Annotated in this window: 56 protein-coding genes (2 of these 56 running past the window's edge); 32 read left to right on the top strand and 24 right to left on the bottom strand. The window is 66.7% G+C overall.

Features of this window, described 5'->3' with window-relative positions; all coding sequences use genetic code 11:
• A protein-coding gene (locus tag H9654_RS01705; protein WP_191768511.1) for a YqaA family protein crosses the window boundary here: on the bottom strand, positions 1-273 show its 5' portion. The gene continues 153 nt to the left of window position 1, outside the view; 273 of the gene's 426 nt are visible here — the first part of the coding sequence; the start codon lies at positions 271-273; its stop codon lies beyond the left edge, outside the window.
• 90 nt (positions 274-363) lie between these two features.
• On the opposite strand from H9654_RS01705, the gene xth reads away from it, so the two are divergent.
• Entirely contained in the window at positions 364-1,176 is an 813-nt protein-coding gene (xth, locus tag H9654_RS01710) for an exodeoxyribonuclease III (protein ID WP_191768513.1), read from the top strand.
• On the opposite strand, the gene H9654_RS01715 is transcribed toward xth, so the two are convergent.
• Both H9654_RS01715 and H9654_RS01720 read right to left on the bottom strand, forming a co-directional pair.
• On the bottom strand, positions 1,145-2,599 hold the full coding sequence (locus H9654_RS01715; RefSeq protein ID WP_191768886.1) for a UdgX family uracil-DNA binding protein: 1,455 nt from the start codon (positions 2,597-2,599) through the stop codon (positions 1,145-1,147). The two genes, xth and H9654_RS01715, sit on opposite strands and share 32 nt — an antisense overlap.
• A 1-nt stretch (position 2,600) precedes the next feature.
• A complete protein-coding gene (locus H9654_RS01720) occupies positions 2,601-3,881 on the bottom strand; it encodes a putative DNA modification/repair radical SAM protein (protein WP_101100993.1) in 1,281 nt (426 codons plus the stop codon).
• A 187-nt stretch (positions 3,882-4,068) separates the two neighbouring features.
• Between H9654_RS01720 and H9654_RS01725 the strand changes: the two genes are divergently transcribed.
• Complete coding sequence (locus H9654_RS01725) at positions 4,069-5,145, top strand: Ca2+-dependent phosphoinositide-specific phospholipase C (RefSeq protein ID WP_318241104.1); 1,077 nt, start codon at positions 4,069-4,071, stop codon at positions 5,143-5,145.
• A gap of 12 nt (positions 5,146-5,157) precedes the next feature.
• Here the strand turns inward: H9654_RS01725 and H9654_RS01730 are convergent, their stop codons facing one another.
• On the bottom strand, positions 5,158-5,568 hold the full coding sequence (locus H9654_RS01730) for a DUF350 domain-containing protein (RefSeq protein ID WP_042612938.1): 411 nt from the start codon (positions 5,566-5,568) through the stop codon (positions 5,158-5,160).
• A 200-nt stretch (positions 5,569-5,768) separates the two neighbouring features.
• Here H9654_RS01730 and glgX point away from each other — a divergent pair, with 200 nt between their 5' ends.
• Positions 5,769-7,898, top strand: coding sequence for a glycogen debranching protein GlgX (glgX, locus tag H9654_RS01735; RefSeq protein ID WP_191768515.1), 2,130 nt, complete (start codon positions 5,769-5,771; stop codon positions 7,896-7,898).
• A 49-nt stretch (positions 7,899-7,947) separates the two neighbouring features.
• Here glgX and H9654_RS01740 read toward each other — a convergent pair whose 3' ends face one another.
• Positions 7,948-8,235, bottom strand: a complete 288-nt coding sequence (locus tag H9654_RS01740) for a DUF378 domain-containing protein (protein ID WP_318241105.1) — start codon at positions 8,233-8,235, stop codon at positions 7,948-7,950.
• Between the two features lie 84 nt (positions 8,236-8,319).
• Here H9654_RS01740 and H9654_RS01745 point away from each other — a divergent pair, with 84 nt between their 5' ends.
• The 4 genes from H9654_RS01745 to H9654_RS01760 all read left to right on the top strand — a co-directional run bounded on the left by H9654_RS01745 (position 8,320) and on the right by H9654_RS01760 (position 11,010).
• Positions 8,320-8,652, top strand: a complete 333-nt coding sequence (locus H9654_RS01745; RefSeq protein WP_191768517.1) for a hypothetical protein — start codon at positions 8,320-8,322, stop codon at positions 8,650-8,652.
• Between the two features lie 56 nt (positions 8,653-8,708).
• Complete coding sequence (locus tag H9654_RS01750) at positions 8,709-9,137, top strand: response regulator (RefSeq protein ID WP_223181677.1); 429 nt, start codon at positions 8,709-8,711, stop codon at positions 9,135-9,137.
• 110 nt (positions 9,138-9,247) lie between these two features.
• The gene (locus tag H9654_RS01755; protein WP_191768519.1) at positions 9,248-9,664 is read left to right on the top strand and encodes a DUF2231 domain-containing protein; all 417 of its coding nucleotides are present in this window, start codon (positions 9,248-9,250) and stop codon (positions 9,662-9,664) included.
• Complete coding sequence (locus H9654_RS01760) at positions 9,661-11,010, top strand: PQQ-dependent sugar dehydrogenase (protein WP_191768521.1); 1,350 nt, start codon at positions 9,661-9,663, stop codon at positions 11,008-11,010. The genes H9654_RS01755 and H9654_RS01760 overlap by 4 nt, the downstream gene beginning before the upstream one ends.
• Positions 11,011-11,053: 43 nt before the next feature.
• Here H9654_RS01760 and H9654_RS01765 read toward each other — a convergent pair whose 3' ends face one another.
• The gene (locus tag H9654_RS01765; RefSeq protein ID WP_225211791.1) at positions 11,054-13,831 is read right to left on the bottom strand and encodes a PAS domain-containing hybrid sensor histidine kinase/response regulator; all 2,778 of its coding nucleotides are present in this window, start codon (positions 13,829-13,831) and stop codon (positions 11,054-11,056) included.
• A 207-nt stretch (positions 13,832-14,038) separates the two neighbouring features.
• Here H9654_RS01765 and H9654_RS01770 point away from each other — a divergent pair, with 207 nt between their 5' ends.
• The 3 genes from H9654_RS01770 to H9654_RS01780 all read left to right on the top strand — a co-directional run bounded on the left by H9654_RS01770 (position 14,039) and on the right by H9654_RS01780 (position 16,432).
• On the top strand, positions 14,039-14,314 hold the full coding sequence (locus H9654_RS01770; RefSeq protein WP_191768523.1) for a DUF2845 domain-containing protein: 276 nt from the start codon (positions 14,039-14,041) through the stop codon (positions 14,312-14,314).
• A 60-nt stretch (positions 14,315-14,374) separates the two neighbouring features.
• Entirely contained in the window at positions 14,375-15,373 is a 999-nt protein-coding gene (locus H9654_RS01775; RefSeq protein ID WP_191768525.1) for a glycoside hydrolase family 43 protein, read from the top strand.
• A 162-nt stretch (positions 15,374-15,535) separates the two neighbouring features.
• Positions 15,536-16,432, top strand: coding sequence for an aspartyl protease family protein (locus H9654_RS01780; RefSeq protein ID WP_191768527.1), 897 nt, complete (start codon positions 15,536-15,538; stop codon positions 16,430-16,432).
• A 30-nt stretch (positions 16,433-16,462) separates the two neighbouring features.
• Here H9654_RS01780 and H9654_RS01785 read toward each other — a convergent pair whose 3' ends face one another.
• The gene (locus tag H9654_RS01785) at positions 16,463-17,770 is read right to left on the bottom strand and encodes an FG-GAP repeat domain-containing protein (RefSeq protein WP_191768529.1); all 1,308 of its coding nucleotides are present in this window, start codon (positions 17,768-17,770) and stop codon (positions 16,463-16,465) included.
• A 123-nt stretch (positions 17,771-17,893) separates the two neighbouring features.
• On the opposite strand from H9654_RS01785, the gene H9654_RS01790 reads away from it, so the two are divergent.
• The gene (locus tag H9654_RS01790; RefSeq protein ID WP_191768531.1) at positions 17,894-18,472 is read left to right on the top strand and encodes a hypothetical protein; all 579 of its coding nucleotides are present in this window, start codon (positions 17,894-17,896) and stop codon (positions 18,470-18,472) included.
• Between the two features lie 4 nt (positions 18,473-18,476).
• Here H9654_RS01790 and H9654_RS01795 read toward each other — a convergent pair whose 3' ends face one another.
• The 4 genes from H9654_RS01795 to H9654_RS01810 form a co-directional block, all read right to left on the bottom strand.
• Complete coding sequence (locus H9654_RS01795) at positions 18,477-18,749, bottom strand: hypothetical protein (RefSeq protein ID WP_191768533.1); 273 nt, start codon at positions 18,747-18,749, stop codon at positions 18,477-18,479.
• The gene (locus H9654_RS01800; RefSeq protein WP_191768535.1) at positions 18,746-20,059 is read right to left on the bottom strand and encodes a TFIIB-type zinc ribbon-containing protein; all 1,314 of its coding nucleotides are present in this window, start codon (positions 20,057-20,059) and stop codon (positions 18,746-18,748) included. Before H9654_RS01800 ends, H9654_RS01795 begins: the two co-directional genes overlap by 4 nt.
• A 19-nt stretch (positions 20,060-20,078) precedes the next feature.
• Positions 20,079-21,227, bottom strand: a complete 1,149-nt coding sequence (locus H9654_RS01805) for an SPFH domain-containing protein (RefSeq protein WP_191768537.1) — start codon at positions 21,225-21,227, stop codon at positions 20,079-20,081.
• 90 nt (positions 21,228-21,317) lie between these two features.
• Complete coding sequence (locus H9654_RS01810) at positions 21,318-21,593, bottom strand: hypothetical protein (RefSeq protein ID WP_191768538.1); 276 nt, start codon at positions 21,591-21,593, stop codon at positions 21,318-21,320.
• Between the two features lie 135 nt (positions 21,594-21,728).
• On the opposite strand from H9654_RS01810, the gene H9654_RS01815 reads away from it, so the two are divergent.
• Entirely contained in the window at positions 21,729-22,493 is a 765-nt protein-coding gene (locus H9654_RS01815) for a CHAD domain-containing protein (RefSeq protein WP_191768540.1), read from the top strand.
• 126 nt (positions 22,494-22,619) lie between these two features.
• On the opposite strand, the gene H9654_RS01820 is transcribed toward H9654_RS01815, so the two are convergent.
• A complete protein-coding gene (locus H9654_RS01820) occupies positions 22,620-24,212 on the bottom strand; it encodes an SDR family NAD(P)-dependent oxidoreductase (protein ID WP_406833442.1) in 1,593 nt (530 codons plus the stop codon).
• Between the two features lie 311 nt (positions 24,213-24,523).
• Between H9654_RS01820 and H9654_RS01825 the strand changes: the two genes are divergently transcribed.
• From H9654_RS01825 to H9654_RS01850, 6 genes are read left to right on the top strand one after another with little or no spacing between them, the layout of a single operon-like run.
• Positions 24,524-25,366: a polyprenyl synthetase family protein gene (locus H9654_RS01825; protein WP_191768542.1), complete on the top strand. Its 843-nt coding sequence runs from the start codon at positions 24,524-24,526 to the stop codon at positions 25,364-25,366.
• Positions 25,363-26,439 carry a type 2 isopentenyl-diphosphate Delta-isomerase gene (fni, locus tag H9654_RS01830; protein WP_225211792.1) on the top strand — a complete coding sequence of 359 codons (1,077 nt, stop codon included), beginning with the start codon at positions 25,363-25,365 and terminating at the stop codon, positions 26,437-26,439. Before H9654_RS01825 ends, fni begins: the two co-directional genes overlap by 4 nt.
• On the top strand, positions 26,436-27,716 hold the full coding sequence (locus tag H9654_RS01835; protein ID WP_191768544.1) for a glycosyltransferase: 1,281 nt from the start codon (positions 26,436-26,438) through the stop codon (positions 27,714-27,716). The genes fni and H9654_RS01835 overlap by 4 nt, the downstream gene beginning before the upstream one ends.
• Complete coding sequence (crtY, locus tag H9654_RS01840) at positions 27,716-28,885, top strand: lycopene beta-cyclase CrtY (protein ID WP_191768546.1); 1,170 nt, start codon at positions 27,716-27,718, stop codon at positions 28,883-28,885. The genes H9654_RS01835 and crtY overlap by 1 nt, the downstream gene beginning before the upstream one ends.
• Positions 28,886-30,376, top strand: a complete 1,491-nt coding sequence (locus H9654_RS01845) for a phytoene desaturase (protein ID WP_191768548.1) — start codon at positions 28,886-28,888, stop codon at positions 30,374-30,376.
• Positions 30,373-31,314, top strand: a complete 942-nt coding sequence (locus tag H9654_RS01850; protein ID WP_191768550.1) for a phytoene/squalene synthase family protein — start codon at positions 30,373-30,375, stop codon at positions 31,312-31,314. Before H9654_RS01845 ends, H9654_RS01850 begins: the two co-directional genes overlap by 4 nt.
• A 35-nt stretch (positions 31,315-31,349) precedes the next feature.
• Here H9654_RS01850 and H9654_RS01855 read toward each other — a convergent pair whose 3' ends face one another.
• Complete coding sequence (locus H9654_RS01855; RefSeq protein ID WP_225211838.1) at positions 31,350-31,802, bottom strand: sterol desaturase family protein; 453 nt, start codon at positions 31,800-31,802, stop codon at positions 31,350-31,352.
• A gap of 128 nt (positions 31,803-31,930) precedes the next feature.
• Here H9654_RS01855 and H9654_RS01860 point away from each other — a divergent pair, with 128 nt between their 5' ends.
• Positions 31,931-32,554 carry a DUF2585 family protein gene (locus tag H9654_RS01860; RefSeq protein WP_191768554.1) on the top strand — a complete coding sequence of 208 codons (624 nt, stop codon included), beginning with the start codon at positions 31,931-31,933 and terminating at the stop codon, positions 32,552-32,554.
• 10 nt (positions 32,555-32,564) lie between these two features.
• On the opposite strand, the gene H9654_RS01865 is transcribed toward H9654_RS01860, so the two are convergent.
• Positions 32,565-32,726 carry a hypothetical protein gene (locus tag H9654_RS01865; protein ID WP_157825123.1) on the bottom strand — a complete coding sequence of 54 codons (162 nt, stop codon included), beginning with the start codon at positions 32,724-32,726 and terminating at the stop codon, positions 32,565-32,567.
• Positions 32,727-32,839: 113 nt separating this feature from the next.
• Positions 32,840-33,403 (bottom strand): fasciclin domain-containing protein, encoded by a 564-nt coding sequence (locus tag H9654_RS01870; protein WP_191768896.1) that lies wholly within the window; start codon positions 33,401-33,403, stop codon positions 32,840-32,842.
• A 289-nt stretch (positions 33,404-33,692) separates the two neighbouring features.
• Between H9654_RS01870 and H9654_RS01875 the strand changes: the two genes are divergently transcribed.
• Positions 33,693-36,215, top strand: a complete 2,523-nt coding sequence (locus H9654_RS01875; RefSeq protein ID WP_191768556.1) for a glycoside hydrolase family 3 protein — start codon at positions 33,693-33,695, stop codon at positions 36,213-36,215.
• A gap of 97 nt (positions 36,216-36,312) precedes the next feature.
• On the opposite strand, the gene H9654_RS01880 is transcribed toward H9654_RS01875, so the two are convergent.
• Positions 36,313-36,780, bottom strand: coding sequence for a DUF4126 family protein (locus tag H9654_RS01880; RefSeq protein WP_191768558.1), 468 nt, complete (start codon positions 36,778-36,780; stop codon positions 36,313-36,315).
• A gap of 11 nt (positions 36,781-36,791) precedes the next feature.
• Positions 36,792-36,956 (bottom strand): hypothetical protein, encoded by a 165-nt coding sequence (locus H9654_RS01885; RefSeq protein ID WP_182656071.1) that lies wholly within the window; start codon positions 36,954-36,956, stop codon positions 36,792-36,794.
• A 181-nt stretch (positions 36,957-37,137) separates the two neighbouring features.
• Between H9654_RS01885 and H9654_RS01890 the strand changes: the two genes are divergently transcribed.
• Together H9654_RS01890 and H9654_RS01895 are read left to right on the top strand one after the other, a co-directional pair.
• The gene (locus H9654_RS01890) at positions 37,138-38,301 is read left to right on the top strand and encodes a zinc-dependent alcohol dehydrogenase (RefSeq protein WP_191768560.1); all 1,164 of its coding nucleotides are present in this window, start codon (positions 37,138-37,140) and stop codon (positions 38,299-38,301) included.
• Between the two features lie 119 nt (positions 38,302-38,420).
• Positions 38,421-38,705: a hypothetical protein gene (locus H9654_RS01895; RefSeq protein ID WP_191768562.1), complete on the top strand. Its 285-nt coding sequence runs from the start codon at positions 38,421-38,423 to the stop codon at positions 38,703-38,705.
• Between the two features lie 12 nt (positions 38,706-38,717).
• Here H9654_RS01895 and H9654_RS01900 read toward each other — a convergent pair whose 3' ends face one another.
• Positions 38,718-40,415, bottom strand: a complete 1,698-nt coding sequence (locus H9654_RS01900) for a sensor domain-containing diguanylate cyclase (protein ID WP_191768564.1) — start codon at positions 40,413-40,415, stop codon at positions 38,718-38,720.
• Between the two features lie 143 nt (positions 40,416-40,558).
• The gene (locus tag H9654_RS01905; RefSeq protein WP_225211793.1) at positions 40,559-41,350 is read right to left on the bottom strand and encodes a hypothetical protein; all 792 of its coding nucleotides are present in this window, start codon (positions 41,348-41,350) and stop codon (positions 40,559-40,561) included.
• Between H9654_RS01905 and H9654_RS01910 the strand changes: the two genes are divergently transcribed.
• Positions 41,349-41,693, top strand: coding sequence for a hypothetical protein (locus H9654_RS01910; RefSeq protein ID WP_191768566.1), 345 nt, complete (start codon positions 41,349-41,351; stop codon positions 41,691-41,693). The genes H9654_RS01905 and H9654_RS01910 overlap by 2 nt on opposite strands.
• Positions 41,694-41,789: 96 nt before the next feature.
• Entirely contained in the window at positions 41,790-42,071 is a 282-nt protein-coding gene (locus H9654_RS01915; RefSeq protein ID WP_191768568.1) for a DUF3247 family protein, read from the top strand.
• A gap of 8 nt (positions 42,072-42,079) precedes the next feature.
• On the opposite strand, the gene H9654_RS01920 is transcribed toward H9654_RS01915, so the two are convergent.
• From H9654_RS01920 to H9654_RS01930, 3 genes are read right to left on the bottom strand one after another with little or no spacing between them, the layout of a single operon-like run.
• Positions 42,080-43,249 carry an MFS transporter gene (locus H9654_RS01920; RefSeq protein ID WP_191768570.1) on the bottom strand — a complete coding sequence of 390 codons (1,170 nt, stop codon included), beginning with the start codon at positions 43,247-43,249 and terminating at the stop codon, positions 42,080-42,082.
• A 3-nt stretch (positions 43,250-43,252) separates the two neighbouring features.
• The gene (locus tag H9654_RS01925; protein ID WP_191768572.1) at positions 43,253-44,458 is read right to left on the bottom strand and encodes a cysteine desulfurase family protein; all 1,206 of its coding nucleotides are present in this window, start codon (positions 44,456-44,458) and stop codon (positions 43,253-43,255) included.
• Positions 44,451-45,338, bottom strand: coding sequence for a hypothetical protein (locus tag H9654_RS01930; RefSeq protein ID WP_225211794.1), 888 nt, complete (start codon positions 45,336-45,338; stop codon positions 44,451-44,453). Before H9654_RS01930 ends, H9654_RS01925 begins: the two co-directional genes overlap by 8 nt.
• 188 nt (positions 45,339-45,526) lie before the next feature.
• Between H9654_RS01930 and H9654_RS01935 the strand changes: the two genes are divergently transcribed.
• On the top strand, positions 45,527-46,054 hold the full coding sequence (locus H9654_RS01935; protein ID WP_191768574.1) for a DUF6622 family protein: 528 nt from the start codon (positions 45,527-45,529) through the stop codon (positions 46,052-46,054).
• 24 nt (positions 46,055-46,078) lie between these two features.
• Here H9654_RS01935 and H9654_RS01940 read toward each other — a convergent pair whose 3' ends face one another.
• A complete protein-coding gene (locus tag H9654_RS01940; RefSeq protein ID WP_191768576.1) occupies positions 46,079-46,213 on the bottom strand; it encodes a DUF2269 family protein in 135 nt (44 codons plus the stop codon).
• Between the two features lie 178 nt (positions 46,214-46,391).
• Between H9654_RS01940 and H9654_RS01945 the strand changes: the two genes are divergently transcribed.
• From H9654_RS01945 to H9654_RS01975, 7 genes are all read left to right on the top strand, one after another.
• Complete coding sequence (locus H9654_RS01945; protein ID WP_191768578.1) at positions 46,392-47,735, top strand: chloride channel protein; 1,344 nt, start codon at positions 46,392-46,394, stop codon at positions 47,733-47,735.
• Positions 47,736-47,801: 66 nt separating this feature from the next.
• Positions 47,802-49,136, top strand: coding sequence for a S41 family peptidase (locus H9654_RS01950; protein WP_191768902.1), 1,335 nt, complete (start codon positions 47,802-47,804; stop codon positions 49,134-49,136).
• Between the two features lie 369 nt (positions 49,137-49,505).
• Complete coding sequence (locus H9654_RS01955) at positions 49,506-50,417, top strand: CPBP family intramembrane glutamic endopeptidase (RefSeq protein ID WP_191768580.1); 912 nt, start codon at positions 49,506-49,508, stop codon at positions 50,415-50,417.
• A 254-nt stretch (positions 50,418-50,671) separates the two neighbouring features.
• Complete coding sequence (locus tag H9654_RS01960) at positions 50,672-52,327, top strand: acetolactate synthase large subunit (protein ID WP_191768581.1); 1,656 nt, start codon at positions 50,672-50,674, stop codon at positions 52,325-52,327.
• Positions 52,328-52,355: 28 nt separating this feature from the next.
• Entirely contained in the window at positions 52,356-53,738 is a 1,383-nt protein-coding gene (locus H9654_RS01965; protein ID WP_191768583.1) for an aldehyde dehydrogenase family protein, read from the top strand.
• Positions 53,739-53,856: 118 nt separating this feature from the next.
• Positions 53,857-54,126, top strand: coding sequence for a hypothetical protein (locus tag H9654_RS01970; protein WP_042612885.1), 270 nt, complete (start codon positions 53,857-53,859; stop codon positions 54,124-54,126).
• A gap of 115 nt (positions 54,127-54,241) precedes the next feature.
• Complete coding sequence (locus H9654_RS01975; protein WP_191768585.1) at positions 54,242-54,937, top strand: L,D-transpeptidase; 696 nt, start codon at positions 54,242-54,244, stop codon at positions 54,935-54,937.
• Between the two features lie 18 nt (positions 54,938-54,955).
• On the opposite strand, the gene H9654_RS01980 is transcribed toward H9654_RS01975, so the two are convergent.
• Positions 54,956-55,453, bottom strand: partial view of a hypothetical protein gene (locus tag H9654_RS01980; protein WP_191768587.1) — the 3' portion only. The gene runs 27 nt beyond the window's last position; the window shows 498 of its 525 coding nt (coding positions 28-525); the start codon falls outside the window, past its right edge; its stop codon occupies positions 54,956-54,958.

Consider the following 55,453-nt stretch of genomic DNA (forward strand, 5'->3'; position numbering starts at 1 on the left):
CGACCAGCGCCCGTAACGTCGATACCAGGCCTGCGCGCGTTCCAGCCGTGCTGGCGATACCGGGAACCAGCGACGCCCCTGGAACCGTTGCACCTGCAGGCCGAGCCACCAGTTGACCAGCGATCCCAGCACGTTGCCGGCGGTCGCCACCGCGACCAGCAGGACCGGATCGCCGCCTTCCAGCAGCAGGGCCACCAGCACCGCCTCGGACTGGGCGGGCAGGAGGGTGGCGGCGATGAGGGCGGCGAGGAACAGGCCGGACAGGGAAAGCATGCTTCATTCTACGGCGGCGGTGTCCTCGCGCGGCTTTCAGCCCGCCCGCGCCATCCTGTGCCGGTCCATCCGCAGCAACCGAGGTGCCGCATGCCCCGTTCGCGCACGCTGACGATCGCGACCTTCAACGTCAACGGCATCAACAGCCGTCTGCCGCACCTGCTGGCGTGGCTGGAGCAGGAACAGCCGGATATCGTCGCCCTGCAGGAACTGAAGGCGACCGACAGCGGGTTCCCGATCGCCGCCATCGAAGGCGCGGGCTACGGGGCGATATGGCAGGGCCAGGCATCGTGGAACGGCGTGGCCCTGCTGGCCCGCGGCAGCGTTCCGGTGGAGAGTCGCCGCGGCCTTCCCGGCGCACCAGCGGATACCCAGGCGCGCTATATCGAGGCGGCGGTGCACGGCATCGTGGTGGCCGCGCTTTACCTGCCCAACGGTAATCCGCAGCCGGGGCCGAAATATGACTACAAGCTGGCGTGGATGCAGCGGCTCGCGCGGCATGCCCGCACCCTGGTGAAGCTGGAGCATCCCGTGGCCATGCTCGGTGATTTCAACGTCATTCCCACCGATGAGGATGTGTACGACGCCGCTGCCTGGAAGAAGGATGCGCTTATCCAGCCGGCGGTGCGCGAGGCCTACCAGAAGCTCCTGGCGCAGGGCTGGACCGATGCACTGCGGTCCTGTTCCGGTGAGCAGCGGGTGTATACCTTCTGGGACTATTTCCGCCAGCACGCGCAACGCGACCGCGGCCTGCGCATCGACCACCTGCTGCTGAATCCGGTGCTGGCGCCGGGACTGGTCGAAGCCGGCGTGGACCGTTGGGTGCGCCTGCAGGAGAAGGCCAGTGACCATGCGCCCACCTGGGCCAGGATCAAACTGCCGGCGGTGCGCCGAGCTTCCTGATATCGGCCAGCAGCAGCGCATGGGCGGCCTCGCGCGCTGCCCCCTCGCCCTGGCGCAGCACCCACGACGGATGCACGGTGACCAGCGCCGGGGTGCCGTCATGCAGGGTGTGCCACTGGCCACGCCCTTCGCTGAAACGGAACGCGGCGCCGAGCAGCGCCGAGGCGGCCGTCGCGCCCAGGCACACCACCGTATCCGGACGCACCTGTTCGATCTCACCTGCCAGCCAGGAACGGCAGGCCTGCACGTGCTCGCGGTCGGGGCGCTGGTGCACGCGGACTTTGCCACGGCGCTGGAAGCGGAAGTGCTTCACCGCGTTGGTCAGGTACAGCGTGGTCCGATCAATGCCGGCCTCGGCGAGCACGCGATCCAGCAACTGGCCGGCCGGACCCACGAACGGTCGGCCGCTGAGGTCCTCGCGATCTCCGGGCTGCTCACCGATCAGCATCACCCGCGCATCGGCCGGTCCTTCGCCGAACACGGTCTGGGTGGCCGGCTCCCACAGCGCGCAGCGCCGGCAGGCGGTGGCGCGGTGCCGCTGCGCAGTGAGTGAATCGGGAAGGGCCTCGGCGGCGCGTGCGGCGGCTGCCGACGGCAGCAACGGTGCCTCGGGAATCCGGCGCTGCGGCGCCAATGCTTCGCGCGCATGCATTTCCTCCACGCGCGTACCGGCATCGCGCACCAGCCGCGGCAGCAACGTAGCTTCGGGCAGGTGCTTCCAGTATTTCACCGGCATCTCCTGGCGCATCATCCGCTCATTCAACCGCGCCGGGTTGAAGATGCTGGCGTAGTAGGTGCGCCACAGCTCCTCGCGTGAATCATCGGCCGGGGCATCGCTGCGCTGCGCACCGGGGCCGGCGCTCAGTTGGCTGCCATCCCAGTACGCGCTGCGCGAGGGTGTCAGGATGGCCCAGCGCATGCCGGCGAAGCGGCGCGCGAAAAATGGCGCGACCCGGTCCACGATGTGGTGGTCCGGTTCGAACCAGGCGATGAACGCATCGTCCTCGCCGGGCACCTGGCGGAACCGCACGAAGGCCTTCATCTTGTGCGAATCACGGCGTACCGCCTGCGCCAGCGCATTGGCGCGCAGCACATCGGCATCGGCGGGGTTGGACAGCACCTCGCGCTGGCCATGGGCGATCCGCCACAGCAAGCGGTACAGCAGCGGCAGGCGCTGCGGATCGCGGTGACACAGCACGCTGGTCGCCAGTTCCAGGAAGGCCTTGGACACGCGTGCGGGAGCGCCGCTGTCGCCTGACGTCGCCGCGCCAGCAAGCGCCGGCGCGTCCAGCAGCGAGGCCTCGGTGCCCTCCAGCCAGTCGATCTGTTCGGGTGCCACCGTTGCAGCAAGCCCCTGGCGCGCGGCCGCCCGCCAGGCATCCAGTGACCACGGCGGATCGATCCGTGCCGACCAGCGCTGCATCTCAGCTGGCAAGGCTTTCGCCGAACAACGAACCCTGCCGCGGCGGGGGCGCCAAGCTGGCACGCAGGCTGGCAGGATCATCCAGCCGACGGTGCGGATGGTGGTCCAGCAACTGCACGAACGGGAGCAGCTTGCGCATCGGCGCGCGCAGCCGCGCCACGTCGGCGACCCGCAGGCGGCCATGGCGGCGCGCCATCAGCACGCGCTTGACGTTGCGTACGCCCAGTCCCGGCACCCGCAGGAGCAGTTCCTTCGGTGCCAGGTTGAGGTCCACCGGGAACTGCTCGGGATGGCGCAGCGCCCAGGCCATCTTCGGGTCGATGTCCAGGTCCAGCATGCCGTCCTGGGTAGTGTCGGTGATCTCTTCGATACCGTAGCCATAGAAGCGCAGCAGCCAGTCGGCCTGGTACAGACGGTGCTCGCGCTGCAGCGGCGGGGGCTGCAGCGGCAGTGCCTTGCTGGCATCGGGAATCGGACTGAAGGCGGAATAGTAGACCCGACGCATGTGGTAATTGCCGTACAGCTGGTCGGAGGTGGTCAGGATGTCGCGGTCGCTGGCACCGTCGGCACCGACGATCATCTGCGTGCTCTGACCGGCAGGCGCGAACTTCGGCGCGCGCTTCTGCGCGCTGCGGTGCGGGGTGGCCACTACGGAAGGACGAGCGCGCTCCTCCTTGGATTCCTCGATGCGCCAGCGCAGCTCACCCATCGCGCCGCGGATGGTAGGCATGGTCTTTTCCGGCGCGAACGCGGCAAGGCCGGCTTCGGTCGGCAGCTCGACGTTGATCGACAGGCGGTCGGCGTACTTTCCCGCTGCCGCCAGCAGTTCCGGCGAGGCCTCGGGAATGGTCTTGAGGTGGATGTAGCCGGCGTAGCGGTGTTCCTCGCGCAGTTGGCGCGCCACTTCCACCATGTGTTCCATCGTGTAGTCGGCGCTGCGGATGATCCCGCTGGACAGGAACAACCCCTCGATGTAATTGCGCTTGTAGAAGTCCAACGTCAGCGCGACGACCTCGGCCACGCGGAAGCGGGCGCGCGGCACGTTGCTCGATACGCGGTTCACGCAGTAGGCGCAGTCGTAGATGCAGAAGTTGGTGAGCAGGATCTTCAGCAGGGAGACGCAGCGGCCATCCGGGGTGTAGCTGTGGCAGATGCCGGACCCTTCGGTGCTGCCGATGCCACCGGACTTTTTCGAGTCGCGCTTGCCGGCCCCGCTGGAGGCGCACGAGGCATCGTACTTTGCCGCGTCGGCGAGGATTTCGAGTTTGCGCAGGGTTTCCATGGGGCCACGCTAGGGAGGGCGCGTCTCAGGCTGTGAGACGGACAGCAGGGGCAATCTGAAGGCTTCAGGCGAGGATCCGCAGCGCTTTCAGCTCCGTTAGCAGGAATACTAACAGGTGCCGACTGTCATCTGTGTGTATGCGCCGGCCGGCAGACTGTCGGGCCCCGCAGCTCACAGGTCACTCCACGTGGCATTCTCCCGCAGGCCCCGTTCCGCCTTGTTGTTGTTGCTGGCGCTGGCCGCCGGCGCCTCCGCCGCGCCTCCGGTGCTGCGCATCAACGATGTGCTTGCCGTCGGCACCCACAACAGTTACAAGCTGCCGATGCCACAAGCCCGACTGCAGGCACTGGCAAGCCAACAACCGGGCATGGCCCAGGCGCTGGACTACGCCCACCGTCCTTTGGTCGAGCAGCTGCAGCATGGGGCGCGCCAGATCGAGCTGGACGTCAATTTCGATCCGCAGGGCGGCCATTACGCGGCCGGATCGGCCGACCCGGACCTGCAACGGCCGGGCTTCAAGGTGCTGCACATGCCCGGGCTGGACAATGCCAGCAGCTGCACCAGACTGCTGCAGTGCCTGCGACAGCTGCGCGCGTGGTCCGATGCGCATCCCCGGCACGCGCCGATCCTGCTGCTGGTCAACGCCAAGGATGACCAGAACGCCCGGCTGGGTGGCATTGATGCGCTGCGCTTCGATGCGGCGGCGTTCGACGCGCTGGATGCGGAGATCCGCACGGTGCTCGGGCCGGAGAAACTGATCGTGCCCGATGACGTGCAGGCCGCCTACCCGACGCTGCGCGAGGCGGTGCTGGCGGGAAACTGGCCGGCGCTGGAGCAGGCGCGCGGCCGCTTCCTGTTCGCGCTGGACGAAGGTCCGGAAAAGGTGGCGCTGTATCGGGGCGATCGCCGTTCATTGCAGGGCAGGGTGTTGTTCGTCAACACCGATGCCGATTCACCGGCCGCTGCGTACATGACGCTCAACGACCCGATCGGCCAGGCGGGCCAGATCCGCCGCGCCGTGCAACAGGGTTTCATCGTGCGTACGCGTGCCGATGCGGAGACCCGTGAGGCGCGTACCGGGGATACCCGGCGGCGCGAGGCGGCACTGACCAGCGGGGCGCAGTATGTATCGACGGATTACCTCTGGCCCGATCCGCGCTTCGGCACGGATTACCAGGTTCCGCTGCCGCAGGGGGCAGCGGCGACCTGTAATCCGGTGCGCGCAGGCCACTGCGGCATGGCCGATCTTGAAGCACTGCCTTGAACAGCAACCGGTTCAGGGCACCATCGCGGCCGAGTTCACCAAGCCTACGGCAATTGCCACGCCTGCCGAAAACCAGCCGGCGCTTTCGTTGCCGGCGTCGATCTGGTCCGGTCCGCGACGGGTGATGATGGCGCGCGAGATACCGAAGGCCAGCATCTGCATCACCGCCGCGATGGCCGCCCAGATCGCGGCATCGACCAGCGACACCGAGTGGCTGATCACCGAATTGATCGGCAGCGCCAGGCCGACGAGGGCACCGGCCATGCCGATGCCAGCCGCTTTGTTGCCCTGCCGGATCAAGGTGATTTCCTTGTGCGGGGTGATCAGCGCGACCAACGTGATGGCCAGCAGCAGGATCAGCAGGCCGATCCCCATGAAGGCGGCGAAGGCGAGGAACGATTGACCGGTGATGACATAGTTCATGGCAGTCCTTGGAGCATGTCGGGGCAGGGGACCACGCTACCGCATCGTTGCAACGAATGCGCGCGATCGTGATCGCGGACGCAGCGTGCGCGCAGGGCGTCGATGCGCTGCCTGCCTGCCCATGACATCGCCTGCACGGGCCGCAGCAGACTCTTGCGCGTCCCAGGCCGCACTTCCGCCGCCTGCCCAGCGAGCAGACCATGCGCGATACCGTACACGCCCGTTATGCCACCCCCTCGCGCGTCCGTGAAGGCCGACCGTTCCCCCAGGGCGCCACCTTCGACGGCAATGGCACCAACTTCGCGCTGTTCAGCGCGCACGCCACCCGGGTCGATCTGTGCCTGTTCGACGACGCCGGCAACGAAGAACGGATCGAGCTCCCCGAATACACCAACGAGGTCTGGCACGGCTACCTGCCGGACGTCAAGCCGGGCCAGCGTTACGGCTATCGCGTGCATGGCCCGTACGCGCCTGCCGAAGGCCATCGATTCAACCACCACAAGCTGCTGCTTGATCCGTATGCGCGGGAGATCGAAGGCGACCTCACCTGGAGCGATGAGCTGTATGGCTACACCATCGGTCACCCCGATGCGGATCTCAGTTTCGACGAGCGCGACAGTGCGCCGTTCATGCCCAAGGCCGTGGTGGTGCACGACGACTATGACTGGGAAGATGACCAGCGCCTGTTGACTGCCTGGAACCAGACCCTGGTCTACGAAACGCATGTGCGCGGCTACACGATGCGCCATCCCGAGGTCGCCGAAGCAGCGCGGGGCACCTGTGCCGGCCTGGCACACGAGGCGGTGCTGGATTACATCAAGGGGCTGGGGGTCACCGCGGTGGAACTGCTGCCGGTACAGGCCTACCTGGATGACAGCCACCTGCTGGAGAAAGGCCTGCGCAATTACTGGGGCTACAACACGCTGGCCTTCTTCGCGCTGAAGAGCCGCTACCTGGCCAGCGGACACCGCGACGAGTTCCGTGACATGGTCAAGGCGATGCACCGCAAGGGCCTGGAAGTGGTACTGGACGTGGTGTACAACCACACCGCCGAAGGCAACCAGCTGGGTCCGACGCTGTCCTTCAAGGGCATCGACAACGCAACCTACTACCGGCTTGCCGACGACAAGCGCTATTACATCAACGACACCGGCACCGGCAACACGTTCAACCTGAGCAACATGCAGGCGATGCGGTTCGTCACCGATTCGCTGCGCTACTGGGCACAGGACATGCACGTTGATGGCTTCCGCTTCGACCTGGCGACCATCCTGGGCCGGGAACCGAGTGGGTTCGACCAGCGCGGCGGGTTCCTGGACGCCTGCGGGCAGGATCCGCTGCTGTCGCAGGTCAAGCTGATCGCCGAACCGTGGGATTGCGGGCCGGGCGGTTACCAGGTCGGGCGTTTCCCGCCGGGGTGGGCAGAATGGAACGACAAATTCCGCGACAACGCGCGAAGCTTCTGGAAGGGTGACGAGGGCATGCTGGCCGAGTTCGCCACGCGCTTCACCGGATCGGCGGACCTGTTCGATCGCCGTGGTCGTCGCCCGTGGTCATCGGTCAACTTCATCACCGCCCACGATGGCTTCACCCTGCATGACCTGGTCAGCTACAACGAAAAGCACAACAGTGCCAATGGCGAAGGCAACCAGGACGGGTCCAACCATGATGGTTCATGCAATCACGGCGCTGAAGGCGAGACCGATGACGCGGCGATCAACGCACTGCGCGAGCGGCAGATGAAGAACCTGCTGGCCACGCTGCTGCTGGCGCAGGGCACGCCGATGCTGCTGGCCGGCGATGAACGTGCGCAGACCCAGGGCGGCAACAACAATACGTATTGCCAGGACAACGAAACCGCATGGATCGACTGGCAGCGGGACCCGAGCGAAGGACGGCTGGCGGAGTTCGTGCGCGAACTGACGGCACTGCGCCGCCGCTACCCGATCCTGACCCGTGGCCGCTACCTCAACGGGCGCTACAGCGAAGAAGCCGGGGTCAAGGACCTGACCTGGCTCAATCCGAGCGGGGCGGAGATGCAGGAGCCTGACTGGAGCGATGCCGGCGCGCGATCGGTGGGCCTGGTGCTGGAGGGCAAGGCGCAGCATTCCGGGGTGCGCGAGCATGCCAACGATGCCACCTTGTTGATCCTCATCAACGCATGGCACGAAGGGGTGTCCTTCAAGCTGCCCGATGACGCGCAGACGCCGCTGCACTGGAAGCTGATGGCGTCCACCGATGAAGCGCTGGATCGCGAGTCGGTGCCCAAGGGCTCAACCGAATTCCTTGCCCCGCCGCGCAGCGTCACCGTGTTCGAATGCCGTAGTTGACGGCAGGACGGGCAAGGGGGCGTACAACGCCCCCTTGCCGCAGGGGCGATCACACCAGCTGCGCGGTGGGCTTGTGCGTGGCCAGCCAGATCGCCTGCCACAGTCCGGAAAGCCCGATCAACGCGTAGACCGCACGCGGCCACGGACTGTCGATACCGCAGGCGAGCCCGATCAGGTCGATCTGGAACTGGCCCTGCAGGCCCAGGCAGATGGCACCGAACAGCACCATGATCATCGTCGCGATGTTGAACGCTCGCACTGCATTGCCCCTGGTTGACTCGTTGGTATCGGCATGGTGGCGCGCGTTCCGTGCGAGCACCGTGATCGCGCGCTTCACGCCCCCTCAACCCGGGCCTGCACCCGCACTGCACGCCGGGCTGCCTATGCTCTGTCCATCCCTTCGTCCTGGCAGACACTCCGCATGGTCCCCACTTCCTATTGGCGCAAGAGCTGGGGCACCTTCGTGCGACCCAATACCGGGTCGTTCGATATCCGTGATGTCTCCTGCCTGCAGGAGCCGACCTCGCTGCGGATCGTCCACCTGTACCGCATCGATGCCTGCTGCCAGCGCTGCGACCGCGCTTTCTCGGCACGCGACGGCCATGGCATGTCGACGGTCACCGGTGCGCGCGTGCTGACCTGCCCGGGATGCTCGGCAAGCCAGGCGGTATCCAACCGTGAGCTGGCGCGATTCTCCGCCTCCCACGCGGGCACCGCAATGGCAGCGCCAGGGCCGATTGCCGAAGTCGCTTGAGCGCGCCACCGTGAAGAATTCCTTGCGCGTCCATCACACCGCCGCACAGAGGGCTGATGGACACTGTGCGCATGAGATGTGTTGCCGATGCCATGAACCGCCCCGACACCCGCACCCGCACCGAGAACGGCGCAGCACCCAGGATCCTGGTGGTCGAAGACGAGCTTGAGCTGTCCACGCTGCTGCAGACCATCCTGGTGGGGGAGGGATACCAGGTCGAGCAGGCCTATTCCTTGTCAGATGCGCTGCATTCGCTCGACGAAGAAGCGTTTGATGCGGCTGTACTCGATGTCGAGCTTCGCGACGGGCTGGTGTTCTCCGTCGCCGATCGCTTGAAGGCGCGCGGAATTCCGTTCTTCTTCCTGTCCGCGGTTTACCGCGGGGTAGTGCCGGTGGCGCACCGTGACGTGCCGTTCCTGGGCAAGCCTTATGAACTGGACGAACTGAAGGGTTACCTCGCTGAGAGTCTGCGAAGCGCTTCATGAGTTACCAGGCAGTGGGAGAAGCGTGGGCAGCCGTGCGGCGTCACACGCTCTAGCAGGCGGCGATGGCAACCTGTCGGCCGTCTTTCACCGTCTCCCAGGAGCACACAGCCATGGCGTCCAGCCCCTTCCTTCATCCCGTGCGGGCGATACATCCCGTGCATGCCGCCGTGCTCGGTGGCGTGCTTCCGCTTTTCCTCGGAACGCTGCTGGCGGACTACGCCTACTGGAGCAGTCATGAGATCCAGTGGAGCAATTTTGCTGCGTGGCTGCTGATCGGCGCCATGGTGATGACCACGCTCGCCCTGCTGTGCGGCGTTGTCGGCCTGGCCCGGCATCGTCACGGACTGGCTTACGTGGTGGTGCTGGCGGTGACCTGGGTACTGGGTTTCTTCAATTCGCTGCACCATGCGCGTGACGCCTGGGCGGTGATGCCGGCCGGCCTGGTGATGTCGCTGGTAGGTACGCTGTTGGCGCTGGTGGCGACCTGGATCGGCCTGTCCACCCTGCGCGCGGGAGGTGTCCGATGAGCCGCCAAGTGATCACGATTCTCTCGGTCTCGGTGCTGGCTGCCGCGCTCGCCGCCTGCAGCAACAAGGCCCCGCAGGTGGACCAGTACGGTGCCACCCCGGAGATGCCCGCGCCCAAGCGCGACCTGATGCCGGACATGACCATCGCCAAGCCGACCGCGTGGGGCGACAGCGTCCCGACCGTGCCGGCCGGTTACCGTATTTCGGCCATCGCCAGCGATCTGGGCATTCCGCGCCAGACCCTGGTGCTGCCCAACGGTGACATCCTGGTGGCGGAAGGGCGGGGCGGCAACGCACCGAAGCTGAAGCCGAAGGATGTCATCGCCGGCAAGATCAAGGCCAAGGGCAACACGGCGGTGAAGAGTGGCAACCGTCTGACGCTGCTGCGCGATGCCGATGGGGACGGTGTGTATGAAATGAAGACCGTCTTCGCCGACAAGCTCAATGCCCCGTATGGCCTGGCGATGATCGGCAACGTGCTGTACGTCGCCAACCAGGATGCGCTGGTACGGTTCGACTATGTCGAAGGGCAGACCCGCGCCAGTGCGGCGCCGGTGACGGTCACCGCGCTGCCTTCGGCGATCAACCACCACTGGACCAAGTCACTGACCGCGAGCGCCGATGGCCGCCATCTGTACGTGGGCATCGGCTCCAACAGCAACATCACCGAACGCGGCATGGCCGCCGAAGTGGACCGCGCGGTGGTGTGGCAGATCGACGCTGCGACCGGCGCCCACAAGACCTTCGCCACCGGCCTGCGCAATCCCACCGCGCTGGCGATCCAGCCGGGTACAGGCGCGCTGTGGGCGGTCGTCAACGAACGCGATGAGATCGGGCCGAATCTGGTGCCGGACTACCTGACCTCGGTGAAAGAAGGCGCGTTCTACGGCTGGCCGTACAGCTATTGGGGCAAGAACGTGGATGATCGTGTGATGCCGCAGGATCCGGCGAAAGTGGCCAGTGCCATCGCGCCGGATTACGCGTTGGGCTCGCACGTGGCTGCGCTGGGCGTCTCGTTCTCCGGCCCGACCATGGGCGCCAAATTCGCCGATGGCGTGTTCGTCGGCGAGCACGGCAGCTGGAACCGCAATCCGCCCGTGGGCTACAAGGTGGTCTTCGTGCCGTTCCGTGACGGCCGCCCGGCCGGTGAACCGATCGACTTCGTCTCCGGCTTCCACGGCGAAGATGGGCTGACCCGTGGCCGCCCGGTGGGCGTGACCGTGGATCCCCGCGGTGCGTTGATCGTTGCCGATGACCTGGCCAACACGATCTGGCGGGTGACGCCGGATACGGTTGCTGCCCCGGCTGCACCGGCGGCGTCACCGCCGGCACCGGTCACCCCGTAAGCCAGCTACGTCCGTGCCGGGTGATCCCCGGCGCGGACGGCGCTCAACCCAGCGCCGCGCGTACGCGCGTGGCCAGCTCGTCCACGCTGAACGGTTTGCCGATCAGCTGCACGCTGGGATCCAGCACGCCGTCCTGAACGAGCGCGTTCCGGCTGTAGCCGGTCGCGAAGAGCACTTTCAGCTCCGGTCGGCGCCTGAGTGCCTCGTCGGCCAGTTCGCGGCCGTTGACTTCCGGCATCACCACATCGGTGAACAACAGTGCGATCGCCGGGTGCGCATCGAGCAGCTTGAGCGCGGCGGCGGCGCCGTCCGCGGCCAGCACCGGATAGCCCAGTTCGGTCAGCGCGTCGATGGAGAACTGGCGCACGCCCGGCTCATCTTCCACCACCAGCACCAGCTCCTGCCCCCCGGACGACGCCACCGGGGCATCCTCCGCAGTGGCGGGCGGCGCATCGAGCACCGCCATCAGGCGCGGCAGGTAGAGCATCACGGTGGTGCCCTGGCCGACGCGCGAATCGATGCGCACGTGGCCGCAGGACTGCTTGACGAAGCCGTACACCTGGGAAAGCCCCAGTCCGGTCCCCTGACCGACCTTCTTGGTCGTGAAGAACGGCTCGAAGGCCTTGGCCATCACCTCTGGTGGCATGCCGCTGCCGTTGTCGGCGACGGAGATCAGCACGTAGTCGCCGACGGGGACGCCGCCGGCTTCGGCGCATTGCTGCGCGCAGTTGGCCGTTTCCACCGTGAGCCGGCCGCCTCCGGGCATGGCATCGCGCGCATTCACCGCAAGATTGAGGATCACGTTCTCCAGCTGGTTGGCGTCGGCGAAGGTCGACCACAGGTCGGCGGCCAGCACCGTCTGCAGGCGCACGCTGCTGCCCAGCGAATGCACCAGCAGGTCCGACATGCCCGCCACCAGCCGGTTGGCATCCACCGGAACCGGCTGCAGCGGCTGTTGGCGGGAGAACGAGAGCAGCCGCTGGGTCAGCTGCGCGGCCCGGCGCGCGCCATCGATCGCCATGTCGATGTAGCGCTTGGCACGCGGATCCTGGTCGCCCAGGCGTGCCGCCAGCAGGTCAAGCGGCCCGATGACCGTGGCCAGCATGTTGTTGAAGTCATGTGCGATGCCGCCGGTCAGCTGGCCCACGGCCTCCATTTTCTGGCTCTGCCGCAGCGCGTCCTCGGCGCGCGTGCGCTCCTGTACCTCCTCCAGCACGCGGGCTTCCAGATGCTCGTTCAGCTCTTTCAGGCGGGCCTCGGCCAGCCTGCGCTCGGTGACATCGATGGCCACCCCCAGTACGCGCAGGCAGCGGTCCCCTTCGAACAGCCCGCGGCCTTTGGCGGCCACCCAGCGCAGCACGCCGTCCTCCCGGCCCACCGTGCGGTATTCCACGTCGTAGAGCGCGCGCACGGCCGGGTCGGCGGCGGCGGCAAAGGCGGCGGTGGTCGCCTGCCGGTCATCAGGATGCAGGCCGTCGTAGAAGTCCTGCAGGGACACCTCGACCTGCCCGGAGATGCCGAACATGGCCTTGGTGCGTGGCGGCCAGATCAGCACGTTGTTGACCAGGTCCACGTCCCAGAATCCCATGTCCCCGGCTTCGGTCGCCGAGCGCAGGCGCTCTTCGCTCTCGGCCAGGGCCGCCTCGGCGGCCTTGCGCGTGGTCAGGTCGAGCATCGCGCCGATCATCCGATGCGGCTCGCCGGAGGGACCGCGCAGCACCGTACCGCGATCCAGCACGGCCGCATAACTGCCATCGGCACGGCGGAAGCGGTACTCGCCCGACCAGGCCGAGCTGCTGCTGTCGATCACCGCGTGGATGGCTGCATCCACCCGGCCACGGTCGTCGGGATGGATGTGGTCCAGCCACCATTGCGCGCTGGTGGCAGTGACCGCATGCCCGAACAGCGTACTCAACGCCTCGTTCCAGATGACGTGGCCATCGGCCATCCGCCAGTCCCAGATCGCATCATTGGTGGCCCGGGCCGCGAGCCGGTAGCGCTCCTCGATTTCGCGGTGCTGGGCTTCGGCGGCCTTGCGGTCGGTGATGTCCAGCGAGGTACCGACCAGGCCGACCACGGCGCCTTCACCATCGCGCAATGGCGCCTTGGTCGACAGCCAGAACGCACGGCGGCCATCGGGGAAACTGATTTCTTCTTCGACCTGTTCACTGCGGCCGCTGGCCATCACGCGCTCGTCGGTGGCCATCACCGCTGCCGCCTGCCCGGGATCGCCCAGCAGCTCGGCATCGGTGCGCCCGACATAGTGCTCCGGCGGCATGCCGATCAGTTCGGTGGTGCCACGGTTGCCCATCAGGATACGGCCTTGGCGGTCCTTGGCGTAGACCACGCCGGGGGCGGCCTCGACGAAGGAACGCAGCAGGGTCTGCGCCTGGTCACGTTCGGCTTCAAGCCGGCGCCGCTCCTCGATATCGATCAGCACGCCGGGGAAGTCGATCGCGCGACCGTGCGCATCCAGGTCGACACGGCCGGCCGCCTCCAGCCAACGGTACTGTCCGTCCGCGCCGCGCGTCCGGAACTGGTGGACATAGCGCCCGCCGCGGCCAACCGCCTCGGAGATTGCCTGCTGCAGGCCGTCCCGGTCATCAGCGTGCACGGCGGCCACCACCTGGTCCAGGCGCAGCTCGCTGCGTGCCAGCGCCGGATCCAGGCCGAAGGCCCGGGCGAGGGCATCATCCACGGCGAGTCTGTCGTGCGCGACATCCCAGAACCAGGTGCCCACGATCGCCCCGGCGGCGAGCGCCAGTTTGACCCGTTCGGCGTCACGCGCCACCCGGTTCGAATTTCCGTCTTCAAGGTTCAAGGTGTTCTCACGGCGGGGCGCGGGGATGACGTGGTTGGCCGCATAGATTATCGCCGCCGCCCAGCGCTGGGAACGTGGCTTGCTGAAGCTGATCAGGATGTCACCGGCGCAGCGCCTTCACGCCAGCGCCGCCTGCGGCCTGCGGGTCCCCTTTGACGTGTGGCACAGTGGCGGCGCGGAAGCATCCACAACGTCAAGGAGATCGGAATGAGCGCGAAAACGATGATGCTGGTGCTGTGCCTGGCCGCGGCGGGTTCGGCGATGGCAGGCGGCAGTGCCCGGTTCGGCAACAAGCTGGTGAGTACCGGCGACGGGGCAGGCAAGGTGACCCAGGTGGCAGGCAAGCCGGACCGGGTGATCCAGCTGGAAACCGACTACAGCGGCAACGTGGGCGAGCGCTGGGAATACTACAAGGCGCAGAAGACCGTCCAGATCATTTTCCGCGATGGCAGGGTGACCGAGGTCAACGAGCTCTACAACTGATTGGCCAGCACGCCCTGAATCGATCTAAACTCGGTCGAAACCACCTTGGGAGGGCAGGGCATGGCAAAGATGAGGGCAATAGTGGGCGCCGCGCTGGTGGCTACCGCAGTGTTCACTGCAGCGGCCGCTCCGGCTGCATCGGCGACATCCGGCAACCCCATCCTGCCGGGCTGGTATGCCGACCCGGAAGCGGCGGTGTTCGGCAACACTTACTGGATCTTCCCGACCAGCTCAGCGCCGTATGCCGAGCAGACAGGATTCGATGCATTCTCCTCGCCCGACCTGGTGCAGTGGACCCGGCATCGCAACGTACTCACCACCGACGCGATTCCGTGGGCCAGGGAGGCGCTGTGGGCGCCCTCCGTCCTGGAACGCGATGGCCGCTATTACTTCTTCTTTTCCGCCAACGACATCAAGAGCGACCAGGAGCTTGGTGGCATCGGCGTGGCGGTGGCCGACCGGCCTGAGGGTCCTTACCGCGACCTGCTGGGCAAGCCGCTGATCGGCACCTTCCATAATGGTGCCCAGCCGATCGACCAGTTCGTGTTCGAGGACGATGACGGCGCCTGGTACATGATCTACGGCGGCTGGAAGCACGCCAACATCGTGCGCCTGAAGGATGACTTCACCGGCGTGCAGCCGCACGAGGATGGCACGCTGTACAAGGAGATCACCCCCGCACCGGAATACGTGGAGGGCTCGCTGATGTTCAAGCGCGGCGGCCGCTACTACTACATGTGGTCCGAGGGCGGCTGGGGCGAGCCGGAGTACTCGGTGGCTTACGCCATCGCCGACAAGCCGACCGGACCGTTCAAGCGGATCGGCAAGATCCTGCAGCAGGATCCCACCATCGCCACCAGCGCCGGCCACCATTCGGTGATCCACGCGCCGGGCTCGGACAACTGGTACATCGTCTACCACCGTCGCCCGCTGGGAGAGACCAGCCGCCATCACCGCGCCACCGCGATCGACCGGATGTACTTCGATGAAAAGGGACTGATCCTGCCGGTCCGGATGACGATGGAGGGCGTGCCGGCCGAGCGGCTGGACGCGCGCTGACCGCGGTTGTCCCGCGCACGGTGGACGTGCTGCCGCGCTTGGTCGGCGCTCCAGTGCGGTCCATCGCGTGCTGGGTGGTTTCGTCGGATGCCACTGGAGTGGCCGGGGCGCCGCGTGCAGTCTGCCGGTGTACGACCTACCCGACACGACAAGGAATGTTCGATGCCACTCCGAGCCCCACTGCTTTGCTTCGTGTTTGCCTGTTCCCTGCTGTCCAGCGGCGCGCTGGCGGCCGACGCCAGTGAACCGGCCGATGACGCGTGCGCGCTGGCGTCCCGGCCCCTGCGCGCGCCAGACCTGCAGGTTCCCTTCGACATCGTCGACGGCCGCATCTATCTCCAGGTCCAGGTCAACGGGCGCGGACCATTCCGCTTCGCCGTCGATACCGGGGCAAGCGGCATCGGCCGCGCCGACTCCCGCCTGGCTACCACGCTCGACCTGCTCCTGCACGGCCAGGCCACCACCTCCGATGGCGTGTCCAGCGCGAGCGTGCAGACGGTCCGGATCGACTCGCTTGCCTTGGGCGCGGTGGTCCGGCGCGACGTGGAGGTCATCACACGCGACTACAACGCACACAACGCACCGGAGGCGGCGTTCATGGGGATACTGGGTCGTGGTTTCTTCGGTGACGGCCTGCTGGTCATCGACTATCCACGGCGCATGCTGTCCTTCAGCCGCACCCAGCAGCTTCCCACCCAAGGCCCGAATGTACTGCGTTATGAGCAGGCCTTCCGCGTGCCGGTACGGATCGGCAGGGAGCAGGTGCTGGGCCAGCTCGATACCGGCGCCAATGTCAGCTTCGTGCTGCCACGGGTGCTGTATGACACCGTTTCCGCAAGACCCCTGGAAGCAGCCGGCCGCTCGCGGTTGACCAACAGCCAGGTCGAGGCGCAGCGGGCCACCGTGCAGGGGCCGATCGAGATCGGCCAGCTGCGCCTCGCCGATGTGGAGGTGCGCGTGTCGGCGAAGTATCCCGAGCTGCTGATTGGCGCACATGCCCTGCAGCAGGCCGTTGTGCTGATCGACCAGCGGGCCAGGGCGGTGGCCATCTGCCGGTAAGCGCGCCGTGGCGGAGGCCACCCGCGGCCTTCATCCGTCTGCGCCACCGCTCAGCAGCAGCCGCGCCTGCGTCCCCCAGCCACCTGTCAGCACATCCGGCCTGCCGTCGCCGTCCAGGTCGCCCTGGCCCATGCTCCAGCTGCGCCCCACGGTGATGCCCGGTACGACGGCAAGCGTGACATCCCGGAAGTGGCCCTTGCCATCGTTCTGCCACGCACGTAGTTGCAACGGCACGAACCCAGGCACCTGGATCGCGCCGACCAGCAGGTCCAGGTGGCCATCGTGGTTGAAGTCGACCACGGTCCCGGCCCAGCTGGAAAACGTGTGCGCGGGAAGGCGCTCGGCAGTCTCATCGCGGAAGCGGCCATTGCCATCGTTGACCAGCAGGCGCGTCTGCGGATCCTTGTCCCAGGCGGCGTTGTTGCTGGTGATGTTGAAGAACACGATGTCCGGGCGGCCATCACCGGTGAGGTCGGCCACGTGCACTTCGCGGGTTTCCATCGGCACCTTCAGTTCCAGCCGATGCGACTGGTCGCTGAAGCGTCCGCGTCCGCGGCCATCGTTGATCAGCAGGCGATTGGGGTGCGCCGGGCTGGCCAGCACCACGTCAAGGTCGCCGTCGCCATCGATGTCGGCCAATGCCACGCCTTCTGTCTGCGCGTCGCCCTGCGGCAGATGGGTCGCGCTGGCATCGATGAAATGGCCGGGTCGTTTGGGGTCGTTGAGGAAAAGAAGACTGCGCGACGCCCGCGCAGGCGCCCCGGCGCCATGGCCGGTCTCGCCGGTGCTGCCGATGAAGATGTCAGCGCGCCCATCGCCATCCACATCGCCCACTGCCAGCCCGTTGCCCTGGCTGCCGGCTGGCAGGCGCTCACTGGCATCGGTGAAGCCGCCCTTGCCATCGCCGAGGAACAACTGGTGCACCTCCTCGGATTCGCTGATGAACACCATATCGGCGTGGCCATCGCCGTTGAAATCCGCAGTGCGTACATGTTCGTTGTCACGCATCGTGCGGCCGAACGCATCCGGAACGTAGCGCAGCTTTCCGGTTCCATCGTTGAGGTAGAGCCGGTTGACGCCGTGTTCCACCGAGACCACCACGTCGCGGTGCCCATCGCCGTTGACGTCGACGAATACCGAGTCAGTGGAATGCAGGCTGGGCGCGGTCGGTACATGGGTCGTGGTGGCATCCACGAACACCGAAGAGGGGGCCTCGTTGATCACCTCGAAGGCGTCCGTGACCGGGTCGCGCGGCCCTGCGCGCTGGGCGGTGGCGTGCGCGTCGGCCAGCACCGCCAGGCTGGTGGCCAGCAGGGGAATCGAAAACCGTGTCGGCATCGGGGGCGCTCCGGGTGCAGGAACCAGCCTTGAACCTAACCGCAAAACGGGCGCTTCTGCAAAACTGCCCCGGCATGCCACTATCATGCCCGCACGCGGCCTTGGCCAACGGAACGTATTTCAATGTCTGACATGCATCTGGTACTGCAGGAACTGTTCAAGGTCGGCCGGCTGGAGCGCCGCGAGATCACGCTGGTCGCCGCCCCGCGCACCTTCCCGATCTGGGATCGCGTGGAGAAGCTGCTGAAGATCAAGGGTCCCGAGCCCCGGACCCTGACGCGCCACATGTTGTTTGATCTGTACCGGCTGTTTCCGCAGCTGAAGGGTGAGATCGAACTGACGCGTTACATCTACACGCTCGGCACCTTCAAGCCAGCCCGGGTGCCGGCCGACGGTTACCTGCTGGCGCGGCGCTCGGAGGTCGATGGCAGTGTCATCGCGATGTTCCATGCCCCCGCCGAACAGGTGCAGCAGGCGTGGACGGACACCTTCGCGCCCGATGCCCCCGGTGCCTACGTCTCGCGGTTCATCGCGCCGGCCCTGCGCGACCCGCTGCTGGCGGCGTACGGGGTGCCCGACGATGGCGGCAACGAGTGCTTCCACGAGCTGCACCCCTACGTACTGGGCCACCGCGCGCATTACCTCAAGACCTACGGCGTGGACATCGCGCCCGGCCACGCGGCAGACGACTCGACGGCGTGACGGGTCACGCCGGTCCGGCGTCCGGCGGCATCTTCTTCACCCGTTTCCGGTGGTCCTGCACGTTGTCTCCGGCGATGCGTTTCTGCTCGGTGCCGGTCACCGTATGCAGCCTGCGGTCGTTGCCGGTCACCGCCTTGGTCGCCACGGCCGTCTCGCGCTCGAATGCATGGGACTTGTCCGTGTTGCGGTAGTAACGGAAAAGCGTCCAGTACAGCGCCGTCGCGCTGGCCGGACCCAGCGCAAGCAGCGCCACCAATCCACCCCCATCACTGCTCATAGCGTCATTCCCAGGAACCAGAGGACTGCACCCTCGACGATCGTGCCTACGCCCAGCGCCGCCAGCAGCAGCTTCCAGTGCTGTACCGGCACGCTGCCCATGGTTTCACCCGTGCGCCCATTCACCGCGATGTAGTGCAGCATGCCCTTGCCACGCTGGCGGTACGAATACAGCCAGACCGGCACATACATTGACACCCAGCGCGACCCATGCACCTCGACTTTTTCCATGTCCCAACGCACGCCGCGGTCGTAGCGCCGCACCGACTGCTCCAGCCTGGAGCGGGCGATCGACAGCAGCTGGTCCTCCAGCCGCGGTCGCAGCTGTTCGATGTCCACGTCCCGCTTTTCCGATGAATACCCCACCAGGTAGGACGCGTTCCACTTCAGCGCATTCTTGGTGTCGAAGGGCAGGATGGTGTTGATGATGTTGTTGGTATTGGTCTGTATGTCCAGCCGTCCACGCCGGGCCGAAGACTCCAGCGGGAGGTCGTCGACGGTGAAATCGAGCTGGCGCTCCACCTGGTAGACATCCGCGTCGTAATACGTTTTTTTGTTCTTCTCGGTGCCGCGGGTATAACGCCGCGTCTCGATCTCGCCGTTGCCCACCACGCTGGCGCTGGCGCTGCTGTCCACCACCATGTACGGCAGGTACACGCCGATGACGTTCTCCGGCGTGAACTCGGTCTTGAAGGCCTTCAGCGCGAAGAAGCGCCGCTTGTCCACGAACTGGCGGATGCGCGCCACCGCATCGGTCTTGCTGACCTTGAACGGCAGCACCGCGTCGGGCACGGCACCGTTGGCCACCTGTTCGTTGACCCCGAACACGTGACGGCACCAGTGACAGCGCGCGGTCATGCTGCTTTCGGTATTGATCGTGACTTCCGCGCCGCAGCCGTTGCATTTGAAGCTCATCAGGCTGGCCGCACCGGCGTCGATGTTCCGCGCGCCGGAGGCGATCACATCGCCACGCAGCTCCTCGATGCCCGTGCCCAGCCCGAAGGCCTCCTCGATCCGGTCGCCGTGCCATTCGTTGCGGCAGTACTGGCAGACCAGCACATCGGTGCCGAGCGCGTGGCGGATATCGCTGGATCCACATTTCGGGCAGCGATTAAGTCCGTCCTTCAGCTCCGCAGCAGACGTGTCCAGGGCGATGGGATCCGGCGCCAGCAGTTCGTCACGGATCGGCGGGGGCAGGGTGGAAGGGTCCACCCCGAAACTGCCGGGCAGCGGCGGCATGTCCTGCGGCGATCCCGGGCCGGCAGGGGAAACCGCCCCGGGCAGGGGCGGCGGCTTTCTGGGGTTGGTCATCGTGGCGTCGCCTGGCGTCTTACAGCCCCAGCGCCTTGGCTTTCAGCTTGTCGTAGTCATCCTGGGTGATCAGGCCGAGATCGAGCAGTTCCTTCGCCTTCTTCAGCTGGGTCACCGTGTCATCGGCAGCCGCGGCGGCGGGCGCGACCGGCTGCTGCAGGCTGCCGGCGCCGAACATCCCCGAGGCCATGCCGACGCCCACCAGCCCGGCGGCACCGCCGCTTTCGCCGGCGGACTGGATACCCTGCGCCACGCTGGCCTGCAGGTTGGAATTGCCGCGTGCACCGGCCAACGCATCGGCGCGCTGCACGGTCTTCAGCAGCTCACGGGTGTTGGCGTCGTACTCGATGGAAACGATCGCGGTCTTGACGATGGCCAGGCCACGATCGGACTTCCACTGGTAACCCTGCTCGACCGCGCTGGACAGGCTCTGCGCGAAGCCGAGTGAATCCTGCTGCAGCCTGCTGATGCGGTTGCCCTTGCCTGGATCGTTGGTATACAGGCTGAAGGCCGGCGCCAGCGAGCCGACCACCTCGTTGAACAACTGGCTGGCTGCCGCATTGTCCAGGTCGGTGAAGTCGAAAACCTGGCCGGGCTGCAGGTAGCTTGCCGGAACGAAATTCTTCACGAACAGGATCGGATCCACGATCTTCAGCGTGTACGAACCGCGGGTCACCGCGCCGACCTGGGTGCCGAGGAAGCCGTCATCCCAGTAGATTTCCGACTGGGTGCCGAAGCGGTTGTCCGGCAGTTCCTTCAACGACACGAAGAAGGCTGCCTGCTGCGATCCCGGCTGGCCGCCGAACTTGAAGCGTTCCCAGCTCTGCCGGATCAGCGAACTGACCAGGCCGTCGCCGGCGAAGATCGACTGCGAGTTGATGTCATCCGATTCCCAGATGTAGCCGCCCGGCTCGGCGACGAAGGCGGTGACCGCGCCGTCCTGCAGCAGCAGCAGGCCATAGCCTTCGGGCACGACGATCTTCGAGCCGTTGCTGATGATGTGGTTCGACGCGCCGGTGTTGGAACCGCGCCCGGCATTGGTGCCACGCGGCGCCGCGGCAAACAGCGCTGCGGTGGAGGGCAGGCCGTTCGGCACCGTGTAGAAGTCCTTCCACTGGTCGGCCAGAACACCGCCCACCGCACCTGCCACCGCCTGTCGAAGACCCATGACAATTCCCTGTTGTTCGTGGACAGGCACCACGCCCGTCGTGCTCGTCCGACTATATCAGCCGGTGCACCCGGGCGACACGCGCCGGCATCAGGGCAGGTTGCACTGCATCTTGCCATCCACGTAGTAGGGCTTGGGCACGTTCGGGTTCTCGCTGGTCTTTTCAAACACCACCTCGAACGAGGCCAGGTCCGGCGTCCCCTTGCGATCGGTGCAGGCGGCCTGCAGCTTCTGTTTGACGGCGGCGATGCCGGCTTCGCGATTGGCCCCGTCGGCGCTGTTGGTGAGGTTGGCGACTTCGGCGAAGGCGGCCGGGGAGGCGCCGAGCAGGCCGGCGGCGATCAGGGACAGGTGCAGCTTCTTCATGGACGCTCCTTGTGGTGGTGCGGGCGATCGGTGCCCGGCCAGCAGGATAGGGCGGCGGGGTTAAGGTCCCGTGGAGTGCCGGTGCCTACGGGGATCTCGGCTAGACTGCCGGGCAGTCGCGCTGCGGAGTACGCAATGCCTTCCACGGTGATCGGGGCTGCCGCCCGCCAACTGGTGCAGGAAGAATGCCTGGCAATTGCCAATGCGTTGGCGATGCGGTCGGATATCCATGTGGGCGTGCACAGCGCCCGCAAGGCGATCCGGCGACTACGTGCGGTGCTGGCCCTGTTTGCAACCGACGAACAGCCACTGCAACGCAGCGACCGTGCGCTGCAGCGGCTGGGTCGTGGTCTTTCGGCGCTGCGCGATGCGCATGTGCTGGTGGACACCGCGCAATCCCTGCAGGCCGGCGCTCCCACCTCCGGCTGGGCCCCTGTCATCACGCATCTGGGAGCCCGCCGTGACCGCCTGCTTCAGCGCGCCCGTGCGCAGGATCCCGGCTTCCAGAAGAAACGGCGCGTGGTGCGGCGCGTCGGCCTGGAGCTGGATACGCAGAGCTGGGAGTTGGTGCGCAAGGCGGATCTTCGACGGGCGTTGGCCCGCAGCCGGCGAAGGGTCGAAAAGGCCGCCGCGCGTGCCCGCCGCAGCGATGATGCGCAGGCGCTGCATGACTGGCGCCGCAGGGTGCGGCGGCTGCGCATGCAGCTGGAGGTGATGGCCCGGCTGGACGGCGGCCTGGTCAAGGGTCATTCCGGCAGCGACGGCGGGAAACAGGCCAAGGGGCTGCACAGGTTGAGCGATGCGCTGGGCCGGGAGCAGGACCTGCGCCTGCTGCGCAACCACGTGCGCGCGATGCGTGGGCTGCAGGACAAAGCGGAGCTGATGGCGCTCGCGCGATGACAGGGAACCGGTAGCGCCGAGCCATGCTCGGCGAGCGCAGTGGCAAGCAACAGCGTGACGACCAACGGTCGTCACCCACCCAGGGCGGGCGCTGACGGCCAGCGGCCGTCACTACCGGGGCACGACTTACCAATCGGTAGGTGCGTAATCCTTCAGGAACTGCCCCCACACATGCTCGCCTGTGTTGAAGCCGTGGATGATCGGGTCAACGATACGCGCAGCGCCATCCACGATGTCCAACGGTGGATGGAAGCGCTCTTCCTGCACTTTCTTGGCTGCGATGTCCGCCGGATCTTCGTCGGTCACCCAGCCGGTATCCACGCTGTTCATGTGGATGCCGTCGTTCTGGTAATCCGCCGCCGAGGTGCGGGTCATCATGTTCAACGCCGCCTTGGCCATGTTGGTATGCGGATGACGGGTGGTCTTGAAGTTGCGGTAGAACTGGCCTTCCATCGCCGATACATTGACGATGTGCTTGTCACGCTCGGGCGTGGCCAGCATCAGTGGCTTCAGCCGTGCGTTGATGATGAACGGCGCGATGGCGTTGACCAGCTGGGTTTCCAGCAGCTCGACCGACGGCACTTCGGCCATCAGCAGGCGCCAGGAATTGCGACCCCGCAGGTCGACCTGCTGCAGGTCCTGGTCGAGCCGGCCTTCCGGGAACAGATGCTGCTGGCCGACCAGCTCGTCTTCCAGCAGGGCCACCTGGGACAGCTCGGCGGCGCGGGTCAGGCCATCGGCACCGTTGAGTCCCCGTTCCTGCACGGCCGGAAGCGCGATCGCCGAGGCGTCGCTCAGCAGCTCGGCGCCACGCAGGCCCTCGTAGTGGCCTACCAGCCTGCGCACGGTTTCGGGCAGTTCGTGCAGCGCGGCCGTTTCGCCGGCCATCATGTGCGCATAGAACTGCGGCGGCCGGCGCACCGTCTGGCAGGCATTGTTGATGATGAAGTCCAGTCGCTTGCGGGTGGCCAGCAGCTCGCTGCAGAAGGCTTCCACGCTGGGGGTGTGGCGCAGGTCCAGGCCGTACACCTGCAGGCGATGGCCCCATACCGCGAAATCCGGCTCTTCGGCGTAGCGGGCAGCGGAATCACGCGGGAAACGCGTGGTGACGATCAGTTCGGCGCCGGCGCGCAGCAGCTTCAGGCCCGCCTGGTAGCCGATCTTGACCCGGCCACCGGTGAGCAGCGCGACACGGCCGCGCAGGTCGGCGGTCTCGGTGCGCTTGGTGAAGTTCAGCTCGGCGCAGGCCGGGCACATCTGGTCGTAGAAATGATGCAACTGGGTGAACTTCTGCTTGCACACGTAGCAGTGGCGCAGTTCGGGCGAGTGCACCGGCTCGGCAGCGGCTTCGGCACCTTCCCCGTTGCGTGCGTCATGCAGGCCGGCCGCGTGCGGCGGGAAGTAATTCGGGGTGCTGAAGACGGGCTTGCGGCGCAGGGTGCGGATGCCGGTCTGTTCCAACAGTGCTTCAGCCTTGCGCACCTTCTCCTGGTGGCGGACCTTGGCCTGCTGTTTGAGCATTGCCCGGCGGGCCTTGGGTTCGGGGTGATACACCTTGGCCACCACCTGGTGCAGGCGCACGCGGTCGGCTTCGGACAGCGCATCCAGCACGCTGCGGTCGGCCTCGATGGCTTCCAGCAGGTCCAGCGCGGCGCGCAGGCGGTCAGTCAGGGGCTGGTCTTCGGCCACGGGCGCGGCGGGTGGGGCAGTGGTAGTCACATCGAATCCGGAAGAAACGGCACGAGGCCTGGAATGGACAGCAGAGCGGTGACCGGCTCGATGCGGGTCCATGCTGTTGCGGGCCGGGCATGGCCCGGGTGGGGGCCATTGTCCCCGATTGGCAGGGGCGGGCGCCACTTCCATGAGCCGGCCGCCAATGGCGGCGCCTTCACGCGGGATCGGTGAAGCTGAAGCCCGACCCAACCAGCGGCAACGGCATGACTCAGACGGCGATCAGGTGCCGCTCCATCCTCAGTGAGGTCAACCTCGGCGACGCCTCGCATGGTGCTCGACCCGGGGTGGACCCGCGCATGGTGCGCGACCAGGTGCAGCAGCGGCTGGCCGAGCTGTTGCCGGCGGGTCCGGACGGCGATCGGGTCTGCACTGCGATGCGCGAGTTCATGCTCACGGCCGGGAAACGGATGAGGCCGGTGTTGATGGTGATGGCGGCGCGCGGGATGGGCCACGCCGACGACGCAATCATCGATGTGGGCTGTGCGGTGGAAATGGTGCATGGCGCTTCGCTGATCCTCGATGACCTGCCCAGCATGGACAATGCCGAATTGCGACGGGGCCAGCCGACCGTGCATCGCCAGCATGGCGAGGACGTGGCGATCCTGGCTTCGGTCGCGCTGTTGAGCCGAGCGTTCCAGGTGCTGGCGGAGCTGGAAGGCGTTCCAGCACCGTTGCGGAGCGAACTGCTGGCGACGCTGGCGGCGGCGGTCGGCAGCCAGGGCCTCGTCGGTGGCCAGTTCAACGACCTGCATGGCAGCGAGGGAGCACGCGATGTCCAGGCCGTCCAGCGCACCAACGAACTCAAGACCGGCGCGCTGTTCAGCGCAGCGCTGGAGATGGCCGCGATGACCGCCGGCGCCAGTGCGCGCGCTCGCGCGCTCGCACGGGACTGCGCCGTGCAACTTGGGCAGGCCTTCCAGCTGCAGGACGACCTGCGCGATGGCGACGACAGTGCGCTGTCCGGCAAGGACGGCGGAAAGGATGCGGGCAAGTGCACGCTGATAACGCTGCTCGGGCGCGAGGAAGTGCAGCGCCGCCTGCAGACCCACCTGCAGCGGGCGTTCGCCCTGCTGGCAGAGCTTGATGGCCAGCATGACGACCTGGTCGCCTTCGCCCACCAGCACTTCCGCAGCACATGAGTGTCCCCGTCGCCAAGGGCGTGCCGCAGAGCGAGCTGGTCAAGCGCAAGAATGACCATCTGGATATCGTGCTTGATGAAGCGCGCGCGTGGCAACGCGCCGAAACAGGCTTTGCCGCCTACCGTTTCGAACACTGTGCGCTTCCCGAGCTTCATCTTGATGCCATCGACCTGCGTACCACGCTGCTCGGCCGACCGCTGCGTGCGCCGCTGCTGGTGAGCTCGATGACCGGTGGCGCGCTGCGTGCAAGCCGGATCAACCTGCATCTGGTGGAAGCAGCACAGGAGCTGGGCATCGCGCTAGCCGTAGGTTCCCAGCGGGTTGCGCTGGAAACCGGACTGGACCACGGCCTGACCCACGAGTTGCGCCGGCGCGGGCCCGACGTACCCCTGCTTGCCAACCTGGGCGCTGCGCAGCTGCGCGGGAAGGGCATCGCATTGGCTCAGCGCGCCGTGGAGATGATCGACGCCGACGCGCTGATCGTGCACCTCAACCCCCTCCAGGAGGCCGTGCAATCCGGAGGCGACCGTGACTGGTGCGGGATACTGGACGCGATTGCGGCGGTGACCGCCGCGCTGTCGGTGCCGGTGGTGGTTAAGGAGGTCGGCGCTGGAATATCCGCTTCGGTGGCCAGGCAGCTGGTACAGGCCGGGGTGCAGGTCATCGACGTGGCCGGAGCCGGTGGCACCAGCTGGGCGGCGGTGGAGGGCGAACGGTCTCCGGATCCGCTCGGCCGGGAAATCGCCATGGCCTTCAGCGACTGGGGCATCCCGACGGCGCTGGCGCTGCGTGCCACCCGTGCGGCGCTGCCATCATTGCCGATCATCGCCTCCGGCGGCATCCGCGACGGGATCGATGCCGCCAAGGCGATCCGTCTTGGTGCCGACATGGTCGGCCAGGCCGCTTCCGTACTGACCAGTGCGCTGGAGTCGACCGATGCGGTGGTCGATCACTTCCGGGCGGTGATCCGCCAGCTGCAGATCGTCTGTTTCTGCACCGGCAGTGCCGACCTGGCCGCGCTGGCGCGCGCGCCGATGTTCTTTGATGGCGAACTCCTGGATACCCCGCCTTGAGCCACGTCGGAATCATCGCACCGCCGTTTCCCAGCCACTGGCGCGCCATGCAGGCGCTCGGCCGTGGCCTGCAGCGGCAAGGGCATCGGGTGACTTTCTTCCATCAGCAGGATGCGGCGCGGCTGTTGTCAGACCCCGCCCTCGGGTTTGTCGCGCTGGGGAAGCAGACGCATCCGCCTGGATCGCTGGATGCGGTCCTGCGGCGCGCGGCCAACCCGGGCTCTCCCTGGGGCCTGAAGCGGGTCATTGCCGACCTTGCGCGGACCACGGACATGTTGTGCCGCGAGTTGCCGCAGGCGTTGTCGCTGGCTGGCGTTGACGCGTTGGTCTGCGATCAGATGGAGGCCGCCGGTGGCCTGGTCGCCGAGGCACGGCAGATGCCCTGGGTGTCGGTTGCATGTGCACTGCCGGTCAACCGCGAGCCGGGGATTCCGTTGCCGGTGATGCCCTGGTCCTGCTCCCGTCGTCCACGCGATCTTGAGATACAGGCCGCCAGTACACGCGTATACGATCATCTGATGGCGCCGCAGCGGCGGGTGATCGAGCACCATGCGGCCGCCTTCGGACTGTCCCGGCGCGGCGCCCTGCATGAGTGCCTGTCGCCGTGGCTGCAGATCAGCCAGACGGTGCGCGATTTCGATTTCCCCCGCACCGTCGGCGGCGACGAGCTGCAGCATGTGGGGCCGCTGCGCGAGCCGATGCAGCAGGAGTTCGACAGCAGCGGGCTGTCTGCCGGGCGACCCTTCGTATTTGCGTCGCTGGGCACCCTGCAGGGCCAGCGCGAGCGCACGTTCCAGCGCATAGCGCAGGCGTGCGCAAGCCAGGACGTACAGCTGCTCATCGCACACTGCGGGGGCTTGAGCACCCGGCAAGCGCAGGCGCTGCGTCGTCCAGGACAGGTCTGGGTGACCGACTTCGCCCCGCAGCAGGCGGTGCTGGAGCGGGCCGATGCAGTGGTTTCGCACGCCGGCCTGAATACCGTAATGGAGGCGTTCACCGCCGCCGTGCCGGTGCTGGCGCTGCCCATCGCCTTCGATCAGCCCGGCGTGGCCGCACGGCTGGTGCACGCTGGCGCTGGCCTGAAGGTGTCCCCCCGGTGGACCTCCTCGCGTGAAATGGGGCGTGCGCTGCGGCGCCTGCTTGACGAGCCGGCGTTCGGCGCCCGTTCGGCCCAACTGGGGCAGGCGGTCCGCCAGGCCGGCGGCACCGACCGGGCCGTCGCGCTCATCGAAGGGGTGCTGCGCAGTGGCCCCCCCGGCATTGCGCACGTCGCCTGATGCACCACGATTACGACCTCATCCTGGTGGGCGGTGGCCTGGCCAACGGGCTGATCGCCCTGCGCCTGCAGTCGCTGCGGCCGCAGTTGCGGGTGCTGCTGCTGGAAGCTGGCGACCGCCTGGGCGGCAATCACACATGGTCCTTCCACCAGCACGACCTGGAGCCATCCCAGTGGGCGTGGGTCGCCCCGCTGGTGTCGCATCGCTGGCAGGGGCAGCAGGTCCGGTTTCCCGGGCACCGCCGGCAGCTGCGCGCCGGCTACGCCAGCATCCTCACGGAAACGTTCGACACTTGCCTGCGTGAGCGCCTGGGCACGGCGGCGTGCTGTGGCAGCCGGGTGGTGGACATCGGCCCTGGGCAGGTCCGCCTGGCCGATGGACGCACGTTGCACGCCGGCGCGGTCATCGACGGCCGCGGCCCTTCGGCGACCCCGCACATGACCCTGGGCAGACAGGCTTTCCTCGGCCAGGTCGTGCGCACCGCGGTCCCGCATGGGCTGCGCTTCCCGATCATCATGGATGCGGACGTAGCGCAGGGCGAGGGGTATCGGTTCGTGTACACCCTGCCGTTCGCCGATGATCTGCTGCTGATCGAAGACACCCATTACGTGGACGGTGCGGGCCCGTCGGCGGCGCAGTTCCGCGACAACATCGCCGATTACGCGCGCGCGCAGGGCTGGGAAATACAGCAGGTGCTGCGCGAAGAGCAGGGCGTGTTGCCAATCACCCTCGCAGGGGACCTCAACGCCTTCCATGACGCGCTTGATGGCCAACCCAGCGTGGGTCTGCGTGCCGGCCTGTTCCACCCGACCACGGGCTATTCGCTGCCCGAAGCCGTGCGGCTGGCCGAGCACGTGGCGCAACTACCACGGCTGGATGCGCCGTCGCTGTCTGCCTCCCTGCAGCGCTACACCCGCCAACGCTGGCAGCAGCAGGGTTTCTTCCGGATGCTCAACCGCATGCTGTTCCTGGCCGGCCCCGCCAACCGGCGCTGGACGGTCATGCAGCGCTTCTACTCCCTGCCTGAGCCGCTCATCGAACGTTTCTACGCCGGCAGGCTCCGCTGGGCCGACAAGCTGAGACTGCTTTCCGGCAAGCCGCCGGTGCCGCTGCTGGAGGCGGCTCGAGCGGCGCTTGCTTCGCATGCTTTTCTGCAAAGGAATTCCTGAATGCCCATGCCCAAACGCGCCGTCGTCATCGGTGCCGGATTTGGTGGACTTGCCCTTGCCATCCGCCTGCAGGCCGGTGGCTGCCAGACCACGCTGCTGGAAAAACGAGACAAACCCGGCGGTCGCGCCTATGTGTATGAGGACGACGGCTTCACCTTCGATGCAGGACCCACCGTCATCACCGACCCCTCCGCGCTGGAGGAGCTGTTCACCCTGGCTGGCCGCAGGATGTCCGACTACGTCGAGCTGCTTCCGGTGGATCCGTTCTACCGGCTCGGCTGGGAGGACGGGACGCGGTTCGACTATGTCAACGACCAGCAGTCGCTGGAACGTCAGATCCACGCCCTGCAGCCGGACGATGTCGAAGGTTACCGGCGCTTCCTGGCGTACTCGCGCGCGGTGTTCAAGGAGGGGTATCTCAAGCTTGGAGCCGTCCCGTTCCTGTCCTTCCGTGACATGCTGGCAGCCGCACCGCAGCTGGCGCGCCTGCAGGCATGGCGCAGCGTCTACGGCATGGTGTCCCGCTTCATCAAGGACGAGCACCTGCGGCAGGCGTTCTCGTTCCACTCACTACTGGTGGGCGGAAACCCGTTCGCGACCTCATCGATCTATACCCTGATCCACGCGCTGGAGCGCGAGTGGGGAGTGTGGTTTCCACGCGGGGGAACCGGCGCACTGATACGCGCGATGGTGCGCCTGTTCCAGGATCTCGGCGGCGAGTTGAAGTTGAACGCCGATGTGGCCCGCATCGAGGTGGAGGCCAACCGTGCCTGCGCGGTGACGCTGCAGGACGGGGAGCGGATCGAGCTGGACATGCTGGCATCCAATGCCGATGTCGTGCATACCTACCGGCAGTTGCTTGGCCACCATCCGCGTGGCGTCGCCCACGGCAGGAAGCTTGCCGGAAAGCGTTCCAGCATGTCCCTGTTCGTGCTGTATTTCGGCCTCCGGACGCGTCACGAAGACCTGCGCCATCATACCGTCTGCTTCGGCCAGCGATATCGCGGCCTGATCGATGAGATCTTCAACGGCGACAAGCTGGCCGACGATTTCTCGCTGTACCTGCACAATCCCTGCGTCACCGATGCGTCGCTGGCGCCGTCCGGGTGCAGCAGCCTGTACGTGCTGGCACCTGTACCGCACCTTGGCAACGCTGACATCGATTGGGACGTGGAGGGGCCGCGCTACCGCGAACGGATATTCGACTATCTGGAAAAACACTACATACCCGGGCTGCGGAAAGACCTGGTGACCAGCCGCTTCATGACACCCTTTGATTTCCGCGACACGCTCAACGCGCACCACGGCTCGGCATTCTCGCTGGAACCGGTGCTCACCCAGAGCGCCTGGTTCCGTCCGCACAACCGCGACAGCACCCTGGCCAATCTCTATCTGGTCGGTGCGGGCACGCATCCCGGCGCCGGGGTGCCCGGCGTGGTGGCATCGGCCAAGGCGACCGCGGGCCTGATGCTGCAGGAGGCGGGGCAGTGACCGATGCGCTCGAGCGCCAGGCGCGCGTGACCATCAGTCGGGGTTCGAAGAGTTTCGCCGTTGCATCACGGGTGTTCGATGCACGCACCCGGCGCGGGGCGACCCTGTTGTACACCTGGTGCCGCCACTGCGACGACGTCGTGGACGGGCAGGTCCTCGGCCATCGCGACGTCCCGGCGTCGGCTTCGGATACCGGCGAGGCGCTGGCCGAACTACGCCGGTGCACTGCGCTGGCCTACCAGCAGCCCCTCCTGCAGGACCCACCCTTTGCCGCCCTGCAGGAAGTGGTTCGTACGTTTGCGATTCCGGCCCGGCATGCGCAGGCGCATCTGGACGGCTTTGCAATGGATGTGGCGGGACGCGAGTACCGCACCTTCGACGACACCCTGGAGTACTGCTATCACGTTGCCGGCGTGGTGGGCATCATGATGTGCCACATCATGGGGCCGACCGAGCCTGCCGTGCTTGACCGCGCCGCCGACCTGGGACTGGCGTTCCAGCTGAGCAACATCGCGCGCGACGTGGTGGAGGACGCCCAGGCAGGGCGTTGTTACCTGCCCGTCGACTGGCTGGAACAGGCGGGGTTGAACCCGCGCAACCACGCCGATCAGGCGCACCGGCAGGCGCTGGCGGGCGTCGTGGCGCGTTTGCTGGAATCGGCCGAGACCTACTACGCTTCCGCGCTGAAGGGGCTGCCCGCCCTACCTGCGCGCTCTGCCTGGGCCGTGGCCACCGCGCACGGCATCTACCGCGAAATCGGCCTGCACGTGCGCGCCCTCGGGCCTGCGGCTTGGGACCAGCGGGTATCCACCTCGACCAGCGACAAGCTCCGGCTGCTGCTACGAGGCGCATACCAGGCGCGCGCTTCGCGCGGTGACGGGGTCGCTGCGGCGCAGGGCAGGCCGGCGACTCTCTGGCAGCGGCCCGGGCGCGCCTGATGGCCGCAGCATCGCACCGGCACGCCTGCCTGGGATCACGACCGCGGTTCGCGCGTCCTGCCCACGCGGCCGCCGTGCAGGCGCTGCAGCTCGCGCTTCAACCGGTCCACCGGCGGCGCCCACAGGAATCCGAACGACACGCAGCCCTCGCGGCCCTGCACCGCATGGTGCATCCGGTGGGCCTGGTAGAGCCGTTTGAGGTAGCCGCGGCGCGGCGCATGGCGGAAAAGCCAGCGCCGATGCACCAGGCCATCATGGGCGATGAAATAAAGCATCCCGTACCCGGTCATGCCTGCGCCGACCCATTCCAGCGGATGCCAGCCGCGCGTGCCGAGGTAGATCAGCACGATGGCGATCGCGGCGAACACGACCGCGTACAGATCATTTCGCTCGAAGCGTCCCGTGCGTGGCTCATGGTGCGACCTGTGCCAGCCCCAGCCCCAGCCATGCATGACATGCCGGTGGACGAGGGCGGAGAACACCTCCATTCCCGCGAGAGTGGAGAGAAACACCAGCGTATTGACCAGAGGACTCACGGTAGGCAGGCGGCAACGGGACAGAGAGGCCACTCTAGCAAACGCCCATGCGAGGCCAGTGAGGGAAGTGCAGCGCCCTGATGAACAGGCCCGATTCCACCGCCGGCCACGACTATCCAGGGCGCCCTGATGCCTGGCTGCGCGCCTGTTTCGAACAACGCACCACCGCCACCGCCGCGCTGCTGGCGGTCCACCTGCTGTGGCTGCTCGGCGCCGGGCGCCCCTGGGGATGTATCGGCGGAGACACCTTCGCCTGGCAGCCCGGATCCGGCGTTGCGCACAATTCGCAGCATCTGGCGGACTGGTATGCCCTGCTGCATGGCGGCTTCGGCATCGGGCTGGCCTGGGCGCTGCGCACGCTGAGGCCGCGCTGGCAACGGCAGGACGCCTGGCTGGTCGCGTTGGCCTGCAGCACGGTGTGGGAGGTCGTGGAAAACACGCCCTTCGTCATCTCGCTGCTGGACAACACGACCAACATGGCGCCGGATTACAGCGGGGACAGCGTCGTCAACTCGCTTGCCGATACCGGGTGGGTCCTGCTGGGCTTCTGGTTGGCCTGGCGTATGCCGGGGCGATGGGCACTGGCCGTGATCGTGCTGCTGGAACTGACGGTGTCGCTGGCCATCGCGGACGGGTGGGTACTCACCGCATTTCGCCTGCTCGCCGGCCTGCTCGGGCGCGGCGCGGTGGCGCTGGCAGGCTGAGGCGCCGCGTTCAACGTCCGGGCTGCTGCGCTGCCCCTTTCTTGTCCACGTGTTTGCCAGGTTCCTGCGGCGTATCGGGATTGCCGTTGCGCGACAGCCAGATGCACGACGGCCCCACCATCGCCAGGATGCCGATCACCACGATCAACAGGAGCTTGGTACTCTTTTTCATGCCACTACCTGCGTCCAGACTGTGCCCAGAGAATAGGCAGGGCAGCGTCAGTCTGGTGTGTTCGCGGCATGCCCGGCGCGGACGCCGGATGGCGCCCGCCCGGCCATGCAACCTTACTTCGGCATCAGTACGGTATCGATCACGTGGACCACGCCGTTTGACTGCATCACGTCAGCGGTGCTGACCGACGCCTTGCCTCCCTTGTTGTCCACAATCCAGAGCTTGCCCTGGTGCAGCTTGAAGGTCAGCGGCTCCCCTTGCACGGTGGAAAGCGTGGCGGCCCCGCCTTGCCGGGTAGCCGCCGCGGTCAATTCGGCGGCGGTGTGTTTGCCGGGGACGACGTGGTAGGTCAGGATTTTCGACAGGGTGGCCTTGTTTTCGGGTTTGACCAGCGTATCCACGGTACCGGCCGGGAGCTTGTTGAAGGCGGCGTTGGTGGGAGCGAACACGGTGAACGGGCCCGGGCCGCTGAGGGTTTCCACCAGGCCGGCAGCCTTCACCGCCGCAACCAGTGTGGTGTGGTCCTTCGACGCGCTGGCGTTCTCGACAATGGTCCTGGTCGGCTCCATCGGTGCGCCGCCGACCATCGGCGGATCGGCGGCAAAGGCGGGCGCTGCGATGGACCCGAGAACGACAAGGCCGGTAGCGAGGGCGAGCTTCCTGATAGTGGCTTGCACGGTGCGTCTCCTGTTCTTCCCTCGGATGAGGGGGTACTTCAGATACGCGGCAGACAGCACGCTGGATGCAGTAGCGTGCAACTTTCTTTTTCCCGCAGGCGCCGACCTCCCGCCACGGTCATGCTGCGACGCAGCGTACCGGCTCCGATCCACGGCCCACGGTCTACGCCGCGCAAGGGGTGCCCTGCGCATGGGAGCTTCGCCGTTGACAGCGTTGTCAATCCGGACATAGAACGTTCCTGCGTAGCGCCCGCGCGCCCCGTCCTGATTCGAAAGGAATTCGCCGATCATGAAGTCTCTGAAGCCCCTGCTGCTGTGCGCCGCCTTGGCACTGGCGTGCGGCAGCACCGCCCATGCGGCCACGCCCGCCGGCCAGATCCATCCGTCGCAGTGGCCGCAGCCGAGCTGGCCGCTGCCCGCCGACCCGGCCATCGAACGCCGCATCGACGACCTGATGGCGAAGATGAGCGTGGAAGAAAAGGTGGGCCAGATCGTGCAGGCCGACATCGGCAGCATCACCCCGGCGGAGGTCAGGAAGTATCGCCTCGGCTCGGTCCTGGCCGGCGGCGGGTCCGATCCGGGTGGGCGCTACAACGCCAAGCCGGCCGAATGGTTGGCGCTGGCCGATGCCTACTGGGAAGCGTCGATGGACACCAGCGGCGGCGGTCATGCGATCCCGATCATCTGGGGAATCGATGCAATGCACGGGCAGAGCAACGTGGTCGGTGCCACGTTGTTCCCGCACAACATCGGCCTGGGCGCGACGCGCAACCCGGACCTGCTGCGCGAGATCGCCCGCATCACCGCCGCCGAAACCCGCACCACCGGCATGGAGTGGACCTTCGCACCCACCGTTGCCGTACCCCAGGATGACCGCTGGGGCCGCGCCTACGAGGGCTATTCCGAGGATCCGGCGCTGGTCGCCAGCTATGCCGGCGTGTTCGTCGAGGGGCTGCAGGGCAAGGCCGGCGCGGCCGACTTCCTCGACGACCACCACGTGATGACCACGGTCAAGCACTTCCTGGGCGACGGCGGCACCACCAACGGCAAGGACCAGGGCGATACCACCGTCACCGAAGCGCAGCTGCGTGACATCCACGCCGCTGGCTACGTGCCGGCCATCGCGGCCGGCGCACAGTCGGTGATGGCCTCGTTCAACAGCTTCCACGGCGAGAAGATGCACGGCCACAAGCCGCTGATGACCGATGTGCTGAAAGGCCAGATGAACTTCGGTGGCTTCGTGGTCGGCGACTGGAACGGCCACGGGCAGGTGAAGGGCTGCACCAATACCGATTGCGCGCAGACCTATATCGCCGGCATGGACATGGCGATGGCGCCGGATACCTGGAAGGGGCTGTACGAAAGCACCGTCAAGCACGTCAGGGAGGGGGCCTTGCCAATGGCGCGGCTGGACGATGCAGTGCGCCGGATCCTGCGGGCCAAGATGCGCATGGGACTGTTCGAAAAGCCCAAGCCGTCCGCGCGTGCACTGGGTGGCAGGTTCGAACTGCTCGGCTCGCCGCAACATCGCGCCGTGGCGCGGCAGGCCGTGCGGGAATCGCTGGTGCTGCTGAAGAACCAGGGCGGACTGCTGCCGCTGTCGGCGAAGCAGCGCGTGCTGGTCGCGGGTGATGGTGCCGACAGCATGACCAGGCAGACCGGCGGCTGGACACTGACCTGGCAGGGTGACGGCACCAAGCGCGAGGACTTCCCCAATGCCGATACGCTGTGGGATGGGCTGAAAGCCCAGGTGCAGGCGGCCGGCGGAAACGCCGAGCTGGCGCTGGACGGTGCGTACAGAAACAAGCCCGACGTCGCCATCGTGGTGTTTGGCGAAGACCCGTATGCCGAGTTCCAGGGCGACCTGCCGGACCTGATGTTCAAGGGCGGCCGCTCGGGTGACCTGGAGCTGATCCGCAAGCTGAAAGCCGACGGCATTCCGGTCGTCGCGGTCTTCATCAGCGGGCGTCCGCTGTGGCTGAACCGCGAGATCAATGCCGCCGACGCCTTCGTTGCCGCATGGTTGCCGGGATCAGAGGGCGCAGGCGTGGCCGATGTGCTGCTGCGTGGGCCCGATGGCAAGCCCCAGCATGATTTCAGCGGCAAGCTCAGCTTCTCTTGGCCGCGCCGCGCCGATCAGTACGCCAACAACGTGGGCCAGCCGGGCTATGACCCGCAGTTCGCGTTCGGCTACGGGCTTACCTATGCAGACAAGGGCGACCTGCAGCCGCTTGCTGAAGAGCCGGGCATCGACCCCACCGCCTCGCGCACAAGCACATGGTTCGACCGCGGCGTGGCTGCGACCGGGCTTACGCTGCGCCTGACCGGCGCCGATGGGGAGCCGATGGATATCGTGCATCCCAACGCCACCACGGCGGACGGCTCGGTCGCCATGACCGCGATCAACACGGAGGTGCAAGAGGGCGGGCGCCAGTTCAGTTTCGCCGGGAACGGGTTGATCGAACTGCGGGCCAATGCACCGCTTGACCTTGATCGCGAAACGAATGGCGACGTTTTCGTGATTGCAACGCTGCGGGTCGATACGCTGCCTGCCGGTGCCCGGGTGAGCTACCTCGCGACGAGCGGGAAGACCACGCGCGGTGAGGTATCGATCAGCAAGGCGCTGACGGCGGCCAAGGTGGGCGAGTGGACCCGTGTGGGCGTGCCGCTGCGCTGCGTGCGCAGTGCCGGGGTCGACATGAAGCAGGTCGATATCCCGATGGCCCTGCAGGCCGGCAAGGGCGTGCGCCTGTCGCTGGCAAAGGTCGCCATCGGAACGGATTACGACCAGAAGGTGACCTGCGCCGAGTAATCGCACGTCCAGGTGATCGCCGACCAGAGGTCGGCGTGAACCTGTGAAGAGACACGGACCCGGCAGCGCCGAGCGATGCTCGGCGGCGCCTGCACGCTCAGGGGTTGCTGCGCTTCGCGCATCGCGTGATCAGCGCCGCGCTGCCCACCGCGATCGCATCTTCGACCGCGCCGGTGGGCTTCTGGCCATACCGTGCGATCGCGCGCATGCGCAGGTTGAAAGTGAGGTAGGCCATGCCGACCGCGGTCCCTGCGCCGAGCACCGCGCCCAGCCCGCGCTGGCTGCGTGGGGCAAGCGCGGCACCGGCCAGCATGCCGGTGGCCACGCGCGCGACCATCCCGGCGGGCACGATGCGATCCGGCGCGGTCTTCATCTTGTCGCCGAGAAGTTCACCGCCGGCCAACGCCAGCATGCCTGCCGACGCCAGCGGATTGCACAACAGCCGCGGCGCACCGTTGTCGGCAGGCAGGGTGCCGGTGCGCGCGGCATTGGTCACTGCCGCCAGCGGCGTCATCGCACGCATCCCGGCGACCGCGCCCATCAGTATCGAATGGATCAATGCCATGACGGCCTCCTTCAGGGACGGGGCGGCTTTTCGTAGTCGTCGGGGGTAGCGGTGTGTTCGGATTCCGGCATGTCCTTGTCCTTCCAGCGCGCATCCTCGTTGCGCAGTTTGTCGGGCGTGTGCGCCTTTTCCTGGTCGTCCACGTCGCCGGTGGGGTTCAACGGTAGCTTGCTCATCGGGGTCTCCGTGCAGCGTGCCTGCGTGCCGGGGACTGGCAGCATGGCCGTGCAGACGAACGATGCGCGCTGACAGGTGAGTGCGATGTCGCCTAGGTTGCACGTGCCCACCACATCGCGGTCACCAGCGGGTTACGGCACGGCGGTTATCACTGGGCCACCATAGCGTGAGGATCTCTCGATGCGTGCACTGACTTATCACGGCAGCAAAGACGTCCGCATGGACACCGTTCCCGACCCGGCCCTTGCCGCGTCCGATGACATCATCCTGCGCGTTACCGCCACCGCCATCTGCGGTTCCGACCTGCACCTTTACCACGGAAAAATCCCCGACCTGCACACCGGCGACGTGCTCGGCCACGAGTTCATGGGGATCGTGGAAGAGGTCGGCAGCGGCGTCACCGCGCTGCAGCCGGGAGACCGGGTGGTGGTGCCGTTCGTCGTGGCCTGCGGCGAGTGTTTCCATTGCCGGTTGGCCGAGCACGCCGCCTGCGAAACGACCAATACCGGCAAGGGCGCTGCGCTGAACCAGAAGGGCATACGACCGCCTGCCGCCCTGTTCGGCTACAGCCACCTGTACGGCGGCGTATCCGGCGGCCAGGCTGAATACGTGCGGGTGCCCAAGGCCAACGTCGGTCCGCTGCGGGTGCCCGATGCATTGCCCGATGAACAGGTGTTGTTCCTGTCCGATATTCTGCCGACCGGCTACCAGGCGGCGATCAACGCCGGGGTGAAGCCCGGTTCGACCGTGGCGATCTTCGGTGCCGGGCCGGTCGGCCTGATGGCGGCAGCGTGTTGCCGTCTGCTGGGTGCGGAAACCATCTTCATGGTGGACCATCTGGCGTATCGCTTGGCCTTTGCCGTGCAGACCTACGGGGTCACGCCGGTCAACTTCGCCCAGATCGAAGATCCCGCTGACTACATCATCACCCAGACCAACGGACGCGGCGTGGATGCGTCGATCGAGGCGGTGGGCTTCGAAGCAGAGGGAAGTGCGCTGGAGACCGCGCTGACCACGCTGAAGGTGGAGGGCAGCAGCGGTGTGGCGATACGCCAGTGCATCGCCGCCACGCGTCGCTGTGGCACGGTGAGCATTCCCGGTGTCTACGCCGGCTTCCTGCACGGATTCCTGCTCGGCGATGCGTTCGACAAGGGGCTCACGTTCAAGATGGGCCAGACCCACGTGCAGGGGCTGATGCCGGAACTGCTGGATCTCATCGGCGAGGGCGCGCTGGACCCGGGTGTGATCATCACCCACCGCCTGCCACTGGAGGACGCCGTCCGGGGTTACGAGTTGTTTGACCGCAAGGAAGAAGACTGCCGCAAAGTGATCCTGGTGCCGTGACATGCAGGAACACGCTACGGCCTTCGCCCGCAACCGGCCGGCGCCCTCGCTGGTATTTTGACGCCGTCTTGGCGCGACCTGCGGAAACTTCAGCATCATCGTGGCAGAGGAGAGGGGTCATGGCCCAGAAAAGCAGGATCGCACCGGCGCCGAAGGTGCGGAGGGTCGAAGTGATGCCGTTGGACGAAGGCGAAGCGGTGGCGGTGATCGAGCTGGAATCGGCGCCTCCGGCGCATTGGCTGGAGGCGTTGCAGCGCGAGATGCGCTTCACTGAAGGGCTCGAATCGTCTGCGGCGAAGGTGGACGGCTGCCATGTCTACCTGCTCGGACTGGAGCCGGGCCTTGGCAGGGCCACGCGGCATGTCGGCCGTTTGCTGGCCACGGTCCCGGCCGTGGCCCGTTGAGCGAACGAGTCCTCAGGGGCCGGGACGCTCGCGCCGGCGCCGCTCGTACAGCTTCAGGTCCGCGCGGTTGATGGTATCGGCGACGGTCTCCGCGGCGCGGCTGATGGCGCAGCCCGCAGAGAACCGGATCGGTGCCTGGCTGGCATGCTCGGCGTAGCTGGCCTCCAGTGCCTGCAACCGCTCCAGGTTCGCGCCGGGGACGAACACCAGGAACTCGTCGCCGCCGAGGCGGACCACGACTTCGCCCGGCTGCAGACGGGCCGAAAGGAACTCGACGAAGGCGATCAGGACCGCGTCACCCTCGGCATGGCCAAGCTGATCATTGACCTCCTTGAAGTGGTCCAGGTCGAACACCAGGCAGCCCCACGCGCTCAGCTGGTCGTGCGCCAGTTCGCCCAGGTAACGCCGGTTGAAGCAGCGCGTGAGCGGATCACGGATCGCCAGCTCCTGCAGCTGGATCTCCTGCAGGTGCTGGGTGGTGACGTCCTGCGCGTGGCCCAGCACGTAGGGAGGATCGGCTTCGTTGTCGAGCACGTTGTGGTACATCCAGAAGCGCCGTGAACCGTCTTCCGCCACCAGCTCCATCACGCCGGAATCGCTCTGGTTCTCGATGATCCGGGCCAGGTAGTCCTGCAGTTGGCTGCGCTTTTCCAGCGGGATGATCGCGGCAAGGGAATGACCAATGACCTCCGCCTCCGGTCGTCTCAGCGACAACGACGCGGCCGGGTTCAGCGAGGTCACCACGCCTTCCAGCGTGTGCGTGCAGATCAGGCCCATGCTGTGCTGGAACAGGCGGCGGTAGCGTGCTTCGCTCTGCGCCAGTGCCTCCAGCGCGGCACGCTGGGCCGTCACGTCCTGGATCGCGCCGATCAGGCGCGTCCCCGCGGCGTCCGTGGTGCGGCGCCCCACGATGTGCAGCCACGCTTCGCGGTTGTCCTTCGGCCTGGTCTTCAAGGTCAGGTCGATCGGCGAGCCGGTCGCAGCGCAGGCGTCCATCGCCTCTTCAAGCTGCCTGGCGTGTTCATCCAGATAGAACGCCAGCGCGTGGCGCAGCGACGGGGCGTCGCCTTCCTGCACGCCGTGCAGCACGTGTGTTTCGCGGGTCCAGGCCAGTTCGCCCGTTGCCAGGGAGAGCTCCCAGCCGCCCACTTTTGCGGCGGTGTTGGTCTGTTCGAGGAACGCCTGGCTGCGCTGCAGCCGGGCATGCAGGCTGACCGCTTCCTCCATCCGCGTCAGCAGCATGGCGCGCTGTTCCATGCCGCGCGCGGCGGCCTCGGCCAGTCCCCTCAGGGCCTCGCGCTCATTCGGCCTGAGCCGTCCCGGCTCCGGGCTCAGCAGGCACAGCGTGCCCACCCGGCTGCCAGCGCCGGCCTGGATCGGTACGCCCACGTAATGCCGCACGTTCGGCGCGCCCACGACCAGCGGATTATCCGAGAAACGCGGGTCCCGCGTCGTATCTTCGATCTCGAACACGGCATCGGAGTCGATCGCCCACGTGCAGAACGAAATGTCGCGGGGTGTCTGGCGCATCCCGTCCAGGCCGACCTGCGACTTGAACCATTGCCGCTCGCCGTCCACCAGCGAGATCAGGGCGATCGGCATGCCAGCCATCGCACAGGCCGCACGCGTGAGCGCGTCGAAGAACGGCTCCGGGTCGGAGTCCAGGATGCGCAGCGAATCCAGGACCGACTGGCGAACGTCCTCTGTCATCGGACACCTCCAGAAAGTGGATCTGCGCGGCGCCCGGTGCGCCGCAGGCACAGTGTAGTAACCGCCGACGTCGACCCGGGTGAACGACCTGCGCCGACGTTGGCTGCTCAGCCATCGCTGCATGCGACGCGCTGTGGGATCGCTCAACGCCGACCCTCGGGCGCCTGCGCACGGGCAGCCCAGCGTCGGCACCGATGGTACTCGTAGACCCCCGGCACCACGCTCAGCAGCAACCCCGGCACCAGCGCGAACGTCCACGTTGCAAGCGGGGCAGGGGACACCGTGAAGGCGGCCGCAGTGGGGACGTGATGCGGGGACAATAGCGGAAAGCCGATCGCCCCCAGTGCGATCCATGGCGCAAGATCCAGGATGCTGTGCACATGCTGCTCGAGGGGAATGATGTCGCGCGTGGGATAGGCGATGCGGGTATCCCAGTATCCCGTCAGCGCATGCAGGCAGGTCATTGCCAGCAGCACGAACCACAGCGCAGGCGTGTCGGCGAACAGCAGCCACAGTACGGTAGCGGTACCGAGCAGGACGATCTGCAGCAGATGCAGCGAGGATTCCCGAAGCCCTGAGGTGGCCTCGATGTGGCTGCGCCGGTGCAGCAGGAAGTCCGATGCTCCGGCGACCAGCCAGACCAGGTACAGCGCATGCCATACGGTCACCCGAGCGGGGTCCGCTGGTGGCGCAAGCACTGCCGCGAGCGCGCCGCAGGCGGTGCCGATCGACACGATACTGTCCATGAGCAGAGTGGCCTTCCGGATAGGGTTCGGAACGTTGACCTTAACGTCGTGCGCTGCAGACCCGCGTGGCGGCGGCGTGAGGAAAATGAGGGCGCTGGTTGATGCACCGGTGACGCTGCCGCTACGTGTTTCATGACCGGCGCGGACGATAGTGGCCGCAACCACCCTGTTTGATGGAGACGTCACCATGGATCACGAACCGCAGTTCCGAACAGCCACCCCGCGCGTGGTCCGCGTGGCGCTGGCTGACCTCTACGTTGGCGGCGACACTGCCGCCGTGGAGCTCGATGGCCATCCCTGCGACGCGTGGGCGCAGGCCCTGGCCAACAGCCTGGTGCAGGACCCCACGCTTCAGGGGGTGACAGCGGAGGTCGATGGCTGCTGGGTCCACTTCACCGGCGTGCGCAAATCCGCCGTCCCGCTCGCGCCCCGGCTGCTGGCGCTGGTGGCCGCTGCCGGCCAGCGCGTCTATGCGCCGCCGCTGCTACGGTCGATCAGGCAGGCTGCACCCAACGCGGCTGCAGCCGCGTAGGGCCCGCAGACATTCGCACCGGCTGCACGCCGCGCAGAGGTGACCTTAGCGCGCGCGCAGGTAGCGTGTGACGCGACTCCGCACCGGAAGCTGACCATGAGCCAACGCGCGCCCCGCATCCATACTGACCCTGACGCCATCCAGCGCCTGAAGGCGCTGCAGCTTCAACTCGATGCCGAACTGCTGGCCGAGCTACACATGCGCGATGGACGCGTCATCGTCGGAACCATCGTGGAGCGGCCGAACATCCAGCAGTTCATCGACGAAGAAGGCAATGAGGGAACCAACGGCCTCATCCGGCTAGATGCGGGGCAGGAACCGGTCCAATTGATCTGGCTGGACGAGGTAGAGCGTGTCGTCCGTATCGGGTCCTTCTGAAGCAGTCGCTATCGTCCAGCCGTGACGCCACGGCGGCCGCCGGCGGTGGCCACGGCAAGCTCCACCATCACCAGCGCCGCCAGGACCCAGATGAAGCTGCTCCTGCCGGCCGCCACGAGCAGCCACCCTCCCACTGCGGGGAACCCGAAGATGCCGATGAAGTAGGCCACCACGAACCAGGTCAGCGCCGCATGGCGGTCCTCCTGCGCCGATGCATTGACCGCCCACGTCTGGATGACCGGGTACAGCAGTCCGTATCCAGCGCCTGTCAGCACGGCGGCTGCCCCGTGGAATGCCGGATGCACCGCGCTACCGAGCAGGCACATCACGCCGGCAGCCAGACAGGTCAGCAGGCAGATCACCACCGTCCCGCGTGGCCAGGACGACAACCGGCGCACCAGCAACAGCCTCAACACCACGGCAGTGCCGGCGTGCAAGGCAAAAAACGCACTGGCACTGGCACCGGTACCCTCGGTGAGCGAACTCTGGAACGCCATGATGCCGGAGAACACGGCGCCGCCCAGGCCGGCCATCACGATGGGCCGGATCGCCCCCGTCGGGACGAGCGCGGTGATCTTCCGAGCCCATGGCCGGAGGCGGGGCGTTGCGGGTACGCGCGGCGCGCTCAGGCCGAAAGCGAACAGCAGGGAGGCCGCCACCAGCGCCGTCACCCCCACCCACAGGAATGCGGAAGAAAAGGCCAGTCCCGCGTTGTCCAGCAGTGCGGCAAGCACGACGGGACTGCCGCAGATCCCGGTCATCTGGAACGCGCTGAACCGGGTGAAGCCAGGGCCGCGTTGCTGGTCGTTCAGCCGCTCGGACAATGCCAGGGGCGCGCCCAGATAGAACATGCCCCAGCCAAGCCCGACCAACAAGGCTGCCAGACGGGGCAGGGATGCCGGATCGAGTCCCGCCAGGCTGCCCAGCAGCAGGTAGCCGGCCGCCATGGCGAGGGCGCCAAGTGCCCCCAAGCGCGCGGAATCGACCCGTCCTGCCCACCAGCCGACCAATGGCACGCCAACCAGGGTACCCAGCAGCGCCATGGTGAGGGTGGTCCCTGCGTCCAGCTCGCTGCCGCCCTGCGCGCGGAACCAGGACGCGATCAGAAACGTGGCGCCGTACCCGGCAGCGCTCAGCAGCGTGCCGAACAGGATGCATAGTGTTGACGAGCTGCGCATCTGTCAGGTGCCATGCCGTACTGAAGGCGCATCCGGCACGGCCGGTGCCATCGCCCTGAGCAGCGCCACGGCCTCCGCCAGGCGTCGGCCGACATAGCCGATTTCCTCTTCGTTGTTGAAGCGACCGATCCCTATCCGCACGCTGGACTGGATGCGCGATGCGCTGGCTCCCATTGCAAGCAGCACATGCGAGGGAGAGTGCAGCGCCGAGGTGCAGGCAGAGCCTGAAGACAGCGCGATATCAGGCAGCTCAAGCAACAACGAAGCGGCATCCACGCCGGCGAAGGAGATGTTCAGCGTGCCGGGCAGGCAGGCTGTCGGGTGACCGTTGATCGCGATATCCGGCACGTTGGCCACAAGGTAGTCGCGCAGCGTGCCGCGCAGCCGGCCCACCCTCGCCGATTCGGCATGCCTGCGCTTCACGGCGAGCTCGACTGCCCGGGCGAACCCGACGATGCCCGGCACGTTGAGCGTACCCGAACGCAGGCCACGCTCGTGCCCGCCGCCCACGATGAGGGGAGACAGGGCCGCGCGGGGATTGGTGGAATCGACATACAGCGCGCCGACTCCTTTCGGGCCATGGATCTTGTGGGCGGAAAAAGCCGCCATGCCGATGCCCATCCGCTTCACGTCCAGGGCGGTCTTTCCCAGGGCTTGCGTTGCATCGGTATGGAACACCACGCCATGGTCGCGGCAGATCGCCCCGATCTCTTCGGTTGGCTGCAAGGCCCCTGTTTCATTGTTGGCGGCCATGATGGAGACGAGCCGAGTGTCATCGCGTATCGCGTGCCGGACCGACTCCGGGGTCACCACGCCATCTTGCCCGGGACGCAGGCAGGTCACCGGAACGCCGCGGTCGGTGAGTCGCGCACAGGTGTCCAGTACCGCCTTGTGCTCGATCATCGAGGTGATGACATGGCGCTTCGACGCGCCGCGCAGGGCATCCAGCCCTGACAGCGCAAGGTTCACGGACTCCGTGGCCCCCGAGGTGAACACGATGTCGGTCGGCCTGTCGGCATTGATGGCATTGGCAATGGACTGCCGGGCCACCTTCACCGCGTCAGCTGCCGCCCAGCCGAAAGCGTGGCTGCGGCTGGCTGGATTGCCGTAGCAGGCGGTGAGAAACGGCATCATGGCCTCCAGCACCTCCGGATCCAGTGCGGTCGTCGCATTGTTGTCCAGGTAGATGGACGCGATATCGTCACGCATCCCGGCACCCCGACGAGGGGAGACGGCTGGTGTGCGTACAGGAGGCCGTACCGATGCGCGGCGCGATGCGCTCACCCCGGGTTACCTGGCCGCGATCGCCGACCAGGTTCAGCCTGATGCTTGTCGTGCTGCCGAGAAGATGGCTCAGCTGCAGGCCGCGAACGTAGGCAAGCCTTTCCGACCAGGCACTCTCTTCGAAGAACACTTCGAGCCATGTCGTGGCCTGGTCCGCGACACCGGCTGCCCGGACGAAGTACTCGGTGGTGATGGCCGCGCAGGTCAGTCGCCCGGTCGGCCCTTCGTCTCCTGCACGGGCCGGCGCGGTGTCAGCCTCATTGACGATCCTGCGCGCAAGCGCTTCGGGCACATCGCCGGTGGCGAGAAGATGGGAGAGATGCTGGCGCGCGGAGTCCTCATGGATGGCGTGGATGTCCTCGAGCGCTATCCCGCAACGCGCTGCAGCGGGCTGGAAGATGCTGCGTATGGTTGGATGGAGATGGCTCAGGCGCGGACGCCGTTTCTGCGAATGGGTCAGGCCCTCATCCAGGAACTGGGTGCGGAAGATGCCCTGGTGGTCGAACGCAACCGAAAGCCGAGGCTGCGGCAGGCCCTCGTCCACACATGCCCGGGCATGCCGCAGCGCTGCCTCGAAGGCATGGAGCTGTGCCTGCACTTCGATCACGTCGTCGCCGGTGCGCTGGACCCGGGAGTTCCCGGCAAGGAAACCGATGCAGGCAGGCGGCTCCTGCTCGCGGGTCTGCGGATGCCCGGCAGTGCCTGCTCGTTCCTGTACGGGTGCTGCTGGAAGCGGGCCTGATGACTCCATGCACTTCTCCTGAGTTGACTTGTCGAACCCGTGCGGGATACCGATGCACCTCATGCCGGATCAAGTCTAGAAACGCTCAAGGAATCCTCAAGAGGCGGTTTCGCCCGTACGCGACGCATTCGGCTGCCCGCCTGCATTGCAGGGGAGATGACAGCTGTCACTTGTGATCGTCGGGCTTCCAGCGAAGATGGCGGAATGATCGGAACGCCAGTCCGGCAACCGCGCCATCTCCTCAACGTGCCATGCAGATTCTCCAACCGTTCATTGCGCATACCCCGATCTGGGTCTGGGCGTTGCTGGCCTTCCTGGTGACGCGCGGCGTCATGGCCATGAAAGCGGGCGAAACCACGCTGGCGAAACTGGCGATCGTGCCGGCGCTTTTCAGCATGTGGGGGCTGTGGTCGATCAATCACCGCTATCCGGAATCCTGGTCGGCGTGGTCGTTGTGGCTGGCCGGTATCGCAGCGGGGGCATGCATCGGCTGGATGCTGCTGCGCCGCGTGCAGCTGCGCCTGGACTCGTCCACCGGGATGCTGTGGCGCCCCGCGGACTTCAGCCTGCTGCCGTTGCTGCTGGTTACTTTCGTGGTGAAGTACGGCTTCGAATCCGCACTCGCGATGTCGCCGGCGCTGGCCACCGACGGTGCGTTCCGTGCAGCGTATCTGCTGTTGCCCGGCGGCTTCACCGGCATCTTCATCGGCAAGTACTGCCGGTACCTCGTTGCCTCGCGACGGGTGGTGGCAGATGGGCGGGAAGCACCGGCGGCATGATGTAACCGACCCCGTTGACCGGCCTCAGTGCAGCGGCAAGGGCTGACCGCGCGACGCGGCGATCCGCGCCAGGCCACGCAGGCGAATCCGCAGCCAGACCACCGGCAGCCAGCACAGGGCCGCGATCACGAAAAGAGTGATCGCCCAGTACAGCCTCATCGATCGCTGCCCGCAAGGGTAGGCTGCAGACCCTGCAGGGCCGGCCCCTCCAGCAGCCCACCGGGCCGCCTTGCAGAGGCCGTCGCTTCACTTTGCCGCATCGGGCCGCGGCCTACCCGTGCCGCTATTTTGCGCCGGCGAGCTTCCCGATGAGGCGTGTCGGGAGGACAATGGCCGCATGTCTCCTCCCGATCCCCTCCGCAGCACGCTGCGGTCTGCCTTGTCGACAGAAGGCTGGAAACGGCGCGTTGCCCTGTGGGGCGGCGCGGTGGCGGTGGCCCTGGTGGCCATCCTGTTTGCCAAGGCCAGCGATGCCGCCTTCGCGCTGTTCCAGCGCATCATCGACCATTCCCTGTGGTGGGCGCTGCTGCTGACGCCGGGCATCTTCGCCCTGCTGGCGTGGTTGACCAGCGGCGTGCTGCGTCCCACCCGAGGCAGCGGGATTCCGCAGGTGATCGCCGCGCTCGAAAAACCAGAGGATGCGGCGTTCCGTGATGAAAACCTTTCACTGCGGGTGTCGGCCGGAAAACTGCTGCTGACCAGCCTTTCCCTGTTGGGCGGCGCCTCGGTGGGCCGCGAGGGCCCGACCGTGCATGTGGGCGCGAGCCTGATGTACAGCTTCGGACGCTGGTTCGGATTCCGCGATCCACGCGAACTCTCGCACTTCCTGCTCGCCGGTGGCGCCGCCGGCATCGCCGCTGCGTTCAACACGCCGTTGGCCGGCATCGTGTTCGCCATCGAAGAGTTGAGCGGGCGTTTCGAACATCGTTTCTCGGGCACCCTGCTCACCGCAGTAATTGTCGGCGGGGTGGTGTCGCTCGGCCTGCTCGGCAATTACACCTACTTCGGCCGCGTGGCCACGTTCCTGCCGCTGGGACAGGCGTGGCTGGCCATCCTGCTGTGCGGCACGGTCGCCGGCCTGCTGGGCGGTGTATTCGCCAGGCTGGTGCTGTTGAGCGTTTCGGGCCGGCCGCGCTGGCTGGGCCGGCTGCGCCGCGAGCATCCCGTGCTGCTTGCCGCTGCCTGCGGGCTGGTGGTGGTGGGGCTTGCCGCCGGCTTTGGCAACGGCGCGTTCGGCACCGGTTACGAGCAGGCACGTGGGCTGGTGCAGGGGCAGGCGGCGGTAGGCCATGAGTTCGGCCTGATGAAGCTGCTGGCCAACCTGGCGTCGTATGTCGCCGGCATCCCGGGCGGGCTGTTCTCACCGGCGCTGGCGGTCGGAGCGGGGCTGGGCCACAACCTTTCCGTGCTGATGCCATCGGTGGATCCAAGCGCGTTCGTGGTGCTGGGAATGTGCGCCTACCTCACCGGCGTTACCCAGGCGCCGCTCACTTCGGCGGTCATTTCCCTTGAGCTCACCGACACCAATGGAATGCTGCTGCCGATCCTGGCGACGGTGCTGTTGGCGCGCGGGGTGTCCGGGCTGGTCTGCCATGTGCCGATCTACCGTGGGCTGGCCGAGCAGCTGATCGGTGGCGAGCAGGCGGGAGGGCAGGCCGGGGCTGCGCAGCCGCCGCGCTAGAAAGAGCTTGGCGATGGCGCTGTTGCAACGCTACGATCGTCTCGCCGCGACATGGATGTTGACGTGATGGTTCGTGTGCTTTTCTGTCTTGCCCTGCTTTTCGTGCAACCCGTGGCCAGCGCCGAGACCGCATGGAACGGCACCAGCAGCCATTCCCGGGTGGTCGGTTCGGGCGACGTCCGTGATCCTGCGGGCGCGCGCCTGAGCCTGTCCTCCAGCGAGGCCGGGAAAGAAGGCTTCTTCGGCGCGATCACCTCGCTTGATGCCGCTCCTTACCGGGGCAGGGACGTAGTCCTGTCCGGCGTGCTTGGCGTGGAAGAGGGCACCGGCAACGGCGCGCTCTGGCTGCGCGGTGACCAGTCCGATCAAGTGCTCGTTTTCGACACTACGCGAGCAACGCCGGTGACATTGCCCGATGGCGAGCAGGAGCGGCAGCTCCGCTTGTACATCCCGTTGGCGACGACCAGCCTGAAGTTCGGTGCCACCATGACGGGGGTGGGGCGCATCCATGCCGCATCGCTCAAGCTGCACGCCGAGCCCCCGCCGGCGGGAAACGTGTCGGCGTACCAGGTGCTGGACGCCGCCATTTCGCACATCGAAAGCCGGGCCCTCAACCGATCGCGGGTTGACTGGAACACAGCGCGGGCACAGCTGCTGACTGATGATCTGAAGGGGTTGCCCGCAGGGGAAGCCTACCCGAAGGTCCGTGCGGCACTGGCAAAGCTCGGTGATCGGCACAGCTTGTTGCGGACCAGGAACCAGGCCGCGCAGGACAGATCAATCGCCATCGCCAGTGAGCCGCTCATGGCCAACGCGTCGGACGACATCGGCTATGTGCGGGTGCCCGGCCTGCGCGGAACGGACCGGCAGGCCACGCGCAGGTTTGCTGCCGACCTGTGCCAGCGCATAGAAGCGATGGCTGGAACGGTCTCGAAGGGAATGATCGTCGACCTTCGCGGCAATACCGGTGGCAACATGTGGCCGATGGTCAGTGGCCTGTTCCCCCTGCTGGGGGGCGGTCCCATCGGGTCATTCCGGGATGCCGACGGCAACATCAGCCCGTGGACCGAACGCGCGGCCGAAGGATGCGAAGTGGACATGACCATGACGCCGGTCGCGGTGCTGATCGGCCGCCGGACCGGCAGTTCCGGCGAAGCCGTGGCAACCGCATTCAAGGGCCGGCCACGGACGCGGTTCTTTGGGCAGCCCACCGCAGGGGTTGCCACCGGAAACGGCCGCATTCCATTGCCCGACGGCAGCGTGCTCGGCCTCACCCAGAGCAGCTTCCTTGATCGTACAGGCGAGCTGATCCCCGGCAGGTTGACCCCTGATGTTGGCGTGGAAGAAGGTCAGGATGCCATCGCACTCGCCCGCGCCTGGTTGCGCTCAGCATCGAAGTGATCCCGATCACCTCGAAGCAGGGGGTGGGCTGGCGGGCTGCCTCAGCCAGGCGACCCATGCAGAGAATGCAGGCGAGCGCTGCCGGCGATTCGGGTAATACAGTTGGTCGCCGGGCGCGTGCGACTACGCTCAGGGCCGTTGGTGATGACGTGAAAGACAGACAACGGGGCCAGGGCGGCTTCGTAGAAGCGCCGGGAGAACCTATGAAACCGCCACCCCAAGCGGACACCACGGGCGACGACTCAGCGTCATTTCATCGGCGATCCGGGTGATTCATCGGCGGCTTCTGTGGCTTGGTCGCAAAGGGATTGCCATGCCCCCGCGCGAATGGCAACTTGCAGCGGCGATAACGTCGACCTGGAGCCCCGCATGACCCCCGTTGCCCTGTATTCGGCCGATCCGGCCCGCGGCTGGCTGCCCTGGGCCTGGCTGACGCCGATCCTGATGATCCTGTTCAACGCGGTACCGGTGATCGCGCTGGACGGGTGGATGCAGTCGCAGCATTGGTCGACGCCAAGCGGCGATCCGATCGGCCTCGCTGGCTTGCATGCGCTGCTGTGGATCGGCTTTGCGCCGCCGCTGGCGGCCGTGCTCGCTTGGGTACGCTTCGTCGAAGGGCGCTCGCTGGCAAGTATCGGGCTGACCGGTCCGTCGCCGCTGAAAACCTTCCTGCGCGGACTGGCTGTTGGATTCGGCACGATCACGCTGATCGTAGTCGCGATCTGGATGGCTGGCGGCATGCAGGCGGCGGGCTTGGGGCAAGCCTGGTGGTCGCCCGTCAGTCTGCTGCACATCGGTCTGCTGCTATTGAGCTTCATGTTCCAGGCGAGCGTGGAGGAAGTCATCTTCCGCGGCTGGATGCTGTCGGTGGTGGCGCGCAAGACCAATATCGCGGTGGCAGTACTGCTGGTTTCGCTCGTTTTCTGCTTCCTGCACTTCAGTCCGCACCAGCCGCCCCGGGTCATGATCGGTACGTTCCTATTCTCGCTGTTCGCCTGCGCCTGGGCGCTGCGGACCGGCACTATCTGGGGCGTGATGGGCTGGCACACGGGGTGGAACTGGTTGCTCGCCACCGGCTTCGAACTGCCCGTCACCGGCATCGATGCGCACTTGCCGGCGCTGCTGGTGGCGCTGCGCCCGCAAGGCCTCGACATTCTGACCGGTGGCGCGGAAGGGCCGGAAGGCAGTTACCTGTGCAGCGTCTTCTTCGTCGCCGCGATCGCGTGGATCCAGTGGCGAAAGACGCGCGTAGCTCAGAACTACTCGCCGACCAGCAGGTAACGCCAGTGCCCGAGCGGCATCGCACCATCCTGGCATCGTCCTGTTGTATGCCCTCGGCTGGGTTCTGGTCGGCATCCGCAGCAGGCTGGAGACTCATGTGAACCTGCTTGAGGCTTCATTGGCTGAGCGGTCGGCGCGAGCGGGCGCCGGCTTGTAGTGGTTACAGAGCGTTCCACGCGTCACCATTCAGTTACAGGCTCAGCGTAATACCCCCGGCGTATAGTGGCTGCATCCTCACCGCAAGGATCGACGCTATGCAGAAGGGCTCGGATCTACTGGTCAAGGCGCTGGAAAACGAGGGCGTAGACCGCATCTTCGGCGTGCCGGGCGAGGAGAATCTGGACTTCCTGGAGTCACTCCGGAACTCGAAGATCGAACTCGTCCTCACCCGCCATGAGCAGGCAGCCGCCTTCATGGCCGCCACCCACGGCCGGCTCACCGGCAGGCCCGGCGTGTGCCTGGCTACGCTGGGCCCGGGCGCGCTGAACTTCTCCACCGGTGCGGCGTATGCCCATCTGGGCGCGTGGCCGATGATCCTCATCACCGGCCAGAAGGCGGTAATGAGTGCCAAGCAGGCGCGCTTCCAGATCGTGGATATCGTGGCGTCGATGAAGCCGCTCACGAAAATGACGCGGCAGATCGTCAGCCCGGCGTCGATCCCCGCCATGGTGCGTGATGCGTTCCGTGTGGCAATGGAAGAGCGGCCCGGGCCGGTCCATCTGGAACTGCCGGAGGACATCGCCGGTGAGGAAGTGGAGGATATCCCGGTCATCCCCGTCCATGCGCTGGAGCGGCCCATCGCGGCGCCTGCCGCGCTCGATCGGGCTGAAGCGGCCATCCTCGCGGCAAAGCGACCGCTGGTGATGATCGGCGCAGCCGGAAGCCGGCCGTGGCTGACCGAGGCGCTGTCCGCGTTCGTGGCGCGCACACGCCTGCCGTTCTTCAATACCCAGATGGGCAAGGGCGCCGTTACCGGCGGCTCCAACCTTTACATGGGCACGGCCGCATTGTCCGAAGGGGATTATGTCCACGAGGCGGTGGCCCGCGCCGACCTGATCATCGCCATCGGCCATGACACGGTCGAAAAGCCGCCCTTCCTGATGAAGAGCAGCGGCGGGCCGAAGATCATCCATATCAGTTTCCAGTCGGCCACGGTCGAGCAGGTCTACCACCCGGATATCGAAGTGCTGGGCGACATCGGCGCCTCGGTGGATGCGTTGGCGGAGCGGCTGGAAGGCCGCTTGGCTACCGACGAAGGCATGACCGGACTGCGGCAGAAGATCCTCGCCCGGCTGAATGATCGTTCCGAAGAAGACCGGTTCCCGATCACCCCGCAACGGATAGTGCACGACGTGCGCCAGGCGGTGCCGGACGATGGCATCGTCTGCCTCGATAACGGCATGTACAAGATCTGGTTTGCCCGCAACTACCGCACGCATGTGGCCAATACGCTGCTGCTCGACAATGCGCTCGCCACGATGGGCGCCGGCCTGCCGTCGGCGATGATGGCGGCGATGCTGTATCCACAGCGCCGGGTCATGGCGGTGTGTGGCGACGGCGGCTTCATGATGAACTCGCAGGAGATGGAAACCGCCGTGCGGCTGGGGCTCAACCTGGTCGTGGTGATCCTCAACGACAGCGCCTACGGCATGATCCGCTGGAAGCAGGCGGTGGATGGCTTCGAGGATTTCGGCATGCGCTTCGGCAACCCGGACTTCGTGAAATATGCCGAGGCGTACGGCGCGAAGGGCAGCCGGGTGACCGCCGTCGAGGAGCTGGTGCCGATGATCGAAGCGGCCTTCTCCGGTGGTGGCGTGCACGTGCTGGATGTGCCGATCGACTATTCCGAAAACACCCGCGTGCTGGTGGATGAACTGCGCAACCGCACGCCCGACGTGGGCTGCGCATGACCGCCCGTACCCTGGAAAGGAGCCCAACATGCTGACCGTCGTACAGGCCTTCGACCGCGCGCCCATCACGGAAATTGGATTCGACACCGCCGCGGCGCTGGAACACAAGCTCAGTGCCGCCGAGCGTGTCTTCAAGGATCGCGACGGCTGGCTGCCGCCGCACGAACGCATCGCGATCCTGCGCAGGCTGGCTGCGTTGATGGACGCCAAGCGCGACCACCTCGCCCTGCAGATCGCACGCGAGGGTGGCAAGCCGTTGCCGGACGCCATCATCGAAACCACGCGTGCCATCGATGGCGTCCACAACGCCGCCGACGAACTACGCAACTTTGGTGGTCGGGAGATCCCGATGGGTCTTTCAGCTGCGGCGGTGGGGCGCTGGGCATTCACCACCCGCGAGCCCATCGGCATCGTGGCGGCGATCTCGGCGTTCAACCACCCGCTCAACCTGATCGTGCACCAGGTCGCCCCGGCGATCGCCGTGGGGTGCCCGGTGATCATCAAACCCGCATCGGCAACGCCACTTTCCTGCTTCGATTTCGTGGCGATGGTGCATGAAGCCGGGCTGCCCGAGCCGTGGTGCCAGAGCTTTCTGCCGGAAGGCAACGACCTGGCCGAGGCACTGGCCACCGACAAGCGCGTTGCCTTCCTGAGCTTCATCGGATCGGCCAGGGTAGGGTGGTCGCTGCACAGCAAGCTGGCACACGGCGCCCGCTCGGCACTGGAGCACGGCGGGGTTGCGCCGGCCGTTGTCGACCGCAGTGCGGACCTGTCAAAAATCATCGAACCCATCGTCAAGGGCGGCTATTACCACGCCGGCCAAGTGTGCGTTTCCACCCAGCGAATTTTCGTCCATGACAGTATCGCCGACGACTTCACCGAGGCGCTGATTGCCCGGGTGGAACGGCTGCGTACCGGCAATCCCACCCTGGAAGACACCGACGTGGGGCCGCTGATCCAGCCCCGCGAGGCCGACCGGGTGGCCGAGTGGATCGACGAAGCCGTGAAGGGCGGTGCGAAGCTCGCCAGCGGCGGCAAACGGCTTTCCGAGACCACGCTGCAGCCGACCGTGCTGCTCGATCCGGCCGCTGATGCGCGGGTGACCACGCAGGAAGTGTTTGGGCCGGTGGTGGCGGTGTATCGATATTCGGATCTGGACCAAGCCATTGCCCGGGCGAACTCGCTGCCGACCGCCTTCCAGGCCAGCATCTTCGCGCAGGATATCGACATCGCCATGCGCGCGGCCAACCGGTTGGATGCCTCGGCGGTGATGATCAACGACGCCACCGCGTTCCGCACCGACTGGATGCCGTTCGCCGGCCGCCGCGAATCGGGCTACGGCACCGGCGGCATTCCTTACACCATGCGGGACATGTCGCAGGAGAAGATGATCCTGATGCATAGAAGCTGAGCGGGAATGCGCCGCCTTCACGCTACCTCTACTTCTCCCGGCATCAACTGAACGTCGGTCTTGGCACAGCCGAAAACGCCGCTATAGTCCGAACACCCCCGAAGAAGGAGATGGTGAAATGTTCCTCAGCAAACCCAATCTGACGACCGCACGCAACCTTGGTATCGCCCTCATCGCTGGTGTCAGCCTGAGCGCCTGCGCTACCTATAAGGACGACTTCGCACGCATCGATTCGCGCCTCGACCAGCTCGACGTGAAGGTGCAGGGCGCCGCACAGAGCGCCGAATCGGCCAACCAGTCCGCGACCCAGGCCAACCAGCGCCTCGACCAGATCGAAGGCCGCGTCCAGCAGCTCGAGCAGGCGCCGCGCCGCAAGCCGCGCGGTTGATCGCCCGACACGTTTGAACCAGGCACCGGTGGCCTGCACAGGCCACTGGTTTCCTCGGGAGCAGTAGAAACTGATTCAAAGGAAGTGTCCCATCCGTACTCATCCATCCTCCAGAATGCGGCCCGTTTGCGGTGTGCTGGCACTCGCGCTGGCGTTGGCGTGCACCGCACCGGTGAGCGCGAAGAACGCCGCCGCGCAATCCGCCGCTGCGGTCGACGAACTCCCGGAAGGCCAAACGGTGTCAGACACCGTGATCGAACTGGCCGGCTGGGTCGTTGCTTCCAAAGACAGCCAAGGCTACCCATTTGCGATCATGGACAAGGCGGCTGCGCAGGTCCTGGTCTTCGACGGGGAAGGCCGATTGCGCGGTGCCGCGCCCGCGCTGTTCGGGTCGGCCACCGGTGACCACACCGCGCCCGGCGTCGCTGGCCTGGCCCTGCGGGCCATCCCGGGACGTGACCGCACAACCCCGGCGGGTCGCTTCATCGGCGGCTACGGACCCTCGATCGATGCAGGGCGCGTGCTCTGGGTCGACTACGATTCGGGCGTCGCGCTGCATCCCATCACCACCGGCGTACCGTCAGAGAAGCGTGCCGAGCGACTTGCTTCGGCCTCGCCCGATGACAACCGCGTCACCCACGGGTGCATCAACATCTCGCCGACGTTCTACGAACAGATCGTCCGCACCACGTTCGAGCGCGGTGGCGTGTTCTATGTGCTTCCGGACAAAGCGTCGGTGGCCGAGACGTTTCCTGAGTTCGCACAGACGCGTGCCGCGATGAAAGACAGCGGCGAAAAAGCCGCGCGTTGATACGCGCGGCGCAGACACTCAACGCGCTTGCGCCCTCAGGCGTTCGCAGGTTTCCTTGGCACGCTGCAGGCCCATGCCCTCCGGCGAAGCGGGATCAGGTTCGCCGAGGGTGAACGCCTCCATCCGCGCATCATGCGCGGCGCGCACCTTGGGGGCAGCCAACACGGCGGCAAGCAGCTCGGGCAGCTCGACTTGGTCGCGCTGGCCAAGGAACGCTTTCAGCTCGGCGGGGGTGTAGACACTCGCCAGCAACTGATCGAATTCGGCCTGTTCGACAGGGTCCTGGATGCCCTCGGCTACCTGCCTCACGCCGGCTGACAGATGTGCCGCCATCGCGGCCTTGATCGCTTCGCGGCACGCGGGGGGATCGTCGGGAGCGGCGATACCTTCGCCGCTGCCAAAGGCACGCAGGAAGGCCTGGCCCTCTTCGATGACCTGCCTGGTCACGATTTCCGTGTTGACCTCGTGGGCCAGTTCCAGCGGCGTGGCAGCCAGCGCCGGCAGGCTGGCCAACGC

Origin of the sequence: Stenotrophomonas lacuserhaii, from assembly GCF_014836545.1 — a bacterium.
Lineage (GTDB): Bacteria > Pseudomonadota > Gammaproteobacteria > Xanthomonadales > Xanthomonadaceae > Stenotrophomonas > Stenotrophomonas lacuserhaii.

Excerpts from the sequence above, each read along its gene's own strand:
- xth (WP_191768513.1), top strand. The coding sequence starts at position 364 with ATGCCCCGTTCGCGCACGCTGACGATCGCGACCTTCAACGTCAACGGC.
- H9654_RS01715 (WP_191768886.1), bottom strand. The coding sequence starts at position 2,599 with ATGCAGCGCTGGTCGGCACGGATCGATCCGCCGTGGTCACTGGATGCC.
- H9654_RS01720 (WP_101100993.1), bottom strand. The coding sequence starts at position 3,881 with ATGGAAACCCTGCGCAAACTCGAAATCCTCGCCGACGCGGCAAAGTAC.
- H9654_RS01730 (WP_042612938.1), bottom strand. The coding sequence starts at position 5,568 with ATGAACTATGTCATCACCGGTCAATCGTTCCTCGCCTTCGCCGCCTTC.
- glgX (WP_191768515.1), top strand. The coding sequence starts at position 5,769 with ATGCGCGATACCGTACACGCCCGTTATGCCACCCCCTCGCGCGTCCGT.
- H9654_RS01745 (WP_191768517.1), top strand. The coding sequence starts at position 8,320 with ATGGTCCCCACTTCCTATTGGCGCAAGAGCTGGGGCACCTTCGTGCGA.
- H9654_RS01750 (WP_223181677.1), top strand. The coding sequence starts at position 8,709 with ATGGACACTGTGCGCATGAGATGTGTTGCCGATGCCATGAACCGCCCC.
- H9654_RS01755 (WP_191768519.1), top strand. The coding sequence starts at position 9,248 with ATGGCGTCCAGCCCCTTCCTTCATCCCGTGCGGGCGATACATCCCGTG.
- H9654_RS01760 (WP_191768521.1), top strand. The coding sequence starts at position 9,661 with ATGAGCCGCCAAGTGATCACGATTCTCTCGGTCTCGGTGCTGGCTGCC.
- H9654_RS01770 (WP_191768523.1), top strand. The coding sequence starts at position 14,039 with ATGAGCGCGAAAACGATGATGCTGGTGCTGTGCCTGGCCGCGGCGGGT.
- H9654_RS01775 (WP_191768525.1), top strand. The coding sequence starts at position 14,375 with ATGGCAAAGATGAGGGCAATAGTGGGCGCCGCGCTGGTGGCTACCGCA.
- H9654_RS01780 (WP_191768527.1), top strand. The coding sequence starts at position 15,536 with ATGCCACTCCGAGCCCCACTGCTTTGCTTCGTGTTTGCCTGTTCCCTG.
- H9654_RS01785 (WP_191768529.1), bottom strand. The coding sequence starts at position 17,770 with ATGCCGACACGGTTTTCGATTCCCCTGCTGGCCACCAGCCTGGCGGTG.
- H9654_RS01790 (WP_191768531.1), top strand. The coding sequence starts at position 17,894 with ATGTCTGACATGCATCTGGTACTGCAGGAACTGTTCAAGGTCGGCCGG.
- H9654_RS01795 (WP_191768533.1), bottom strand. The coding sequence starts at position 18,749 with ATGAGCAGTGATGGGGGTGGATTGGTGGCGCTGCTTGCGCTGGGTCCG.
- H9654_RS01800 (WP_191768535.1), bottom strand. The coding sequence starts at position 20,059 with ATGACCAACCCCAGAAAGCCGCCGCCCCTGCCCGGGGCGGTTTCCCCT.
- H9654_RS01805 (WP_191768537.1), bottom strand. The coding sequence starts at position 21,227 with ATGGGTCTTCGACAGGCGGTGGCAGGTGCGGTGGGCGGTGTTCTGGCC.
- H9654_RS01810 (WP_191768538.1), bottom strand. The coding sequence starts at position 21,593 with ATGAAGAAGCTGCACCTGTCCCTGATCGCCGCCGGCCTGCTCGGCGCC.
- H9654_RS01815 (WP_191768540.1), top strand. The coding sequence starts at position 21,729 with ATGCCTTCCACGGTGATCGGGGCTGCCGCCCGCCAACTGGTGCAGGAA.
- H9654_RS01825 (WP_191768542.1), top strand. The coding sequence starts at position 24,524 with ATGGTGCGCGACCAGGTGCAGCAGCGGCTGGCCGAGCTGTTGCCGGCG.
- fni (WP_225211792.1), top strand. The coding sequence starts at position 25,363 with ATGAGTGTCCCCGTCGCCAAGGGCGTGCCGCAGAGCGAGCTGGTCAAG.
- crtY (WP_191768546.1), top strand. The coding sequence starts at position 27,716 with ATGCACCACGATTACGACCTCATCCTGGTGGGCGGTGGCCTGGCCAAC.
- H9654_RS01845 (WP_191768548.1), top strand. The coding sequence starts at position 28,886 with ATGCCCATGCCCAAACGCGCCGTCGTCATCGGTGCCGGATTTGGTGGA.
- H9654_RS01855 (WP_225211838.1), bottom strand. The coding sequence starts at position 31,802 with ATGGAGGTGTTCTCCGCCCTCGTCCACCGGCATGTCATGCATGGCTGG.
- H9654_RS01860 (WP_191768554.1), top strand. The coding sequence starts at position 31,931 with ATGAACAGGCCCGATTCCACCGCCGGCCACGACTATCCAGGGCGCCCT.
- H9654_RS01865 (WP_157825123.1), bottom strand. The coding sequence starts at position 32,726 with ATGAAAAAGAGTACCAAGCTCCTGTTGATCGTGGTGATCGGCATCCTG.
- H9654_RS01875 (WP_191768556.1), top strand. The coding sequence starts at position 33,693 with ATGAAGTCTCTGAAGCCCCTGCTGCTGTGCGCCGCCTTGGCACTGGCG.
- H9654_RS01880 (WP_191768558.1), bottom strand. The coding sequence starts at position 36,780 with ATGGCATTGATCCATTCGATACTGATGGGCGCGGTCGCCGGGATGCGT.
- H9654_RS01885 (WP_182656071.1), bottom strand. The coding sequence starts at position 36,956 with ATGAGCAAGCTACCGTTGAACCCCACCGGCGACGTGGACGACCAGGAA.
- H9654_RS01890 (WP_191768560.1), top strand. The coding sequence starts at position 37,138 with ATGCGTGCACTGACTTATCACGGCAGCAAAGACGTCCGCATGGACACC.
- H9654_RS01895 (WP_191768562.1), top strand. The coding sequence starts at position 38,421 with ATGGCCCAGAAAAGCAGGATCGCACCGGCGCCGAAGGTGCGGAGGGTC.
- H9654_RS01900 (WP_191768564.1), bottom strand. The coding sequence starts at position 40,415 with ATGACAGAGGACGTTCGCCAGTCGGTCCTGGATTCGCTGCGCATCCTG.
- H9654_RS01910 (WP_191768566.1), top strand. The coding sequence starts at position 41,349 with ATGGATCACGAACCGCAGTTCCGAACAGCCACCCCGCGCGTGGTCCGC.
- H9654_RS01905 (WP_225211793.1), bottom strand. The coding sequence starts at position 41,350 with ATGGTGACGTCTCCATCAAACAGGGTGGTTGCGGCCACTATCGTCCGC.
- H9654_RS01915 (WP_191768568.1), top strand. The coding sequence starts at position 41,790 with ATGAGCCAACGCGCGCCCCGCATCCATACTGACCCTGACGCCATCCAG.
- H9654_RS01920 (WP_191768570.1), bottom strand. The coding sequence starts at position 43,249 with ATGCGCAGCTCGTCAACACTATGCATCCTGTTCGGCACGCTGCTGAGC.
- H9654_RS01925 (WP_191768572.1), bottom strand. The coding sequence starts at position 44,458 with ATGCGTGACGATATCGCGTCCATCTACCTGGACAACAATGCGACGACC.
- H9654_RS01930 (WP_225211794.1), bottom strand. The coding sequence starts at position 45,338 with ATGAGGTGCATCGGTATCCCGCACGGGTTCGACAAGTCAACTCAGGAG.
- H9654_RS01935 (WP_191768574.1), top strand. The coding sequence starts at position 45,527 with ATGCAGATTCTCCAACCGTTCATTGCGCATACCCCGATCTGGGTCTGG.
- H9654_RS01940 (WP_191768576.1), bottom strand. The coding sequence starts at position 46,213 with ATGAGGCTGTACTGGGCGATCACTCTTTTCGTGATCGCGGCCCTGTGC.
- H9654_RS01945 (WP_191768578.1), top strand. The coding sequence starts at position 46,392 with ATGTCTCCTCCCGATCCCCTCCGCAGCACGCTGCGGTCTGCCTTGTCG.
- H9654_RS01950 (WP_191768902.1), top strand. The coding sequence starts at position 47,802 with ATGGTTCGTGTGCTTTTCTGTCTTGCCCTGCTTTTCGTGCAACCCGTG.
- H9654_RS01955 (WP_191768580.1), top strand. The coding sequence starts at position 49,506 with ATGACCCCCGTTGCCCTGTATTCGGCCGATCCGGCCCGCGGCTGGCTG.
- H9654_RS01960 (WP_191768581.1), top strand. The coding sequence starts at position 50,672 with ATGCAGAAGGGCTCGGATCTACTGGTCAAGGCGCTGGAAAACGAGGGC.
- H9654_RS01965 (WP_191768583.1), top strand. The coding sequence starts at position 52,356 with ATGCTGACCGTCGTACAGGCCTTCGACCGCGCGCCCATCACGGAAATT.
- H9654_RS01970 (WP_042612885.1), top strand. The coding sequence starts at position 53,857 with ATGTTCCTCAGCAAACCCAATCTGACGACCGCACGCAACCTTGGTATC.
- H9654_RS01975 (WP_191768585.1), top strand. The coding sequence starts at position 54,242 with ATGCGGCCCGTTTGCGGTGTGCTGGCACTCGCGCTGGCGTTGGCGTGC.